Here is a 57671-nt window from a genome sequence, read left to right on the forward strand (position 1 = left end):
TTTGCATTTTTTGAGTTTTAGTTTTCGTATAAAAAGCGATCAGCTCCGAGAATTAAGAAGGAATATCCGAAAATAGGGCTTCATATTTTCAGGATAGTTCGGCTTAATTCCGAAGGAGTTGCTCCTGCGGTTACTCGTCGCAAAAAGAATTTTTGCTTTTGTACCGCCGTTTATTCGGGTTTAGATATGAAGAGAGTTTGGAACTTTGATTCTGTCCCAAACTCTTCGTTAAATCAGTCGCTCATTTTTATTATCAGGTTCGTTTTATATCAGATTCAACAGCTCTTCATCACCTATCAGCACATTAATCAAATTGCCTACCCCAATACCCCTGTCTCTTTACCAAGGTTCGTTTCTGGAATAACGACTCCCAGAGAGCATCACTCACCAGCTGATTAAAGATGAGGGAAGCTTGCGTACGATTCCTAACATGAATATTTTTGACTGTTTACCATCAAGAACTTCACGGACAGAATACATTTTTTCAACACTAATTTTCACTCTTTTGACATACGAAAAACTCCCAACATAGTAGTCTAGAAATTTTTATTTTTTCTAGTTCCTATTATGTCGGGAGCATATCAAACCTGAATTTCCTTCTCTATCTTTTTCACAGCAGGCAAAAAATCAAAGTACTTCTACAGCTTATTATTCAACAAAAAATCAAGAGACTTTTATAGATGATTCCCGGAAAAACCGACAATACCAAATGCTCCTGGACCTCCATGACTAGAAACCACACAACCGGTAGGAATCCAATGTACTTTTTTAAACCCCGCCTCTGCTGCCAACCTCTCTGCAGTTTTGCGAATTTCTTCCGACAGACCCTCACTGTATACAAAGGTTAATTCTTCTCTATCTAAATTATACATTTCTATATAATAAGCAAATAATTTTTTCATCGCAAGCATCATGGAACCACGATATTTTTTTGTTGATGTCAGCTTTCCCTCTTTCATTTCAATCAACGGCTTTAAGTTCAACAGTTTTGCACCAAGATATGCAGGGTTGCTGACTCTGCCTCCGGCCTTCAAATACATCAGCGTTTCAGGCATAAAACACATTTGGCAGGTATCAATCAGTTCATTTATTTTATTGATAACTTCATCATACTCCGCTTCCGGATGCGTCTCTATAAATTCAGCGGTTTTAATCACAATCATTGCCTGTCCGGCAGAAACCATTTTTGTATCAATGCTAGTAACATACGGCCGATTCTCCGCAGCAATCTTTGCACTTTGAAAAGACACAGTTGTAATGGAAGAATAAGCCAGATAAAGAATATGCTTATTTGGAAATTTCTGATGAATACGGTCAAAAACTGTTTCAAAATCATGAGAATTACTACCAACTGTTGTCGGCAATTTTCCTGTCTTATCATAATAAGCAAAAACTTCTGAAACCGGGATAGACCCATCATCAAAGAATTCATCACCCATCCCTACATGCATGGGAACTACTCCTATATTATATTTCTCTACATACATCTGGGGGATATCCGCTCCGGATTCTGCTACCAAAACATAATCTTTCATCTTACACTTCCTTACTTCTTTTATTATAGGTTCTCGATTCCGAACAACGATCAAACTTATTTGAATGGCACCCCTATGCTTCAGCAAGAACAGGTTCCAAGGCATGATCTATAATAATGTACGTAATCCTCCTAAGCATACCATATGAAAGGCATTATCGCTTTATATTTTTTGCTTAACAAAAATAAAAAGAACCTGATATATTCCTCTTAATCTTTTTAGCCTTCAGTTCTTCTCTACTCTGTCTTCTTTAGAAATATCATTCTAAAAAAGATCTCGCATCAAAACATTCAATGTTCCACAAAATTGAGCGTATGCTTTTATCCAACAAAAAAGTCTTTTATACTGACTCACTGGAAAATTTATCCTAAAATGATGTATGATATAGGTATCTACCTGAAAAAACACTATGGGAATGTACCTTGGCTTGTCAGTGAAAACAACATGAGCAGAAAGAACAATATATAGATGAAAATGGCATCTTGAATTCATTTTACAGCAACTTGCATAGCTTCTGCGGGAAATTGAAGAAGGAATCAACTTTGAAGATTACATACTTTAGCATTTACAGACCATGCTTCTCCAATGAATGCTTTTAAAAAGCGTTATGGACTTCATACGAATCGAATTGGATAACAACTAGACAAAAAGCTTAAAAACAGCACACTGTACAAGCAGCTGATTAATGAACGTGAATTCACACTCGCAGACAACGCTGCTGTAAAATAAGCAAAGCTCAATTTAACTCTGCTTATCTTAAGAGACGTACTCCTTCTCTGATTTAAGCAAAGCGAGGTAATTGGTTTAAGGAGAGTCTTTATCCCATGGAAAAAATCCCTTGAATTCTCCTAAAAGAAGCAACTATTTCAAAGACTGTATAGGTCAAAAGTACTCATACGATGGCTTTATCCTAAAAATTTCTTCAATCACTCTGTAAAGTATAAAAAGTTAAAATCATTAAACTTTTACCACACAGATTGTTTAAAGCACATAACGACCATTGAAAGGAGCAATAAGATGTTACATCAAACAATAGTGACCATTGATGTTGGCACCACCGCAATTAAATTTACTCTTTACCAGAATCACAATCAGATTCTGACAACAGAGCTGCGTATCCAAACTTACACTGAAAAAAGCGGAAAAAAATATCAAAAACCTTTGGAAATACTTGATTTATTGCAGACAGGAATCCACTCCATAATAGAAGAGTATCCTTACCCTATCCACTATATCGCCTTAAGCACCGCAATGCATGGACTGATGCCAGTCTATGAAGACGGGAGCTGCGGGGAACTGCTGATCTGGTCTGATAATCAAGCTGCCGAAACAGCTGCTGCATTTAGAAAGTCAGCACTCAGCCAATCTTTTTATGAAAAAACTGGGACGCCTATCCACTATATGTCCCCTTTCTCAAAACTTTTGTGGTTAAAGGAAACAGAACAGCTGCCGGATAATGTTATTAAATGGATTGGACTAAAAGAACTGGTTTCAAATTTCTTCACGGGTGAATATTACCTTGATTATTCAACTGCCTCAGCAACAGGGCTGTTTAACAGCCTTGTTCTTGACTGGGATGATGAAATCTTGACCTACCTCTCAATTAGCAGAAGACAGCTGCCTATACTGGTTGATACAAATACAATTTTAGCCCTCTCTGATGAAACAAAAAAAGCGTTGGAACTCTCGCCTCAGACGCAGCTCTTAATTGGTGCAAGCGACGGCTGTTTAGCTGCGTACGCCGGTTATTTGAACACGGGACTCTCAGTTAGTCTTACTTTAGGAACAAGCGGCGCCATCAGAAAGATCACAGCAGACCGAGAGTTAGATTCTGAAGGAAAAACATTTTGCTACTATCTGAAGAAAGGCTTATGGGTTGTAGGCGGTCCGACAAATAATGGAGGAACTGTTTTGGAATGGCTAAGCAAGCTGTTTTTCAATCATCCAACAGCCATTTTTGAGCACCTGGATAGCGCCCTTGAAGCAAGTTCTCCGGGAGCAGAACATTTACTCTTTCTCCCTTATATTAACGGAGAAAGAGCACCTATGTGGGAGCCATTTCTGACAGGCTCCTATCAGGGGATCACAGCACTGCATGGACAAAATGAATTTATCCGTGCTGCCGTCGAAGGACTGCTTTTTAACCTAAAAGCCATTATGGACGCAAGCCCCTTTCCTGATCAGGAAATTTCTATTAATGGCGGTGTTTTTCGACATCCGGCATTAAGTCAGCTTACTGCTGATATTTTAGGCAAAGACTGTCTGCTATCTGCCAATAATGAACCGTGCTTTGGACTTTTAGGACTAATAAATCAGAAGGCTCTTCCACAGTCAGACACTAACTGTCAATATATAAAAAAAGACACTAAAAATGAAAGCCAATATCTCTCCTTTTATCATTCTTTTCTAGAAACAGCAAAAATAAATCGATAAATATTTTAACTCTATTCCAGAGCAGCCCAATGAAGTATTTTTTGGCACTCTGGTTTTTTATTTTTCACTTAATGAACAGATGGGGTTAAAACACTTAATTTCTCTTGAAAATCAAGCAAAAAAACACTATAATTAATGATCGTTAAATACAAAAAATACATTATTTTTTAACATGTATTCAATTAATTTTCTAAGTGGAGCGGTAATCTGAATTGAGTACTACAACGACAAAGAGCTGCAGCTATTTTCTAGTATCTCTGGATTATACTGCATAAATTACCGTCATTTTATTCAGCTTATAGGCTTTTAACAAGAGAATCTTTTGAATCCAATGTCAAATCTAATTTGTCTATGAGGAGAACAAATGATACACACATATCTAGAAAAAAAGTTATTACGAGCCATAGACGTTATCGACCTGCTGTTCGGCAGTGACTATCTTTCTCCTGCAGAACTTTCCAGTAAACTCAATTGCACTATTTTAACTTTAGAGAAAGATATTGCTTATCTCAGAGAAGAGCTGTGCATCCCTGTCACAGAGGATAAAACGGGAAATCTTCGTATCGATCCTTTTATTGCAGGCAATCAGGAGAGGCTTAGCAAGGAAGTCTACTCCCACTCACTATTTTTGCGAAGCCTGAATTTTTATCTCGTTCCCTCTGATAAAAAATATATTGACTTTATTGATGAACATTTTATTTCAGTTTCCAAGGGATATCAATTAAGATCAGATGTGGAGCATTTTCTAAAAAAGATTGGATTACAATTAACTGATAATCACGTCACTGGTGATCTGTCCAGAATCCGTTTTTTAATTTCCGAACTGGATAGACAGTTTGGTGCTGAGCTGTTGGTCTTCGATCCGATTGTTACTCAGAAGTCAAATCGGATACTTGATCATTTTGAACTGAATATGGGCATCTGCTTCTCTGAATACGAACGGACTTTCTTTCATTCCTTAATGCAGACAACAGTTGGAGAGGATCTGCCAAAAACTCCATTGATTTTCTCAAAAGAAGCAATTTACTCTATCAGCAAATATACTTGTCCGGAAAACTTTGAAGAGTTCGTGAAACAACAGTTTGAACCGATTTGGCAAGAACGCTTTAATGACGAATACAAATTCACTATACTGGCCTTAATTGTTATTAACACACATATTTTTGATCATACAACAAATAAAGAAATTTTGGCAGCTTACCGTGAAAATCTTATCAGCAATTCCTGTTTTCAAAAACTGCTGAGGCTTTTCACTGAAACATTCTCTGTAGATTATTCGAACGAGGACTGGTTTCTATCTGCTGTATATATTTTTTTAAAAGGCTCAACATTTAACTTACACCCAATGATTTCCATAGAATATTCAAAGCCTAATAAAATTGATCCATACTTTTTTAATCAAATAAAACAAATTGTGGATAAATGGAATGATTGCGGACTGATTATTACGGAAAAACACTTGAATGCCTTATGCTCTCGGCTGAGTCCGTTCATACTGCAAAAGCAAGCAAACACGATTGCACTTATTACAGAAAACAGTTTTGACTACCACATTACAAAACAAGCAATTCAACGGTTTCTTCCGGAAACCATCGAATTTTCAACGTATACTGAATTAACCAGTGAAATTATTGAGAATGATGATGTTGAAAATACATTGTTTATCCTTGATAAACGGGCACCGCTAGCCGGGAGTATTGAGAGTGTTAAACATTTCCTGTTTATTAACTTCCCTCCCGGAATCGAAGAACTTAAGGAAGTGCTGGCCTTTACACTTATAAAATAAAAAAGCAGCTTGGAATAAATGGTTATTTGAAAGATAGCCTTTCAAAAATACTTTTATTCTGTCTGCTCTTTTATCATATTTATTCATAAATATTCTGACTTGCTTCATCCAATTTGAAACAACAATGAATCTTTTTCAAACGGCTTCATCTCAAAGCTGGCCAGTCGATCAAAATGAGTCTTTTTGTATTCTGAATCTGCCAATTCAATTAGTTCTTCACACCTATATTCTTCAATTATTTCTTTGTTCGAAAAAAAGAAGGAAACAATTCGAAGCTTTGCATCAAACTTCATCAGCTGAGGAAGAACTTCATAAAAGTTTTCTCCGTTAATTTGCTGAACTAATTCGTTCGCTTCTTCACGAATCTTTGCAGAATAATCCATCAATTCCCTATATTTTTCTCTATCCTCTTCCTCAAGAATATCCAACGAAAAGCATTTCTCTGAATTCCATAATCCGCACCATATATTTTTCAAGCTCCTACCTCCTCTACCCGCATATGATTTCGGGCAATCTTTATTCTACTTTGGCTCACTGCCTATTTTACCTGTTTTAATTACACTTATTTTCCACATTTATTTTTAGAAAAATAGAAAATAATGGTAAGATTTCACAAATATGTAAGAAAACAAATAAGAGCCTATTTCATCGGAAAAATAATTAACAATTTGAGCTTCAATTATAGCAATAATCGGCTTTCTTTCCTTAATTACTAGTTCTACTTACATAAATACTCTAGCAGAATGGCGGGCGAAGGGCTCTATACTTTATGATGTTGGTGAAAAATCACTGGCATCTTTTTTAGTAAAAATATATGGAAAAGACACCCTACAATCCTTTAAAATAAAGTCGTCAAAAACCACTTTAAAGGAGAATGCACGATGTCTTGTTCAGATTCTATCAAAGATATGCTCGATATTCTAGACGTAACCCTTCATTTCGAAGAAAAATTTTTTTCTAAAGAAATAATCAAGGAACAGGTATGTATGTTTTTTTCTGATGTCCTTGATGACATCCCTCGCAATTGTCCGCATTGCTTATGTTCTGTGGCTTCATGATGGACGGAGACACCCATCAGCTCATTGATATCTTTGAAAACAGACAGCTGACTCATTTAGAAAGTTACCCTTTGGCAGAACGGCAAAAAGTGACCTTCGTTGTCTGTGATATGTATACGCCCTATTTTTCTTTAGTGAAAAAGATGTTTCCAAATGCACAGATCATTCTGGACCGTTTTCATCTCGTTCAGTTCATCAGCTGAACGTTTCTGCCCCATCGTATTCAGCGAATGAACACATTTGATCGCCGTGTTTATGCAAAACGAAGAAAGTACACCCACATAAAGAAGTATTGGAAACTGCTACAAAAGAATCAAACAAAACTGAATAGTCAGAAGCGTCTGTGGTGTCCTGTATTTCGTGCCTATTTAACTGAAACAGACATTGTTGATCGCTTATTAAGTTATGATCTGGAGCTACATAAAGGATATACCCTTTATCAACACTTTCTTTGTGCATTTAAAGAGAAAAATTTTTCTCATTTCCACCAATTGCTTCTGGAAGATGTCTCTTCTCTTCCAGAAAACTATCAAAAAACGATACAAACCTTCAAAAAAATGTCAAAGAAGATTAAGCGATCCCTTGAACGACCTTATTCTAACGGCCCTTTGGAATGTTTAAATAATCATATCAAGGTGCTCAAACGCAATGCTTATGGATTCAGAAGCTTTTATAACTTCAAACTCAAGATCAATCTCTGCTTTGGCGAAGCGCATTTCAAACTGAGCAAAAAAGCCTAGAGAAAATTTCTCTCTAGACTCTACTCTATTTCTCTGGATTTTTCTTACCAATATTCGTTGACAAGGAGCCATTATCCCACTGACCCTTCCAGCAAAAGGTTAGCTTTTCCAAGAGCTTCTGATAAGCTCTAATCGTTGGTATGACAGCATTCTAATTTTTCAGTGAATGTTACGAAATTCTGATAATTTTTGTCAATTGTAGTTAGTTTTGATTTAGTTTCAAACTGTTTTAATTAGAAAAATACGGATATTTTGGATAATTTTTAGTAAGACAATTGCGAGCTGGAACAAATACTCTTAATAAAGAATTCTCCAATTAATCAAACAACAAAGTTTAAGGTTCAAATTTTAGATCCTAATCAACCCAAATATTCAGTAGGAGAAGATGAAAAATTTAATCAAGCATCGAATAACGGGATTAAAAAAATAGTAATTCCGTTATTTGTATTCCGTTAATGATTCTAAATTAAGGAAAGTTTCCCAAAATTGAAAAGTTGACAAAAATACTTGTTTTAAACAAATATTTTTATTTTCACAATATTAGAACCGTTTGATAAACCCTATATCCCCGACGGACATTTTCGGAAAAACAATAAGTGTTCCCCTATTAAAAATCCTTATTTTATGGTAATATGTTTATCCAAGGACGGACTATTCCGAAAAGGAGGATAAATAATGAAGATTGAAGATATTATTGGATTAGCAGAAAATCATTTTCAAGAAAAAGAAACACTATTCAGAAAGTCTCTTTTAAAAATAGCAGAAAATGAAAAAAAAGCAGGAAAAAACAATAACTATTCTATGTTATTAAATGTATTAAGTAAGTACCCAGAAGAAAAAAAATATGAAGCATCTTCTGGCTTGAAGATGTTCGATCATAACAAGAAAAAGGATAATTCAAGTATTCCAAAATCTAAATTATACGATGTTATATACCCATCAAGTATTGATTCAGACAACCTTGTTCTATCAACTGAAATCAAAAACAAAATTGATTCACTAATTAGTGAGTATACTAACAAAGAAAAATTTGAAGACAGAGGTATCATTATCGAGAATCGACTTTTACTTTGTGGACCTCCTGGTTGTGGAAAAACTACTATTGCCTACCATATTGCAAAAAAAATGAACTTACCTATTGTCTATGTCAGATTAGATTCATTAATTTCCTCTATGTTGGGGCAGACTTCCTCTAATCTAAGAACAATATTTGAAGAGCTAAATAATAAAGATGTAATTATTTTCCTTGATGAATTTGACTCTATTGCAAAGAAAAGGGATGATAGCAACGAATTAGGAGAATTAAAAAGAGTTGTAAATTCATTACTTCAAAATATCGATCAAATGCCTACAAACAATTTCTTAATCGCAGCTTCTAACCATGAAAAATTATTAGATTCTGCCGTCTGGAGAAGATTTAACAGTATTTTGTATTTAGACAAACCAGACACAAAATTACGAGAAATTTACATTAGAAACTTATTACTACAGCACAAGTTTCATATGGACAATAGTAGCATTGAAAAAGCCAGTCACTACTGCGAGAATTTCAGTTTTTCAGAAATACAGGAAGTTTGTATGAAAACAATGAAAAAATCAGTCTTGAATAATAGTTCTGATATTTTGTTAAAAGAATTTTCAGAATCTATCATCGAAGTGGTTCTAATGTATAACTTCTCTAAGGAAAAAATTGATTATGAGAAGATAACAAAACTAAGAGAAAACGGTTTAACTTTAACTAGTATTTCAGAATTATTAAAAATTCCACGCAGCACACTTGCAGATAAACTGAAAGGAGGTAAGTAAGAATTATGGACAATGATAATAAAGGAAAAAAAGGGAAAAAACATTTTACAATACCAGACAATGAAGTACAGCGTGAGGATGCTAAACGAATAGCTATTCCAGAACCAGTTGAGATTGATTTTAGAAAACATGGCGAAAAAATTGGTGAAGGTCTTTTATCAATAAAAGAAAGAAATAACCCTAAACATAACATACTGTCAGACGATTTACTTTTTTTTCAAGTTGAACTTCCAGATGATAAAGTTGTTGATTCTCGAGGAGATTATGAAAGGATTTTTGCTGATAATAAAATAAATATCAATGCTATCAGAGACTCCCATAAAGCCATCGTATCAATAAAAAAAGATGATATGATCGCTTTAGAAGAAAGCGCAGCACAGTATACGCAAGGTACCGCACCTAAAAGTTCTTTTTGGCAATATATTGATGAAATATCGCCAATAGATATCCACGACAAAAAAAGTAAAAAGCTAGATTACTTACAAAATAACGAAAATAATAATGATATTATTGATGCACAAATCACTGTCGTTCCAAAACTAAATGAAAAACAATATGCAAAAATATTACCTCATCTAATCACTTTAGTAGAAAGCTTTAATGGAGATATAGAAAGCGATGGAATTTATTATCTAGCAGACCATACTCCTGTTTTACATGCTTACCTACCTTCTAGTGCAGTAAATGATTTGATTGAACAAGAGGTTGTATTGGATATTGATATCACTCATAAGTATAATGGAAGTCATCAAATTACCAAGAACGGACAAAATGTGGCAGGTTTTGATTTTTATTCTGACAATCTGGATGATCTTCCACTTATTTGTGTTTTGGATGATGGTGTGTCTTTCCCTGATAATATTTCTGCTGCTATATCTGGTAGATGGACTGCACCAGATATTAATTATAATACTTCTGCTCATGGTACTAAAGTGGCTAGTAGAATTATATTTGGAGAAAATTTGGCTGAACAGATAAGTAATCAATTACTTATACCTAAGGCTAGAATAATTGATGCAGTAATATCTGATGGAAATACTGTAACTGAGACAAAAATAATTTCAAGAATCAGAAAAGCTGTACAGGAAATAAAGCATATAACTACAACATTTTGTTTAGCTTTTAACGATAACTCTTCCTCCATTTTTGGTGAAAAATCAGTAAGCAAATTAGCTTTTGAATTAGATGTTATATCTTATAAAGAAGGTGTCAATTTTGTTGTGTCAATGGGCAATCACGAATTATGGAGAACTTTAAATGACATTAATGACATTTGTGAACATGATGATGCTCGTTTAGCTTCACCAGCTGAAAGCCTTCATTCATTATCAATAGGTTCAATCACAAAAGATCAGCATCCAGACAGCATATCTAACAAGAATTCGTTGTCTCCTTTCAGTAGAGTTGGATATGGATTTGCAAATTCATATAAACCAGATTTAGTTTATCCTGGGGGAAATGTGTGCAAACAAAATACACGATGCTTCATACCAAGAACTTCTGATATGTTTGTTATTAATTCAGATGGTTATATTTCATTAGATTTTGGTACAAGTTTTTCCACTCCTTTAGCAGCATTCGATTTAAGTTCATTACAACATTCAGTTATTGAATATCTAAATAGTATAGGAGATACTGATAATTTGGATAGAAAAGCAACTTTTATCTCCAGAGGATTACTTAGTCATCATGCTAAATCCATAGATAACATGTCAGACACAAGCACCGAAGAGTACAATAAAGTATACGGTTGTGGTTATGGAAATTTAAATAGTGCAAAAGAGTCATTTGCATCTAAACCTACTTACATTAGGTACGGAAAAATGAACAGGAAAACAAAAGAAAAAGTTGGATTTCTAATTCCTGCGGTTTTATCAGATAAAAGAAAAAGTGGTGTGAAGTTAGCAAAAGTTACAGTAACATGCTTATCTATTTCTCCAGTGGATATGAGTAAAGGTAGCGAATATTTAAGAGCATATATAGATACTTCGTTACATATGCTTAATTCAAATTCTAAATTAGTTACCAAAAACCCTTCTCAAAAAAACGGTCGAAAAAAATGGAGTAACTTGCATCATTTTTCTCAAGAGTTTACTGTTTTTGATTCTGGCGACTGGCAATTGTGGTTAGAATTATATACAAAACCAGAAATTCCAGATGAAGAAGAAATTGAATATGTGCTAATAATAACAATCGAAAGTCTATATGAAAATGAAGAATTAAATCTTTATGGTGAAATTGAAGCCACTAATAGATTCAATATTCTCCAAGAAATCTCTATAGATATCGGTACACCTGAGGAGGATGAATAATGAAAAAATTTGAAATATTAATGCCTGTAAAGAAAGACGAATCACAAATAGAGAAAGAATATGGTGGTTCAAGCGGGATAGGAGCAAGTTTTGCAAGTACAGCAATTAATTTTAATGAAATTACAAGCTTTATAGAGAGTTTAGGATCATATGAACTAGATAATATTGAGTTAAACTTAGAAGCTGCTGTTGAAACAAACGGAATCACAAAACTGTTTGTTGGTGCTTCTGGAACCGCAGGGGTAAAAGTGACTATTAAAAAGAAAAACTAATCTTATTATTTTTTATGTGACGGAATATCCATTCAATTTTGGAATATTTTATCACTCTAATAAGCATTCTAAAAGGACTGGAAAACGAACACTCTGAGTTATTTTCTAGTCCTTTTTAACTTTGAGCAATTGAAAATATTACAATTGCTGTTTAGAAATCCATTTTAAGCTAAAAAATTTTCTAAATCCGGATCGGTTTTCCTTTCTATTATATCAGTCCATTTAGAGCTGATATTTCTTTCACAACACCTTTTATAAGCTACTTCTCCCATTAAAAGTCGTGCTTTTTCAAGATTAGGAGGTTGAGCATTACTTTTGGTAGTATGATAAATCCAACCACAGAAATGTATTTTGTCTGCTTCCTCTACGTCTCTTTTGTATCGAAGGATATCACTACTTTTTACTCTTTCAGTTTTTCTAAACTCAGGTACGTTATTATTAACAAAACTCAAGAAGTCATTGGGCGTGAATTTATGATTAGGATCATACTGAATATTGAATATCTCTATCAATTTCAGATACAGTTCTTTAGCAAAAAAAGAATTAACCTCAAAATCTTGATTCATCTCTAACTCAAAATATTCATTGGTATCTTGAATACCAAAAATCAAAAGAAATGGTTCAATGTCAGCCAGAAATAGAACATGTGCTCTAACTCCGTTATACTCTATTGTAAATCTCTGTTTTTTCTCACCCGCTTGATTCATAGCAATAAATAATCGCTCAAAATTTTCTAATCTCATAAATACCCTCCCTAAATAATCTAATTTTTCTCAAGAAATTATTTTTATCATGTTCCATACCATTTGAATAATACTTTCAGTAAAAAGGAGTTGACCAAAACTCTTGTCCCCACAAATAAGAAGTCCCTCTCATAACTCTAAAAACAAAATAACTCAAGGAGGAAAAGAAACAATGAAAACTAAATATAAAAAGCACAAACTAGCCAGCTATCTCGCATTGATAGTAATGATGGCTAGTTTTTTTGCAACTCCAATTGCTGCCCTTGCTGCTACCGTCAACTACACAAGAATTGCTGATTACGTTTCTACTTGGTATTTAGCAAACCCTGCTGGTCTTCATTGGACAGACGATGGTGTTCACTTGATTAAAGCAGAGGGTGAACCTGCCTTTTGTATTGAACATGGTACCATTTTAAACGGCGGTTCTGGTTTTGATCCATCAGAACTTACAATTGCTGAAAAAGACCGCTTGTCTCTGATTGCCTATTATGGCTATAAAACGAATCCTACAAGTGAAAACTATGGGATCACTCAAAATATGATTTGGGAGTCATTTGGCGATCAGCTACTGTCTACCACCCTTCCCAACTATCAAAATCGGAAAAATGAAATTCTAGCAAAAGTGAATGCACACAATACAAAACCTTCATTCAATAATCAGACGATCACGTTAAATGTTGGCGATACAATCACACTTAATGATACAAACGGTGTTTTAAATAAGTATGGCAATCTAGCTAGCAATTCAGCAAATCTACAACTAAATAAATCTGGAAACCAATTGAAGTTAACCGCAACCAGTTCATCGAAAGAGACAGGAAAATTACAGTACAATATTGCAAATGCGAATGATGTTGGTACAAGTTTTGTTTTCAACAAACCCAATGAACAAAAAGTAGCTACTTTCAAATTATCTAATGCCGGTTCCTTTCAGCTAAATATCAAAGTCAATTTAAACGGTAATGTCAAATTGAAAAAAGTAGATGAGGATACTGGACAACCTGTCCCCAATACAAAAATGAAATTTGAGTTTAACGGACAATCCAAAGAAATTGTCACTGATATGAATGGTTTAGCTCAAATGAATGACTTAAAAGCTGGCACAAAAATAAAAATCACCGAAGTAATTGCCAACAATGGCTTTGTAAATAAAGGCGAATCTAAAGAAATTACGATTGAACCCAATAAAACAATTGAGGCGGTGTTTGGAAATAAAGCCCAACAAGGATTGCTTCACCTAAAGAAAACAGGGCAAAAAGCTTCTAGTATTACAGTAAAAGATTCAGGCTACGGAAAGCTCCATGAAATCACTTTCGATTATGTTCCTCTGGCAGATGTAACTTTCACCATCAAAGCTCGTGAAGATATTAAAGTAGGTAATTATGTTCATGCAAAAAAAGGAAGTGTAGTTGCCACTGTTCAAACAGATAACAATGGCGAATTAATGAATATGCCAAAACTTTATCTCGGAAAATATGAAGCCATTGAAACAGCTGCGCCTGCTGGCTATTTGATGAATACCACTCCGCTTCCTTTTGAATTCACCTATGAAGGACAAAACGTTGAACTTGTATCTCAATCTATTGAAGCAAAAAATGATTTTCAACAACTAAAGATCACTCTCCATAAAAACGAAGAACAGATTCAGGAGTGGAAAGAAAATAAACCAATTATAGAAGAGATCAAAGCTAACGACAAAATATTCGGTCTGTATACAAATCAAGAATTTACAATGACAGATAAAACAGTGCTGCCTGCTGATTCTCTACTAGGATTTGGCACAGTAAAAGATGGTGAGCTTACGTTCCCTACTCAACAATTAATGGAAGGAAACTATTACGTTCAAGAATTAGATGCTGGTGAAGAAAACTCAGAGGACGAACCTGTACCACTTCTAAATAAGCTTCACTTCAATCAATTTTCACTAAAAAAAGTAAATGAAGAAGCCACTTTAAAAGAAAAAAATGGCTATGATTTTGCTTTTACAGGGAATGGAAAAGGCACTATTTTCACTTTAGAAAATGAGGAGAAAGAAGTGATTCAAACAGTCACTGTTGATGAACAATCTCTTGCTACCTTTACCAATATCCCTGTGGGAACATTCTATTTGAAAGAAAAACAACCAGCTTCTGAACAGTATGTTCTATCTCCTGAGACCTATCAAATCGTTTCTACTCTAGAAGGAATTCAAGCCTATGACAATAAAGGAACTTTACTTAGTGAAATCCTTAATGAAGAAAAGCAAGAAGAAAATCCAAACAAGCAATTAACGAATGAAACTATCCCAACTGAGGAACCACAAACCGATCAAGAGCCACTTCTACTGCTGGAGATTAAAAATCATTTAGTCAAAGGGATTGCTGAACTAACCAAAACGGACGTGTCCAATGGAAAAGAGCTGCCAGATACAGGCATTCGTATTCTTGATAAAGATAAAAAAATCATTATTGAAGGAAAAACGGATCATCAAGGTCGTTTTAGTTTTGAAAACTTACCACGAGGAGTTTACTATTTCCAAGAATATGAAGCCCCTACTGGCTATCAATTAGATGAAACGTCGATTAAGTTTGAAATTCAAGAAAATGGTGAAATTGTCAAATGTAACATGACAAATGAAATGATTCCAAGTAAAAAAGAAACTTCTGTAAAAGGAAGCTTGCCCCAAACTGGTGAAGTTGTTTCTTTTGCAGGAACTGTTTTAGGTAGCTTATTGCTAGATGGTGTCTAGGTTAATTTGACAAATGAAACCTAGAAAAAACTATATATCTGGATTATTTTTATGATAGTCATCGAAAAATTCTTTACTGGCTTCAAAAAACAATTCCATAGCTTCTTGGTCCGTCTTAGCAGCTTTTTGAAACCATTTATACCAAAATAATTCATCATATTTTTTTCCAAATTTTTCTAACATCCATTCTTCTGTCCATCTGCTAAAATTACGCTTAAATACTAAATCAATATCTTCTATTAAATCTGTTCTCATAACGGCACTTATTCTTCCTAATAAAAAATGATATAAATAATCAATCCTTATTTCAGCTATATACATTTTGGGTCTTAATTGAACACTAGTTATTAATTTTTCAACATTGCGATACATTACTTTACTCCCTTCAATTTATCTTATTCAACTAACCATACATCTGCATACGCCTGTCAACTATTTCCTGAAATAGAACCCTCTCATCCGACCCAATTTTGCATCATACTAGATCTCTGTAATACAGTATTAAAAATTAGCTCTTCGAATTATTTTTATGATAGTCATCAAAAAATTCTTTACTGGCTTCAAAAAACAATTCAACTGCCTTTTCTTCGCTCGAAGTTACTTTTTGAAACATACGATACCATTCAACTTCTTGGTATTCTTTTCCATAATTCAAACCTATCCAATCCATTATCCATCTACCAAAATTTTCTCTAAAAGCGATGTCTATTTCTTCCTCATCTATAGTTCCATTTCCTCGTCCCATATATCCAATTAAAAAGATAAAAAGATAATCCATTCGAGCTTCCAAGATATACATTTTAGGCCTTTTTTGAATATTAGCTAATAAAAGTTCAATATTATTCTTTTTCATGATAGCCTCCTATTATAAATCATCAAACATTTTGCGCTGGTTAATTATCATTATATTTATTCCAACCATATATCTTTTACTATACCAATTCCTAAATCTAACAACCAATCACTGTAGTCCATTCCATTCCATTCAATGTCAAATTATCATAGACTTTATCTCCTATTTTAATTGCATCATGATATCCATTATTTCCTATCATTTTTTCTGCTTTATCTGAATATATAATTCCGTATTCACTTCTAACTTTCAACCTCTTATAATCTATTCCAGCTTCCTTCAGTAATTCCTCTAATGCATCCGCAAACTTATCACACTGTCCATTTTTCTTATACTCACTTGGTACTTGATCAACAAGCTCTTCAATGTTGCTACTTAAATTGCTGATATCCGGATCCCAATTATGTCCATTCCCTAAATTACCAACTGCTGATACAAGAGATAATGTTCCATGCCCAGCCACCATAGTTGACACACCAACAGATATTGGAATCAGTGTTAATGTTGTTCCTCCTGTAAATGGCGACATCCCTACACTGAAGATTGATCCTCCACTGAAAATTAATCCCCCTCCTAGTACTTCTGCTACTCCAGTAACTAGACTTAACACATCTCCTGTATATTGACCAATTACATAGGCTTTACTTTTTTCCCGCCAGTCTTGGAAATACCCCACTCGATCTGTTCCAAATAGGTAATCTAACACTGGATAATACTCATTATTTATGCACCATTCAGAGATTAATCCCTCAATAAAATCCCCCATATTCGTTACAAATGATCGACTTAGATCCACTATTTATTTATATCACAGAGAGAGAAAAGAAGAAACGTTTTTTTAGGTCAGTATCCCAATTTTAGCAGGACGAATTTTCTGATAAATGGAGAAGCCGTGAAACAACCACTCAATCTGCTGAGGAGAAAGCTTCTGAGCTTCTTCTGTTGAACGTGGCCATTCCAGTCGTCCCTGATCATAGCGTTTATAAAGTAAATAGAAGCCTTCGCCATCAAACCAGAGTGCTTTGAAACGATCAGGTCGTCTTCCGCAAAAGAGAAAGACAGAGGATTCAAACAGATTGAGTGCCAATTTTCCGGAAACGATCGCAGAAAGACCGTCAATTCCTTTGCGAAGGTCCATATAGCCACAAACTACATAACAAGTATCTACTCGGGAAAAATCAACGAACATAGGTTATTCACTCCTTTAAATTGAGAAAGAATTGTTTCACAGAGGAGAAAAAAGAGTAGCGGAGAGGAGGGAGAACACGGAGAATATAAAACAGAAGAAACAATCTCTTTCTTTGATAATCTTAGTATAGAGATTATTTCTTTCAATTGATATGCGTTGGTTTATTTCTCGCTTACCGTTATCCGGCGCTTTCCTATCATTTCTGTGTACAGCAAAAAACACCATCCTTTCTCTTAGTCAGAGAAAAAACAGTGTTTAATGATGATTATTGGTTATAATTCGTACTACGTCAAATATCCAGTACTGCTAATTAGAAGCAAATTCAAGTTAGCAATACATTCTTTTACATAGTACGTAACTATTGGTCTACCTATAACTTTCAAAATAGATTACTTAACTATTAATCATAAGAATCCTTTTATACCAAGTGATTTCTTATTTGTTTTTTAAGTTGTAGAAAGATTTCAAGCCTTTGTATTCTGCTACATCACCTAATTGGTCTTCGATTCTTAGTAATTGATTGTATTTTGCAATACGGTCAGTACGTGAAAGAGAACCTGTTTTGATTTGTCCTGCATTTGTTGCAACAGCGATATCAGAGATTGTAGAATCTTCTGTTTCGCCTGAACGGTGAGAAACTACTGCAGTGTAGCCAGCTTCTTTAGCCATTTCGATTGCTTCAAAAGTTTCAGTCAAAGTACCGATTTGGTTAACTTTGATAAGGATTGAGTTAGCAATTCCTTTTTCAATACCTTCAGCTAATTTAGTTGTGTTTGTTACGAATAAATCGTCACCAACTAATTGAACTTTATCGCCTAAAGCTTCAGTTAATTTTTTGAAGCCATCCCAATCGTTTTCATCTAAACCATCTTCGATAGAGATGATTGGGTATTTCGCACATAATTCTTCGTAGAATTTGATCATTTCTTCAGTTGTTTTTTCGCCTTCGCCAGAATCAGCTAAAACGTAAACGCCTTTTTCTTTATCGTAGAATTCTGAAGAAGCAGCATCCATAGCAAGAACAATATCTTTACCAGGAACATAGCCGGCTTTTTCGATTGCTTCGATAATCACTTCAAAACCTTCTTCGTTAGAACCTAAGTTAGGAGCGAAACCACCTTCATCACCTACTGAAGTAGCCAAACCTTTAGATTTCAAGATAGCTGCCAAAGCGTGGAATACTTCCGCACCATAGCGTAAAGCTTCTTTAAATGTTGGAGCACCTACAGGCATGATCATGAATTCCTGGAAGTCGATACTGTTGTCAGCATGAGATCCGCCATTGATAATGTTCATCATTGGAGTTGGCAGTACTTTTGTATTGAATCCGCCTAAGTAGTGGTATAGAGGTACTTCAAGGTAATCCGCAGCAGCACGGGCTACAGCGATAGAAACACCAAGGATAGCGTTCGCACCCAATTTACCTTTGTTAGGAGTTCCGTCTAATTCGATCATTGCTTTGTCGATAGCCATTTGGTCACGAACATCGTAGCCAATGATTGCTTCAGCAATACTGTTGTTTACGTTGTCAACTGCTTTAGTAACCCCTTTACCTAAGTAACGAGATTTGTCGCCGTCACGTAATTCAACCGCTTCATATTCACCGGTTGAAGCTCCTGAAGGAACCATTCCGCGTCCAAACGCACCGCTTTCAGTGTATACTTCTACTTCGATTGTTGGGTTACCACGTGAGTCAAGGACTTCGCGTGCATATACATCAGTAATAATTGACATGTTTTGTCTCTCCTTTGAATTGTTTTTTATACTAAGGGGATTCATTCCCTTAATTACGATTGTAGTGAATTTTACAAAAGGAAGCAATGAAATTTTACTATTTTTTCAAATAAGGCAAAACTTCCTTCAAAATAATAAATAATTTTCAGTGAAGTTTATTTAACAGCATCAAGTAAAGCTAGGAATGAATCTGCTTCAAGACTTGCTCCGCCGACTAAAGCACCATCAACATTTTCTTTCGCCATATATTCAGCAATATTTTCAGGTTTTACTGAACCGCCATATTGGATACGCACGCTGTCAGAAACTTCCTTACCGTATAATTTTTCAACTGTTTTACGAACTACGCCGCAGATTTCGTCAGCGATGTTTGCATCAGCAGATTTACCGGTTCCAATTGCCCAGATTGGTTCGTAAGCAATAACAAGATTGCTTACTTGACCATCTGTTAAGCCTTCCAAGCCGGCAGTAATTTGTCCTTCAATCCATTCAGCAGTTTTACCTGCCTCATAGGTTTCCAAAGATTCACCACAGCAAAAGATCGGAATCATGCCGTTAGCGAAAATAGCTTTCGCTTTTTTATTAATTTCTTCATCTGTTTCATGGAAATATTCGCGACGCTCAGAGTGACCGATAATCACATAGTCAACTCCTAAGTCAGTTAAAGCTTGAGGAGATGTTTCTCCTGTAAATGCTCCTGCATTTTCCCAGTAGCAATTTTGACCTGAGATTTTTAATTCTGTCCCTTTTGCAGCTTCAACTAATTCCTGTAAAAATAAAGCTGGAGAACCGATTACTGAATCAACTGCATCATTTGCAGGGATTTTTGTTTTCACTGCTTCAGCAAATTCTTTTGCTTCTTTAGCCGTTTTGTTCATTTTCCAGTTACCAGCGATAATTGGTTTACGCATTGAACAGCACTTCCTTTTCTATTGTTTATCTGAGCTTCCTAAATCAAGCCTGTCGACAAGGCATAGTACCTTGCTTGAGGATTACCCGATTCTTTCAGCTTTTATTATTGTCCAGCTGTGCAGATCAACTTCTTCGATGATAAGATAAACCGTCTATACTGACAGAAAGCATCAGTATGCCGCTTTCCTTTATCACTCTGAAGTTACCCAATCTGCTTCGCTTTTCTTTATCCAGCTTCCCGAATCAATCCTATCGACAAATAGATAAATTCATTTCAAGGACAAAAAGCATCCTTGAATAAATTTCCTAATTTGCTTGAGGATTACCCGATTCTTTCAGCTTTTATTACTTATCATTAATTGCAGCTAATCCTGGTAATGTTTTACCTTCAAGTAATTCCAAGCTTGCGCCGCCGCCTGTTGAAATGTGTGTAAATTTGTCAGCAAAGCCTAATTGAATCGCTGCTGCTGCTGAGTCTCCACCACCGATAATTGTTGTCGCATCTTCAAGGTTGGCGATTGCTTCACAAACACCAATTGTTCCTTTGGCAAAGTTGCTCATTTCAAATACACCCATAGGACCATTCCATACAACAGTTTTAGCTCCTGCCAATTCCTTTGTAAATAGTTCAATGGATTTAGGACCAATATCCAATCCCATATATCCTTCTGGAACAGCCTGACCGTCTGAAACAATTGTTTCTATGTCGTTGCTAAATTCTTTTGCACATACTGAATCCACCGGTAAAATTAATTTATCACCAGCTTTTTCGATTAATTCTTTAGCCAAGGCAACTTTATCTTCTTCTACTAATGAGTTTCCAATTTCAAGTCCTTTAGCTTTGTAGAATGTATACGTCATACCGCCGCCGATCAAAATTTTATCCGCTTTCGCAATTAGATTTTCAATCACACCAATTTTATCTGAAACTTTTGCTCCACCGAGGATAGCCACAAATGGGCGTTTTGGCGCTTCAACCGCTTCACCGATGAATTGAATTTCTTTTTCCATCAGGAATCCAGCTACAGTTGGAATACCAGTTGAAGCAATTCCAACGTTTGAAGCATGCGCACGGTGGGCTGTACCAAATGCATCATTGACAAAAACATCACCTAATGATGCCCAGTATTTACCTAGTTCAGAATCATTTCCGCTTTCTTTTTTGCCGTCAATATCCTCAAAACGAGTGTTTTCAAAAACTAAAACATCTCCATCTTTCATATTGTTGACAGCTGCTTCTAATTCAGCACCACGAGTTTCAGGAACGAAAGTCACAGTCTTGCCCAATAATTCGCCAAGACGTTCAGCAACAGGCTTTAATGATTTGCCGGCTTTGTCTTCTGCTGTTTTTACACGACCTAAATGAGAGAAAAGAATTGCTTTTCCGCCATTTTCGATCACGTATTTAATTGTAGGCAATGCAGCCACGATACGGTTATCATTAGTGATAACACCGTCTTTCAAAGGTACGTTGAAGTCCACACGAACAAGAACTTTTTTGTCTTTTAAATCCACATCTTTAATTGTTTTTTTAGCCATGTGTAAATTTTCCCTCCTACTTCTTATTGACTGCGGCAGAAAATTCGGTTGATGAATTTTGCTGTCGCTTTCTATTCTACCATTGTTGGGTTAATTCATAAAAAGATAAGCGGGGAAGCGCGTTGCTTCCCCGCTTATTATTGCACCTAGTCTCAGAAATTTCTTTACTTATGATAAACGGTGTTCAAAAAGCTGTTTCTTCAAAAGTAAGCTGACCTATCTCAAAAATTTAAAAAACACTTTTTAGACATTCCGTCTTACTTCTCAGAGCAAAACACTTCTTTTTACAACCTAATTATAAGTTAGCAAAGTATTCTAAAGTACGAACTAATTGTGCAGTGTAAGACATTTCATTGTCATACCAAGCAACAGTTTTAACTAATTGTTTGTCGCCAACAGTCATAACTTTTGTTTGAGTAGCATCGAATAATGATCCGTAAGTCATACCTACGATATCAGAAGAAACGATTTGGTCAGTGTTGTAACCATAAGATTCGTTTGCTGCTTTTTCCATTACTGCATTAACTTCTTCTACTGTTACTTCTTTGTCAAGAATAGAAACTAATTCTGTTAATGAACCAGTTGCTACAGGAACACGTTGAGCAGCTCCGTCTAATTTACCGTTTAATTCAGGAATAACCAGACCGATTGCTTTAGCAGCACCAGTTGTATTAGGAACAATGTTTTCTGCTGCAGCACGAGCACGACGGAAGTCTCCACCTGGGTGAGGTCCATCAAGAGTCATTTGGTCTCCAGTGTAAGCGTGGATTGTCGTCATCAGACCTTCAACAACACCAAAGTTATCTTGTAATGCTTTAGCCATAGGAGCTAAACAGTTAGTAGTACAAGAAGCACCTGAGATAACTGTTTCTTTACCAGTTAAGATGTCATGGTTTGTATTGTAAACGATTGTTGGAACATCGTTTCCGCCAGGAGCAGAGATAACAACACGTTTTGCACCAGCTTTTAAGTGTAATTCAGCTTTTTCTTTTGAAGTGAAGAAACCAGTACATTCTAAAACGATGTCTACGCCTAATTCGCCCCATGGTAATTCTTCAGGATTGCGGTTAGCCAGAACTTTAACTTCTTTACCGTTTACGTTGAATGAACCTTCATGCACTTCAACCGTACCGTTGAAACGACCTTGAGTTGTATCATATTTTAATAAATGAGCCAACATTTTAGCGTCTGTCAAGTCGTTGATTGCAACTACTTCAATTCCTGCCACATCTTGGATACGACGGAATGCCAAGCGTCCGATACGTCCAAATCCATTAATACCTACTTTAACTGTCATTAAAGATTTCCTCCTTATGAAAATCAAAAATTTTTTATTTTAAAGGGTTTCCCCTTTTAAAATCTCGTTTGCAGCAGCTTCATCTGTAATGAGCCACGTTTGTTTTGGTGCATTTTTCATGTATGCCCGTATTGCTTTTGCCTTCGTCTTTCCTCCAGCAAGTGCAACGATATATGGAATACCCTTTAAATGTTCCAGCTGTAAGCCAATCCTTGGAACCTTGTAGACTACTTCGCCGTTTTCATTAAAGAAATAACCAAATGATTCTGCTACAGCATTTTTCTGTTTCAGCATAATCATCTCTTCATCAGACATTTTTCTGCGGGCTGCCATATGCAGTGCCCTCCCGATACTGTGAACCACCGCATTCGACTGATTAATCAGCTCCAACACTTCCTGTATGGATGGCTCCTGAAGTAAGGAGTCATACGTTTCCCTACTAAGCTGTTCCGGAATATACAACGCCCGATGCTGCCCGCCAGTCTTATGTGCCATCACCGCGCTTACCGAATTGGCCTGAGCAGTTAATGCTTCACCGATTCCGCCTCTTGCAGGAACAAACAAATTGTGTCGTTTGTCATTCTCAAGAACACCCATATTTTCTGCTGCCTGAGCCATTGTCGTGCCGCCCATTACAGCAATGATATTGTCTCCTTCAGGTAAAAGTACATCCAAAGAGTGAGTTAAAACCGAACCAAATTCATCCAGTATTTTTTTTTGACTATCACTGTTTCCTGCGACGACAATACAGCGCTGAATACCAAAGAGCTGTGCAATATCAATTTCGACCTGCTGAATTCCGAAAAGTAAATTCATCATCTTTTCAAGTCCCTGATAAATCATCAAGCCTTTATCAGTCAGTGTCATACCACTTTTGGATGTTTTTACCAGCTGCAGATTTTTCAGAATGTCTGTTTCAGTTCGGAGAACCCGTTCTGTCAGTCCCATACTCTCTGATAAACTTTTTCTGCCAATCGGCTGCATCCAATAAATACTGCGCAAAATATGATATCTTTGCTGCATTACATCTAGCATATCCGGAGCAACTGCTTCGATCATTTTCAATTCTTCCAGCATGATTGATTCCTCCGTTGGTCATATTATGTCCAAGTAAGACTAAAAACGACCTATGAACACTAAAAAAATAGATGAAGTCCTTTCTCTGCATTTTCCAGTTAAAAAGACTTTTTTTACCTCATAAAAATAGTTTAGCAGTTTTACTGGTTCTTTTCAAGAAAAAGTATTTAAAATCCATGGCAAAAATACGAAAATTTCTATATCTTCATTATGAAGGAGCTTGGCAACTTTTTTTTAACTACAAAAACGGACAACCAAAGCATTAAAAACACTGTGTATCCGGTTTGTTTCTTCTAAAAAAAGACAGTCAGCCGGAAGCAGAATATTTTCTGCCGAGCTGCTTCCGATTAACTGTCTCCTTTTTTCACTTCGTCCTTACTTGACAGGAGGGCTATTTTTATTTTGTTTCAACTTTTTTCATTTGCATGTTCCTATGCTTTTGTCGTGTTCGAAATCATGCATTGTTTTCTTTTTCTAGCCTTATCAATAACCTATGATGAAATGTACAGGAATCGCTGAAAACTATCTGAAAAAACAACTCAAAAAGGCTGCTTACAATTCTTCTTCATAAAAACGACCAAGGATCTTAACATTATCCGAAATACTGACAAAGGCAGAAGGATCAGCTTTCTTCATAGCCCCTTCCAACGCAGGCAGTTCAAAACGAGTCACCACCGTCAGCAGTACAGTTTGCTTATCATGAGTATAGGCTCCTTCAGCCTCATGAATGATCGTAATTCCACGACGCATTTTTTTCTGAATCTCGCTGATGACAACTTCCGGATTTTTTGTGATAATCATCACCTGCATTTTTTTCTGTTTCGTGTAAACTGCATCTGTTACTTTCCCGCTGACAAAAATGGACAGCGCACTGTAAAACATATACTGCCAGCCAAACAGATAACCGGCGACAAAAATAATCAGTGCGTTAAAATAAATTGAAATGGACCCCACTGAACGACCGGTCCTTTTACGGATAGTTATGCTGAAAATGTCCAATCCGCCAGAAGAAAGTCCGTTTTTCAATGCAAAGCCAATTCCTGAACCCATTACTGCCCCGCCAAAAATTGCGCAAATTATCGGATCATTTGACAAGATTGTTTCAGGTACAATCTGCATGAATACAGAGGTTAGCGCTACCGTAATAAAGGTAAAAATTGTAAATTTTCTGCCAATCTTTTTCCAGGCCAAAAAGAATAAGGGAATATTCAGCGCAAAGAGTGACACAGAAACCGGAACTTGAAAACCTAAAGCTCTTGTCGATAAAGTTGTCAGGATTTGAGCCAAGCCTGTGATCCCGCTGGAATAAATATTTCCGGGCTGATAAAAAAAGTTCATTGCCACAGAGGCTAAAATTGCATAAACAATGGAAACGGAGAGTTTTGTCGTATATTCATTGACTGGGATACCTTCAATTGCCTTTTTCATAGAGAAAACCTTTCTTTTTTTAACTTTAATTTTGACTGTTTTCATTATACTATACACTATTTTTTACTGTAATGATAAAAGACTGCAAATCATACACTTTCACGGAAAATTTTGTTCCTGCAAAGATACCCCAAAAAAATTAATCTGAAATAAAAAGGACAGAAAGACCGTTCTCAAACGATTTTCCTATCCTCAAGTTTTATTTTACAGGGTTTTATATAGACGGACTTTTTCTATTCGTCAATCGCTGTTACATCTAAATTCAATTCGAACAACTGTAAATCTGATACAGTACTTGGCGCATTATTCATCGGATCAGCTGCTTTTCCGTTTTTAGGGAAAGCAATGACCTCACGAATATTTTCTTCACCTGCAAGCAGCATAACCAGACGATCCAGCCCCAAAGCAATTCCTCCATGCGGCGGAAATCCATAAGACAATGCATCTAATAAATAACCAAACTGTTCTTGAATGGTTTCTTCAGACATCCCCAGTGTTTCAAACATTGTTTGTTGCAGTTCCGGCTGATAAATACGCAGGGAGCCTCCGCCAAGCTCATATCCATTCAGCACAACATCATATGCCTGTGCATAAACTTTTTCAGGAGTCGTTGAAAGCATCTCGATATGCTCTTCTCTCGGCAAAGTGAATGGATGGTGAGCAGAAACATAACGCTTCGCTTCTTCATCATATTCAAACAACGGCCAATCTACGACCCAAAGGAAGTTATATTTAGACTCATCAATCAAGCCAAGCTCTTTACCCATTCGAGAGCGGATGGCACCTAATGATGCAGCAACAATTCCCGGTGTATCTGCACCAAACATCAGCAGATCCCCTACTTCTGCATTAGTTACTTTAATTAATTCATCTGTAACATCTGTCAGGAATTTCGCAATTGGTCCTTTCAGTCCATCTTCTTCAACCTTCAGCCAAGCCAAGCCTTTTGCTCCGAATTGACTTACATACTGACCTAAGTTATCCATATCTTTACGTGAATATTTATCTGCAGCACCTTTTGCATTCAGCGCTTTTACCTGTCCACCATTTTGTAATGCCATTTGGAAAACCTTAAAGTCCACATCTTTAACCACCGGTGCAATATCAATCAGTTCCATCTCAAAACGAGTATCCGGCTTGTCACTGCCGTATCGAGCCATCGCTTCATCATAAGTGATTCGAGGGAATGGCAGCGGCAGGTCTACACCTTTCGCTTCTTTCATCACTTTCGCCAGCATTTCTTCCGTCATTGTCTGAATTTCTTCTGCTGTAAGGAAAGTTGTTTCAATATCGACTTGTGTAAACTCAGGCTGACGGTCTCCACGCAAATCTTCATCACGGAAACAGCGAACAATCTGATAATATCTGTCAAATCCGGCACCCATCAGCAGCTGTTTGAAAATCTGCGGTGATTGAGGCAATGCATAAAAATGTCCGGCGTGTACACGTGAAGGCACCAGATAGTCTCTCGCCCCTTCCGGAGATGATTTTCCCAAGTAAGGTGTTTCTACATCCATAAATGCATGATCATCCAGATAATGGCGGATAGATTTTGTTACCTGATGACGCAGCTTGAAGTTTTCAGTCATCCCGGGACGTCGCAAATCAAGATAACGATACTTCATTCGCACTTCATCACTGACGTTATTGTCATCTTCAATTAGGAAGGGTGGGGTTTTCGCTTTATTTAAAATAGTAATATCTGAGGCCATTACCTCAAATTCACCGGTTGTCATCTTAGGATTCACTGCTTCATCATCACGATAAACGACTTCACCAGTGATCTCAATTACATATTCACTTCGGCATTTATCAGCAATTTCCCATGCTTCTTTTGAAACCTCAGGATTGAATACGACCTGTACAACTCCTTCTCTATCTCTTAAATCAATAAAGATTACGCCCCCAAGGTCACGACGCTTTTGCACCCACCCTTTAAGGACAACCACCTTGCCTGTAAATTCTTTTGTTATTTCTCCACAATACACTGTACGCTCTGACATAAAATAGTACTCCCTTTCTTGTTTGACAACATTCATTTTTTACTCATAATTTGAATGCTTTGATTTTGAAGGTCCGATGTCCATTATTCCTACCATGCTTGATAACAGGATAATGGCACTCCCTTTCTTGTTTGACAACATTCATTTTTTACTTATAATTTGAATGCTTTAACTTTGAAGGTCCGATGTCCATTATTCCTACCATACTTGATAACAGGATAATGGCACTCCCTTTCTTGTTTGACAACATTCATTTTTTACTTACAATTTGAATGCTTTAATTTTGAAGGTCCGATGTCCATTATTCCTACCATACTTGATAACAGGATAATGGCACTCCCTTTCTTGTTTGACAACATTCATTTTTTATTAGTTAGACACTGCTTTTGTTTCTAAACAGATTCTCTCTGCTGAAACAACTCCCTTTTTCTTCGTTTCGTTTTTTAACCATATTTACCTGTCGTTATCAATCAAGCATAATCGTTGTCATCTCATCATAGACTTCATTGAAGCGTTCATAAATATCAACCAGCTTAAATGCTTTTTCTTCACGGCTGACCATATTTTTCACATTAACAATTCCTTCAACCAGTTCACTCTCACCGATCGTTAATACCAGCTTTGCATTGAGCTTCGCTGCCGTTTTAAATTGGGCCTTCGGTTTACGACTCATAAAATCGCGATCCGCAGAAAAACCAAAATTTCTAATTACTTGAACCAGTTTCAGCGAAGCAATATTTGTATCCGCACCAATACCGACAACATAAGCATCAATCTCATTAATTTCAGGAATGATGATTCCTTCCGCTTCCATTGTGAGCAAAATCCGCTCAATCCCCATAGCGAAACCAAAGCTCGGTGTTTCCGGTCCCCCAAGTTCTTCGACCAGTCCATCATAGCGGCCACCGGCACAGATCGTTGACTGTGCCCCCATGCCTTTTGCTTCACTCATGATTTCAAAAATCGTATGTGTATAGTAATCTAATCCGCGAACCATATTTTGATCGATTACATAAGAAATTTCCAATTCATCCAGCATTTGCAGCACCGTTTCAAAATGTTGCTTAGATGCTTCATTTAAGTAATCCAGAATAGAGGGGGCATCTGCTATGATCGCCTTATCTTTTCTATCCTTACTGTCCAACACACGTAATGGGTTTTCGTACAGTCGCCGTTTTGAATCTTCACTAAGCTCTTCGGCTTTCGGTTCAAGATAATCGATCAGTGCCTGACGGTAAGCAGCTCGGCTGTCTTTATCTCCTAAAGAATTGATGACCAACTTGATCTCGTTGATGCCTAGTTGTTTGAAGAAATCCATTGCCATCGCCATGCTTTCTACATCAACAGCAGGATTATCGCTGCCAAACGCTTCAACACCGATTTGATGGAATTGACGCTGACGCCCTGCCTGCGGGTTTTCATAACGGAACATTGGTCCTATGTAAAATGTTTTATATGGCTTCGCATATTCAGGACCAAACAGCTTGTTTTCAACGAAGGCTCTGACGATCGGTGCTGTTCCTTCCGGACGCAGTGTCACATGCCGATTTCCTTTATCATAAAAATCATACATTTCTTTAGAAACGATATCGGTTGTATCACCCACACTTCGAGCAATCACTTCGTAGTGTTCAAAAATCGGCGTGCGGATTTCCTGATATTGATAATCTCTGAAAAGCAAACGTGCTGTTTCCTCAACAAACTGCCATTTCTCTGTTGTCCCCGGCAGCAGATCATATGTACCTTTTGGCTTTTGATAATTCATCTGATTTTCCTCCATTTCTCTCTCATTGATTCAATTGGTTGACAATGAAAATAACTAATTGTTATTGTACGATTGGCAAAACGCTCGTTTGCTAAACGTTATTAACATGAAAAGGACAGTATCAACTAACTGGGATTTCTTATCCTCGACACGTCAAACTTCTTGTTATCTCCTGATAAATAAAAAATTCGCCCTTGTATCATCTACAAGGGCGAACGAATCATTCATACGCGGTACCACCTAATTTTGAAAGATTGCTCTCTCATCTCAACGATTAACGCTCGTAACGGAATGGCTTTTCTTACATTCATCTCAGGAATGTCTTTCGATTTCTTTCGCGGAGCTGCTTTCAGCCAAGGCCTCTCTCTCTTTTGACACAAATAAGAAATTTACTCGTTCCTTCATCGATTTTCAATATTACATACAAACTATAAATTACTAGAGATTTTCATGAAAGTCAAGTGGTATTTTAATGATTCCCAAAGATTTCTATTTCCCGCCGACAGCAAGGTAAACTCTTCTATTTCCAACGCAACGGATCAGTCTATCTAAACAGTAAAGAGTCAGCCAGCTATACTGAAAAAGAACAAATACCTCACGAAATCATTTCGAGGCTTGTTCTTTTATGTTTTACTGATTTTTTACTTTTTGATAAATTATCGGAAAATGTCAAAATTCAATACTGCCATAGAAAAAGGCAAGCTTTACAGCAGCTCTGCCAGTCGAAGTGAGAATAGTTGATTTTAACATAGAAGGCTGCTGCTGAAATCTTTATTAGATACAAAATCAATCAGGGCTTTAGCTGTTTTAACTTCATCAATGAAATCATCTTTTGCGCTACACAATGTCCAGCTCCTTGAACTGGCTTAAAATCTTCACGTCCTGCGATACACTGACAAATGCGTGCGGGTCAACCTTTTTCATAATTTTTTCCAGCAGCTCCATTTCATAGTAGGTGATGATGGTGATTAAAATCGTTTGCGGTTGATGATCGTAGGCACCTTCTGCCTGTGGAATTATCGTGATTCCTCTAGTCAATTGGGCCTGCAGTCCCGGAATGACCAGCTCCGGCTTTTGTGTGATAATCATCACCTGCACCTTTTGATGCTTTACATAAACCAAGTCAGTAACCTTCCCGCTGACAATAATGGAAAGCAGACTGTAAAAAGCATAGGGCCAGCCAAATAAATAGCCTGCAGTCAAAACAATCAATCCATTGATAATCATAGAAATTGCCCCAACACTTTGACCGGTCCATTTACGCAAGATAATGATAACAATATCCAGGCCTCCTGTAGACAATCCATACTTCAGGGCCAGACCTAATGAAAAGCCATTGACCGCTCCGCCAAAAATCGCACAGATAATCGGATCTGTGGTTAGTGCGACGGAGGGTAAAATTTGAATAGCAAAAGAAGCGCTGGTAACACTGACGATCATAAAAATAACAAGCTTCCGATTGAGTTTAAACCAGGCAAGAATAAATAAAGGAATATTCAACACATAGTAAATAACTGAGATAGGCAGATAAAATGAGCCCCAGCGTGTAACAACAGTGGAAATGATCTGGGATAAGCCAGTAATTCCCCCAGCATATATCCTTCCCGGCTGCCAAAACAAGTTTAATGCAATTGAGTATAAAAATGCGTAAATCAAAATAACCGTTAATTTTGTAATCATTTCCTGCCAAAAATCTTTGTTTCTTAACATCCTCATTGTTTTCGCCCATTTCATCTTATATTTCTAAACGTTATCAAAATAAGCTGTTAACTGCGTATAGGGAATACGCAGCTCTTCACCGGACTGCATATCCTTCAAAACCACCTGTGCATCATTTACTTCATTTTCACCAATAATCGCAACAATTTTTGCATTTAGTTTATTTGCTTTGCGAAGCTGATTTCGAATCTTTTGGTAGGAGATATCCCGCTCAACGATCAATTTCGCTTTTCTAGCTGTTTGTGCAACCTGTTGCGCATAGCCGTTTCCGGAAGGTGCCAGACAAGCAACATAAACATCTACCTCTCTGGAAACCGGAATGCTTCTCCCTTCAGCTTCACTTGCAAGCAGCGCCCGCTCGATTCCCAGTGCAAAGCCGAAGCCTGTATCTACAACAGCCGGTCCTCCAAATTCACTAATCAGACCATCATAACGCCCCCCGGCACAAATCGTTGTAAGCACACCATTAAAGGCAGCTGCCTCACTCATAATTTCAAAGACAGTGTGATTATAATAGTCCAGTCCACGTACCATACGATGATCCACGCTATACGAAATATTCGCGTCCTCCAGCAGTTGTTTAACTTCTTCAAAAAATAAGCTGCTTTCTCTGTCAAGGCTGTCTAAAATAGATGGTGCCCCTGTGATGATTTTCTGATCCCTTGCATCCTTACTGTCTAGTACTCGAAGGGGATTTTGATAAAGCCGCCGCTTTGAATCTTCACTCAGCTGTTCTTCAAATTGTGTCAAATAATCAATCAATGTCTGACGATACTTTTTACGGCTTTCTCGGGTCCCTAAAGAATTGATGACCAATTTCGTTTCATTGACCCCTAAACAGTTAAAAAATTCTAAAGCCATCATCATCGTTTCTACATCAGTTGCGGGATTACTGCTGCCGATCACTTCTACGCCAATCTGATGAAACTGCCGAAGCCGCCCAGCTTGAGGTCGTTCATAACGAAACATAGGACCCATATAATAAGCCTTAAATGGATGACTGTGTTCAGGTCCATAGAGCTTGTTTTCCACATAGCTTCTTACAAGAGGGGCTGTTCCCTCCGGACGCAGTGTGATATGACGGTTGCCTTTATCATAAAAGTCATACATTTCTTTACTGACAATGTCTGTACTTTCTCCTACACTTCGAGCAATCACTTCAAAATGCTCAAAAATCGGTGTCCGTACTTCATGAAAATTATAGCGTTGAAAAACCTCTCTGGCAGCGGCCTCTATATACTGCCATTTTTCTGATTGCCCGGGTAAAATATCAATGGTTCCTTTTGGTTTTTGATAGCGCATGCGATGTTCCCCCTTTTTAAGGTTATTGTATGTAAACGAAGATATGGCAAAACAAGCAGGGGATGCGCATCATTTTTAGCTGCTGACTTTTCCTGCTTGTCTTTTTTGCTCTAGTTAAATTGGATGTCTAAAGTGACTGCCTGTTCTACGGCTGCTAATAATTTTCCGTCAGTTAAAGCATTTGTCGCTTTATTTAGTTCTTCATAGATTTCAATATCCTTATCGTTTTCAATAAAGTTAACGACTTTTCTAAATTGTTCATATGCAACCTTTGTTCCTTTACCAAGGTCTTTTTGCTGCTGTTTTATATCAAGCGCTTGACAAGCTGCCATGATTTCAGTTGCAACAATTCTACGGGAATTCTTAATAATCTCCGCTGCTTTTCTTGCCGCTGTTGTTCCCATACTGACAAAATCCTCCTGATTTTCACAAGAAGGGATAGAATCTACACTGGCCGGATGAGAAAGGATTTTATTCTCTGAAGCTAGAGAGGCGCAAGCATATTGTGTAATCATAAACCCAGAGTTCAATCCTGGATATTTTACCAGGAATGAAGGCAGCTTACTTAATTGGCTGTTCACCAGACGCTCAACACGGCGCTCAGAAACATTTCCGATTTCAGAAGCAGCAATCCCCAGAAAATCAAATGGCTGTGCCAATGGTTCACCGTGAAAGTTTCCGCCTGAAATTACTTCACCGGTTCTAGTAATAATTGGGTTATCTGTAACCGAGTTGAGCTCAATTTCAACCTTCTCTTTGACATAGGCAACGCTGTCTTTGCTGGTTCCATGAATTTGCGGGATACAGCGCAAAGTATAAGGGTCCTGTACTCGATCAGCAGTTGCCACAGTAGTGTATGCACTGCCTTTGATCAGCTGACGTATATTTTTTGCAGTGGCTAATTGACCATTTTGAGGGCGAATGGTATGTAAATTTTCTGCAAAAGGACTTGAGATACCATTGTGTACCTCCAAGGATAATGCACCGGCAATATCCGACAATTTCAATAACTCAATTGCATCATAGGTTGCTAGAGCACCCACTCCATTTAATACGGTTGTTCCGTTAATAAAAGCCAAGCCTTCTTTAGCACTCAACTGAATAATCGGTAAGCCTGCTTTTTCCATAGCTATCTTGCCCTGCAATAATTCGCCCTTATAGTAAGCCTTTCCTAAGCCTAGTAAAGGTAGAACCATATGTGCCAACGGTGCTAAATCACCTGAAGCACCTAAAGAGCCTTTCTCCGGAATAAACGGATGCACACCGCTATTCAGCATCCCTAACAAGGCTTCGATCGTACTTAAGCGAATACCTGAATATCCTTTAACCAATGAATTTACCCGAATCAGCATGATTGCCCGAACAACATCCTCCGGAAAGGGGCCGCCATAACCACATGCATGGGTACGAATCAAATTTTCCTGAAGCTGTACGGTATCTTCTTTTGAGATGCTCACATTACAAAGAGAGCCAAATCCTGTATTGACACCATAGACAACCCGGCGCTCTTCCACTATTTTATCTACAATCTTTCTTGAAGCAATAACCTCTTTCTTCGCCGCTTCATCTATTTTACAAATGACACCTTGGCGTGCAACCGCTGCCACATCTTCTAAGGTCAAACTATCTCCATCTAATATTAATACATTTGCCATTTCATTTTCCTCCTCGTCAAAATTAATTTGACTCCGTCTTATTTTAATCAAAGCAAACACACTTATTTCTTTTTACTCTGCTTCGCTGTTTCATTTTTTGTTTCACTGATCAGAAGCTGTCTGACCTGAGAAACAAAATAAAGCGAACCGGTGACAATCAAAAGCTCATTTTTATTCATGGTCTGTTTGAAATGATGGATCAATTCCTGCCAATCAGCAGCATGGGAAATTTCCGGATGCTCCTTAAGCCAGCTTTCATCAAAGACCATAGCCTTTGGATAAGAAAAGGTTGTTACATACACGCGGACATTCGGAATTGCTTGAAGCAGTAAAAGCATTTTCTGAATATCCTTTGTCACCAAAGCAGAAAATAGAATAAACACCTGCTGATGGCAGAATTCGTTCTGAATCGTTTCAACCAAGCGCTCAACTGCCGCTTCATTATGCGCGCCGTCCAAGATAATCAATGGTGTCTGATTGACAGGCTCCATTCTAGCCGGCCATTGCACTCGTAAAAACCCACGATAAATATTGTCAGAACACACCGGCAGCTCGTTCAATTCACAAAATAATTCATACAAGCAAAGAGCAACGCCGGCATTTTCGATCTGGTGTCTGCCTGCAAGCGGCAGACGCAGATCATACAGAGAGAGATTCCGACTATAATAATGAAAGAGCTCTCCCCAAAAATCTGCAGGGTGTTCATAGCTGACCTGAAAGCCTTCCCCTAAACAGTATAACTGACTTTGTTGTTTGCCGGCTTCTTTCTGTACAACCCTCAAGGCTTCTTTAGGGAGAGGACCCGTCACAACAGGTACGTACGGTTTAATGATTCCTGTTTTTTGACCGGCAATCTCCGTCAGCGTCTCCCCCAAAATATCTGTATGATCTTTTCCAATCGTCGTAATTGCCGTTAATAACGGGTGACAGACATTTGTGCTGTCCCAGCGTCCCCCTATGCCGACCTCCATAATCAATACATCCACCTGCATATTGGAAAAGTAATCAAAAGCCATTACGGTCAATAATTCAAATCCTGTTATTCCTTTTGTTTCCTGTACCTCATCCAGCCGCATAACTAATGGTTGATATTTTTCAACATAGGCGATTAACTGCTCATCAGAAATCGGCTGTCCATTGATTGACAGGCGTTCATTAAAACACTCAATATAAGGGGAGGTAAAGGTGCCTACGGACAGACCTGTTTCCTGCAGCAAACAGCTCAAGTAGGTAACAGTAGATCCTTTCCCGTTAGTCCCGCCAATATGAATCGTGGGGACATTTCTTTCAGGATGTCCAACCATTTTAAGCAAACGGTTCACACGACGCAATCCCGGACGCTGACCAACAGGTATTCTCCGGTGAATCCAGGCAATTGCTTCCTCACTGCTTATTCTCATTCTCCCCATCCTTGCGTTTAAGCACATAATCTTTTTTTCATTATGGCTTTCCAGTTTCTGCTATCTTTCGATTCGCTAATCAAATTTCTCCATCGGCAGCTTCATTTTTACGATTCAATACAAAATATAAAATCGTTGCAACAACAATACCAACAATACCGGAAATAATATTAATTGGATCAGCAGCTGCCAGCATCCAGATACTAACAATAATGGATAGGATTGGAATTACCGGACCAAATGGTAAGCGAAAGACCGGTACGTGATCCATCCCTTTTTTGCGCAGCCAGATAACGGATAATGCGGTAGGAATATACTGAATAAAACGAAAGACAACACTTAATTCCGCAAGCTGCTCAAATGAGCCGCTCAACAGTAAGATTACCGTTAGTACTCCTGATACGATGATAGCAACGATGGGAGCGCCACGCCCATTTTTTCTGGCAATCATTTTTGGCAGCAGGCCTTCATCAGAAATTGAGGCACCATATCGAGGAATCATCACGGAATCACCCATGTTCAACCCAGCAATGGAAACTAATGCCCCAATGGAAATCAGCCATTTTCCTGCTGGACCAATCATTTTTACAAACGCATCTTGAACAGGTGCATTACTTTGTAAAATGCCTGTTCCCAGCATAGCAATCGTTCCGGAAATAATTATAAAATATAAGATCGAAACAATACTAATCGAACCAATAATTGCGATTGGCACATTTTTCTTGGCATTACGCATTTCTCCAGCAACAACCGGCAGCGCTTCAAAACCAATAAAGGCATAAAAAACAGTTAACGATGTTGAAGCCATTGCCTGTGATAGTGTCATATCCGGATTCAGTTGTAGAAAGGGTGTAAAGTTTCCTTCAGAAAACCCATGTCTAATAAAGAAAAGGCTGATAACTGAAAAGGCAATAATCGGAATCAGTTTTGCAATCGTAATCGTAATCGTAAAAATCTTTGATGTTTTAATCCCAAAGCTGTTGATCAAGGATAAAAACAAAACAAGTAAAATACTAATAATGGTATTCTTTCCTTCTAAGCTAGGAAAGGTCACAATCAATAATTTAGCAAAGCCGGCAGCCATAGCTGACCAGGCGATAATCGTGACAAACCAACCCAATAAGCCCACGTTGAAACCTACAAGGTCTCCAAAAGCTGTTTTAGAATACTGAAAAGCACCGCCATTTTTGTTAAAATACCCAGCTACCTCTGCAAAACAAACAGCCAGCATCAATACTAAAACAGCATCCAGCAGCATAGCGATCAAGGAGGCCGGTCCCAGATCCCTGTAAATCGTTCGAGGCAGCAGGAATATCCCTGAACCAATTACTGCATTAATCCCATATAATGTTGCACCATTCAAACTAAACTTGGACTTTTCGTTTTCCATCTCCTGATTCTTGTCCATATTTTTCTCCTCTCTGGCTGTAATCCACTAACAGTCAGTAGTTTTTTTAGATTAAAAAAGGTAACGCTTTCAAATGTTCATCTTAGCGTGAACATTTTTAAATCATTCGCTCATTCGCGCAATAGTTGTCCAAATTGCCAGTGGTTCACGATGCGTTCTTTTCTTCGGGATTGCCGCCAATAACAGCTGGAATGTATGTTCCGAGAAAAGTATGCTCTCATCACCGCAAAGCTGTAGTGACGAAATACATTCATTTTTTTCAAAAATCTCCACCAACACATCTGTTAACGCATAAAATAGATAGGTTTTACCAGGCTCGATAAAATAAGGCTGTTCCTTCATCAAAGCAATCATTTCCCCAAAATACTCCGGTCGATAAATTAGATTGAAATCCCGGCATTTTCCATAGCTTGTTGTCTTTTGACCACCATCAAAGCAGTGGCTCTCAAATGGCTGGAGAATGACTCTTTCTACTGTATCAACTGGATATACATGTTCTAATGTCAAAGATTGCTCAATCGGCATAATTAAACGCTTATAGCCGGGTAACTCGCTGAAAATAGTTGTTTCCAAATCAACTCTTGCACTAGACACTCGATAGTCAAATTTACCGATTTGATACTGCCCCTCTGGAGGGGAAAGATAGATTTCCGTTGTCTTTCCGCCGCTCCAGTCAGAGACATGATACTCTTTTGAGGTTAATCTACAAATTCCCATGCAGGTCTCTAAACATTCTGGCTAAAACAGACCAGAGATATTCCCATCTGCATCAACATCAATACGTTCAGCTGCCGGTGATTTGGGTAAGCCCGGCATTGTCATGACGGCACCTGTTAATGCAACAATAAAGCCAGCACCTGCTGAAACTTTTAAGTTTTTGATTGCCACAGTGAAGTCCTTAGGCGCCCCAATGAGACTGGCATCATCAGAGAATGAATACTGTGTCTTCGCCATACAAATCGGATAGTTGGAAAAGCCCAGTCGTTCCAGTTCCTGCAGCTCTCTACGAGCAGCAGGAGCTAATTCAACCCCCTGACCCCCATAAACCTTTTGGACGATTTTATTTAATTTTTCTTCAATACTATCAGATAGCTCATATACGTAGCTAAAGGTATTCGTCTGTTCTGCCAATTCTATGACCTTCTTAGCCAACGTTTCACCGCCAGCACCTCCTGAGCCCCAGACATCAGATAATACAACCTCTACGCCGCGATCCTCACAGGCTGCATGAACTGCTTGTAATTCAGCTTCTGTATCTGTCGGGAATTTATTGATCGCTACAACCACCGGCAGACCATAGACATTTTGAATATTTGACAGATGCTTCTCCAAATTAGGCAGACCATTGATCACAGCTTCGACATTTTCTGCTCCCAATTCTGTCTTTTTAACACCGCCATGCATTTTCAGAGCGCGAATAGTTGCCACCAATACTACAGCATCCGGTTGTAAATCAGCCAGTCGGCATTTAATATCAATGAACTTTTCCGCACCTAAATCTGCTCCGAAGCCTGCCTCAGTTACAGCATAATCAGCATATTTCAAAGCCATTTTTGTTGCCAGTACACTATTACAGCCATGAGCGATATTGGCAAATGGTCCACCATGGATAAAGGCTGGTGTTTGCTCCAATGTTTGAACTAGATTAGGATGAATTGCCTCTTTCAGTAGAGCAGTTAAAGCCCCTTCAGCTTTCAAGTCACCTGCAGTGACGGGCTCTCCGGTAAAGGAATACGCCACAATAATTTTGCGTAATTTTTCTTTCAAGTCAACGATATCCTTTGCCAGACAAAGGATTGCCATAATTTCCGATGCTACCGTAATGTCATAGCCATCTTCTCTAGGAACGCCGTTGACTTTTCCCTGAAGGCCATCTACAATATGACGCAGCTGTCGGTCATTCATATCCACTACACGTTTCCATGTAATCCGTCGGGAATCGATCCCTAAGCTGTTGCCTTGATGGATATGATTGTCCAGCAAAGCTGCCAGTAAATTATTAGCTGCTCCGATAGCATGGAAATCACCAGTAAAATGAAGGTTGATATCTTCCATTGGAACCACCTGGGCATAGCCGCCGCCAGCAGCACCTCCTTTAACACCAAATACAGGTCCTAATGAAGGTTCTCTCAAAGCAATAATTGCATTTTTTCCAAGCTTTGTCAGTGCATCAGCCAACCCGACTGAGGTTGTGGTTTTCCCCTCTCCAGCTGGTGTTGGAGTAATAGCAGTAACCAGAATCAATTTGCCGTTTTTCTTATCTTTTAAGCTCCCTAATTGATGAACGTTGACCTTTGCCTTATATTTTCCGTACAAAGATAGATTTTCTGCATCAATTCCGGTTTTTTCAGCGATCTCCTCAATTGGTTTCATTTGAACCGTATTTGCAATTTCAATATCTGATAAATGAGTCATCCTATTTATTCATCCTTTCCATCTAAGCTAAACTATCTTTAAAATTTCTGCATAAATCTCATCTGCCAACCGACAGCCTTCTGTTAAAATCTTTTCACCAGTCATGCGGTATTGCTTCACAAATTCTTCATTCTTGATCCCTGAAAGATTGATCAGTACATTCAGCCAAGCTCCTTGCAGTGCAGATTTTAAATTCAGCGCTGCAACACCCAAATCACTGGCAGCATTCACATTAGATTTACCAACTGCTTCTTTGGTAATATGAAGTGCATAAACAATTTTCTCCATCATCTGATAAGGGGTTTTAGCAGCCCCCTCCAATGCTGTCTGCATAGCCTCTCGTCGTTTGGCTTTTTCATCGTCTGTTTCTTTCGGCATAGAGAAAACAGCTGATACGGCGTTAAACGCCTCTGTATCTTCGTCAATTGCCCGCAGCAGCTCCTCTTGTGATTGGGCAGCATCCGTCTGACATTTTTTCATAAGTGCATCAAATTCTGCATATTTCTTCTTACCCACCGTTAATTCTGCAACCATTTTCGTCAATGAGATCCCCATTGCCGCTGCTAATGCTGAAGCAGAGCCGCCGCCGGGTGCCGGCTCGTCAGAACCAAGTACCTGCATAAAATCAGTTACAGTCAAGTCAACCAGTTTCATTTTTTTCCTCCTCCTAGTTTAATAAATGATTTTCTAAAACTTGTTTACCATAATCAAAATCCTCAACCTGCAGATAATATTCCGCACAGTCAATCAGCGCCTTTGCCGGAGTTAAACCAATAACCTCTGTTCCGATAATATTGACACCGTAGCGTTTTGCTTCAAAACGAATCGTTTCAACAACACGGTAAAGGGGCGTTCCTTCAAAGTTCACCATATTCATGGATACTTGTGCAATATTGCGATCCTCCAGCATTACACCGATACCTTTACAATACTTAAAGCCGCCGCTTGAGCCGCGAACAATCTTTGCTATATTATTTGCAATGGTAATATCATCTGTGTCTAAATTCACATTGAATGCCACCAGCGGCATTCTTGCACCAACAGCAGTGACACCCGCAGTCGGATGGATTTTTCTTTCACCAAAATCGGGTGCCCATTCTTCTTCCTGTAATTTTTCCGGCATTCCTTCAAATTGACCTTTACGCACTCGCGCCAAGTTTACCCGATTTGGTGTGCTGGCTGATTCTTCATACAAGAAAATAGGGATATTTAATTCATCATTGATTCTTTTTGCTACCTTTTTAGAAATTTCTACACATTCCTCTGTCGTGATATCCTTAATTGGAACAAACGGTACTACATCAGTAGCCCCCATTCTTGGATGCTCACCTTTTTGCTTAGTCATATCGATATGCTCGCTTGCATATTTTACTAATTGAAAAGCAACCTCCTGAATACTATTTTCATCACCCACAAGAGTAAAAACACTGCGGTTATGACTACTGTCAGAAGAGTAGTCCAACAACGTTACGCCACCTACACTCTTCGCTGTTGTTACCAGTCCGTCGATTATTTTCTGGTCGCTTCCTTCACTGAAGTTAGGGATGCATTCAACTAATTTTGCCATTTATACTCATCCTTCCTTTTGCTTCTCTCTATTTTTTCAAACTCGGCCGACGATAACGTCATACCATGTTTCTTGACACATCATTTAATACCGTTTTCATGTTCCTTTGACTAAATAAATATTGACCGACCATAACTTTTATCGGTACAACAATCAATTCTTTGCCTATCCGTAATGGTAAAAGCTCAATGATCGGCAGCTTCAACATCAAATTCAGCCAAATAGGTGTTAAAATTAAGCTGATGATAACCATGACTGCGACTTGAGCGGTAATATTACGTTTAAGCGTCACTTCCTTTTTATGGAAAAACAGGCTGTAGATAAATGGTGCTAAAAACGCATTGATCGTAAATCCAAAGAAAAATGCTGCCTTCGGAAATAAAATCATTCCGATGATATCTGCAATTGCTCCACCTGTTCCTGCAAACCATGGCTGAAATAAATACCCCATAACCATTAACGGTAAAAAAGAAAAACCAATTCTGATAATACTGGTTTCAAAAGATAGAAACCGAGTTGCCACAACTGACAAGGCAATAAGTAGACCCATAAGAGCTATTTTTCGTCCCATTGAATAACCGTCTGCTTTATACAAATCTTAACCTCCTCCCTGCGCCAGACAGCGCTTTCAAACCAAAAATATCACTGTTCTTTTCGAGTGTCAACATAGGTAAAATCCAGATTTTTTGCCGGAATTTGCTGGTTTTTTGACAAAAAAAAAGACTATTTTTTTCAAACTAAAAAAGGCTCTTTTATTTTAGAAAAATAATTTGACACTTTTTTGACAGCTGTGAATAGAATAGACGGAGCTGCTCAAATGAAGCTGCAATAATTAAGTGCTTTTTTAATTTTTTTTTAAATCGATGGCAAAGAACAACACCACAAAGTGACTGTCAAATCACTGAGAAAAAAATACAGACAGATTTAGAAGATTTTAAGAAAAAAAGAAGGACAGATTCCTTTAAACCAAAAATCAGGTTCTATCATGTATTTTGACGTTTAATAGATTACTTGAACTCCCTAAAAATAAGTGAAATTTTATTTATTTTTAACCAAATTTTAATCTTATTTACACAAAAATCCGTAAAGAATGATCATTGGATCAGCAAAAAAAATGATTTTATTAGCAGATTTTGGCAGTACATCTTCTAAATTCATTATAGAAAATGCTCTGATTGAATTTCGTAGGGCAACTTTTAATAAGGCTGATACTTCTCTGGCGATAAATATAGTTGATTCAACAAAGAATAATCAGTGAATTAGGAGATACCGTTAACTACGTAAAAAGAGAGGCATGCCATAATTCATTTTCCATGAGTAAAAAGGGAAAATATTCAACTGTCTATTTCCAAATCACCTATACTATTTCGTCAAACGCGGGAAGCTTCTAGCAGTTATTCGTTAAAAGATAATAACTCCCTGTTTTCCTAAGTAATTTATTAAAATATTAGCTTCTGAGGGATAAACCATACTATTTAATTATCAGTTATAAACCATTTCCTAAAAAATCAGAGAGAGGTTGTGACAGAAGTGTTCTGTCTCAAGAAATAAGTCGAACTATACGAAAATAGCTACTCATATTTTCAGTATAGTTCGACTTATTTCCGAAGAGACAGCTTCTGGAACACCGTTTATTCGGTTTTAGGGATCTCAGATATACTTATGTCACAATCTCTCTCTTTTATCCCAATATCTATTCAAATTTAATACCTGCTTACCTATATTTCAGACTGATTCATTTACAGAAGTAGATGGTAACAGCTTGGTAAACAATTCCTCTAGCACCTGTAGTTCATAGCGATCGCGATAAACGCTCAGACTGGCTGTTGCTTTTTCATAATAGTAGCTCTCACTATGTGCTAATAAGACTGCCAGTGGTTTATCTGCAATTTGTTGATGGACTAGCTGATGCTTGACCAAAGCTTTCACGAAATAGACGATACCGGCATCTCGAGGATTTGAAAAGGTATCTAGATATTCTTTAGAGTTTATCAAAAATTTATGGACTGCTTCGTAATTTTCTTCCTGCAAATCGATCAGAGCAGTATATGCATTTAGCTGTATTTTTTTCCACAAGGAGGGCAACTTCGTATACAAATTTTGAGCTTTTTCAAAATATTCCCTTGCACGCATATAGTTTTTTTGTGCAAATAATGCAATGCCCATGTCAACATAAAATACAACCAAACTAGAATAAACTCCAGTTCCTTCACAAAGAGCCAGTGCCTTTTCCTGAATAGCCACAGATTGGTTGACATTTCCACGTAATCGTTCAATTTCAGCCAGGTAGTCGTAAGCTGCAGCAATATTTACGGCATATTTCTTCTTAATGGCTTCGGTGATCGTAAAGGTGGTAATCGACTCATAAAAAAGTCGTTCTGCCTGCTCTTTATCACCGCTCATCAAGTAGTACAATCCTTTTAGACGTAATAATATTCCGATAGATTCATGGTTGTTTGCTTTAATAGAGGCATTCATTGCCAATTCGATATAATGAAACATATCAACAGCATTATCTGTTTGAATGTAGTAATAAATCATCTGGCGATACCCTTCCAGTAAGTATTCTTCATTATGAAAGCTTTTGGATTTGAAAATCACCCGTTGGATGTTTTCGATCCCTTGGTTGTAATCACCGCAATGAATGAGGTAACGACCTTCTAAATATAAAAACTTAACCAATAACAGCTGATATTTTTCGGTCTGTTCATGGTGCGCTTCAAGGTCAGCCAGCTGCTGTCGAATATTCCTAAAACGCTCAAAAGTATATTCCTGTTCTACATCTATTGTCCTATTCCCTCGGATTTCCTGACGATTGTATACAGGAAACAGCTCATGCTGAAATTTGAAAAAATTCTGCAAATAAGCCAACTCATACTCAAGCGATTTTAATTCTTGTTTTGCTTTCCGATAATGATAGGCAATTTTTGATAACAGCAGCGGATCACTTGACTCTAGCGGAACCTGCTCTTCCAGAATCACCGCAATTTTTCCGTGAAGGATTCTTTTTTTAGCTACCGACTGATTCAGATAAATAAACTCTCGCAGCTTTACATGTGTAAAGCTGGCGTGACTTTCTTCCTCATACAGTTTTTCTTCCAAGATATTTTTATTAACTAATCTATCGATGGCATTGATAATGACCAGCTGATCTTTTCCCAAGAGCTGAGCGATCAATGAAATCGGGGCCATATCATAGAAATAAGATACAATATCAACCACCTCTTTTTCTACAGGGGATAAATAAGAAAAACGATTTTTTATGGCGTCCTGCATTTTAACAGTCATAACATCCAGATTCATGTTCATTTTTAACAGCCCAATGTACTCAACTAAAAAGAAGGGATTCCCTTCGGTATAATCGAACAAATGGTTCATCGTCATGGTATCAATCGGCAGATTGCCCAGCTGCTTTTGGACAAATGCTATGGTTTCCTGTTTAGAAAATGGTGCCAGCCTAATCGTAAGCAGCTTTTCATAATTGATAACAGTTGCCATGAAATTTTCGATATCCGTTTGATACCCAGTCCGTAAGGTTAAAAGGAATAGAGCTTCCCCATGCTTCACATGCAGCATTAGGCTAGTCAGCAACCCGATACTTTGCACATCCATCCATTGAATATCTTCTATAAATATAATCATTTTTTTTGTTTTGCTGATTTTTTGCAGCACTTCCAAAATAACCTGTGATAAATAATTGATATTACTCTTTATTTCTGTCTCGATATAGTCGGCTTCTTGTGGAGCATTTGTTAAACTTGGGAAAAATTTGGCAACTGTTTCCTGCCATAAGGTGCAGTCAACTAAGCATTCCTCTTCGATGATTTGTGTAATTTGTTCAATGAGCCCCCGCCAAGGACGCAGCAAATGATCTTTTTCAGCTTGATAACAGGAGACTTCCAGAATATGGAAATCCTCCTGAACATTTGTGAGTACTCGTTTACTCAAGGCACTTTTCCCTACACCGGCATCGCCGACGATCAGTGCAGAATGATAGGGCTGATCTTGAGAAAATAAATTAAAGTTTGTTTCCAGCTGTTCAATTTCAGCCGTACGCCCAAAAAATAGCGTCGATGCCTTTCTTATCTTATGCTGCTTTTTATGATTAACAATTGCCAGTGTCTTTTCATAAATTGCTTTTGTTTCGCTATTTGGCAAAATTCCCAGTTCCTGTTCCAATAAGCTGGACAGCTCATAGTAAGTTTCAATGACTTTTCCAAAGCGCTGATTATCTTGATAATACTGCATGAGCAGCTGATAGTTTCGCTCGTCAAATTCATCAATAGCAATCAGCCGTCGAATATTTTCTTCTACATGGGTCAATTCATTGTTATGAAGATCCTGTTCAATTTTTTGATAGCAGGTTTGAACAAACCTTTGTTCATAAAAATTCTGCATTTTTACGACCCATAGATCAAATGCCTCGGAATCCTTTAAGAAAAATCCCTTCAAAAAATCATCCTGATACAAATCGAAATGCGCAACAGGATTTGATAAAAAAGAATTGATATCGCTTTCAATTTCCAATGACTCATTCAGGGTCAAAATTGTTTTGTTTGGAGAAACAATATAGTCATCACCAAGGACCTTATTAGCTTGATAGATTGTATTGCGTAGATTCTTTTTGGCACTTTTTTCTGATTTATTTACCCATAAAAGTCCGGCAACCTCATCTCTGCTAGCTGTTTTATTCACAACCAAATAATAAAGAAGCGCATTTATTTTAGAGAACGAAAAAAGAATGGGCTGTCCATTCAAAAAAATCTGGGGCGTACCGAATAATTGAAAATATACTGTATCTTTCATCCTATTCACCTTCTTTTCCAAGTCTCTTCTGTTTATTTTACGACAAAACAAACAGAAAAGACAGCATGTTAAAACCCGTTCATAAAGTAAACCCAATCAAAAAGGCTTTCTCTTCAGAACTTCAGGAGAAAACCCTTTTGATCTTTGTTTTATGAATTAACCCGCTGCCGTTCCCGTACAATAAGTTTTCCAGCTTTGTAGACTTCAGAAACTAAATTTGTCGCAAAGAAATACAATGGGAAATCAATATTGGGTGTGTCAAAAATAGCAATATCGGCTTGCTTCCCCCTATCCAGACTGCCGACTGTCTCATTTCTGGCAACAGAATATGCAGCATTAATCGTAACTGCGTTAAAGACCTGAATTGGCGTCAGGTGCATCATAAAACAGCCAAGCTGCATGATGAATTGTAAATTGGCTGTTGGACAGCTGCCAGGATTACTATCGGTTGACAGACTAATTGCCATCCCCCTGTCAATCATTTTTTGCGCCGGTGCATAAGTATCCTCCATCAAGCTAAAGGTTGTTCCCGGCAAAAGGTTGCCAATAACGTGATTTTTGCTCATTTTCTCAATTCCTGCATCTGTAGCCTTCATTAGATGCTCAGCACTGACCGTTTTAAGCTCAGCTGCCACATCCACTCCGCCAATCGAATCAATTTCATCTGCATGTATCCGCAACTTGAAGCCCAGCTCTTTTGCTGCTGTCAACAACCGTTTTGATTCCTCTGCCGTGAATACCCCGGTCTCACAAAAAATATCACAAAACTCTGCCAAATTCTCAGCTTTTACTTTCGGCAGCATCTCATCAATCAGCAGATCCAAATAGCCAGCTGGATTTTCCTTGTATTCAGGAGGTACCGCATGGGCACCCATAAAGGTTGAAACTAAATCAATATCATGGGTATCATTCAAAGCTTTAACAACCTCAAGCTGACGTTTCTCTGTTTGCCAATCTAAGCCGTAGCCGCTTTTTGCTTCTACAGTTGTAACGCCGTGAACAACCATTTGATTCAAAAGCTGTTCAGATTTTTTCAATAAGGTCTCAAAAGAAGCCGCTCTGGTTGCACGAACGGTACTTAAAATCCCCCCACCTCCAGCGAGAATATCCAGATAACTGACACCCGCTAGTTTTTTTGCAAACTCATTTTCACGACTACCGCCATAAACCAAATGAGTATGGCAATCAATCAGGCCCGGTGCAGCAAATTTCCCTGTATAATCAATTATTTCTGTTTCCGAATCAACCAAGGTACTATCCGGTTCGCCACTTCCGACCTTCAGAATTTCCCCATCCTTAATGGCAATATAACCATTATCAATGAGCGTTCCCTCAGACATCTCAGCACCTCTAAGCGGATGCCCTTTGTCTACCGGACAAAAGACTTGACTAAAATGACATAAAATTTTATCTGCTCCCATACATATACGCTCTTCTTTCTCTAGTAAGATTTATACTCATTGAATCATTTTCGTGTCTAATTTCTGTCAAAAAAAAGAAAGCGCTTTTTAAACAGCAGTCTTTCTTTATAATAATATCTATAGACATTTCGTTGACAAGCACCGTTTACACTAGGGAAGTAACCAGCCTTGGAGGTTTTTCCAGGGAGAATATAAAGAGTTCAACTAGGAGGAGAAAAACAATGGTCCTATACAAAGAAATCGAGGCAGCAATGACGATCAAGCTGGATGACGTACTACCGGAAAAAACAGTTTTTCAAGAAGGGATTCGTCGTGCACCAGATCGAGGCTTCCGCTTGAGCAGGGCACAGACAGAAACCGCATTGAAGAATGCACTGCGCTATGTTCATCCAAAGTACCACGAAGAAATAATCCCAGAATTTTTAGAAGAGCTGAAAACAAGGGGCAGAATCTACGGCTATCGCTGGTATCCAAAGGAACGCATCCACGGGAAGCCGATCGATGAATATAAAGGACACTGTGTCGCAGCAAAAGCTATGCAGGTAATGATCGATAACAACTTGGATTTTAAAGTAGCTTTGTATCCCTATGAGCTGGTGACCTATGGCGAAACGGGACAAGTCTGCTCGAACTGGATGCAGTATCAGTTAATTAAGCGTTACTTGGAGAATATGACCGACGAACAGACATTGGTTGTTGAATCGGGGCATCCTTTAGGCCTGTTCAAATCTAAAAAAGATGCCCCGCGTGTCATCATCACTAATGGTCTGTTGATCGGTGAGTATGATAATATCGAGGACTGGGAAATCGCAGAACAGATGGGAGTTACTAACTATGGACAAATGACTGCAGGCGGCTGGATGTACATTGGTCCTCAAGGAATCGTTCACGGGACATTCAACACGCTGTTAAACGCGGGACGGTTGAAATTAGGGATTTCCGATGAAGGCGATTTAAAGGGAAAACTATTCATTTCTTCCGGCTTGGGCGGTATGAGCGGCGCACAAGGAAAAGCCGGAGAGATAGCGAATGCTGTAGCAATTATTGCAGAAGTGGATCGTTCAAGAATTGATACGCGGCTTGAACAGGGTTGGATCAGTAATGTTACTGAGACACCTGAAGAAACCATGATACTTGCAAAGGAATATCTGGAAAAGCAGGAATCAACGTCGATCGCTTTTCAGGGCAATATTGTTGATTTGCTGGAATATATCGATCAAAAGAACATTCATGTAGATCTGCTATCGGATCAGACGTCTTGTCATAATGTCTATGAAGGCGGTTATTGCCCAGTGGGTGTTTCTTTTGAAGAGCGTACTCGATTGTTGGCAGAAGATCAGGAAACATTTAAAACACTTGTGGATAAAACTTTGGCTCGTCATTATCAGGTCATTAAATCATTAACTCGCAAAGGGACTTATTTCTTTGATTATGGTAATGCATTTATGAAGTCAATTTATGATTCCGGGATCAAAGAGATCTCTAAAAATGGTGTAGATGATAAGGATGGCTTCATCTGGCCTTCCTATGTTGAAGATATCATGGGCCCAATGCTGTTTGACTATGGTTATGGACCCTTCCGCTGGGTTTGTCTGAGTAGAAAACATGAGGATTTAGTTGCAACGGATCATGCAGCAATGGAGGTTATTGATCCAACCCGTCGCTATCAGGACCGTGATAACTACAACTGGATTCGTGATGCAGAGAAAAATCAGCTGGTTGTAGGGACTGAAGCACGAATTCTTTATCAGGATGCAATGGGACGTGTGAATATTGCACTAAAATTCAATGAAATGGTTCGTGAAGGCAAGATCGGTCCAGTAATGCTTGGGCGAGATCACCATGATGTGTCAGGTACAGATTCACCATTTAGGGAAACATCCAATATCAAAGACGGCAGTAATGTTACCGCAGATATGGCAACACAGTGTTATGCAGGGAACGCAGCAAGAGGTATGAGCTTAATCGCCTTGCATAATGGCGGCGGTGTTGGAATTGGCAAGTCAATCAATGGCGGCTTTGGTCTTGTTTTAGATGGCAGCGAGTTATGTGATGAAATCATTAAATCTGCCATTGCCTGGGATACTATGGGTGGCGTTGCCCGACGTAATTGGGCCAGAAATGAGCATGCGATTGAGACATCAATCGAATATAACAAATCACGGGCAGGCTCAGATCATATCACCATTCCTTATTTAGCAGATGAGCAGCTTGTTGACAAGGCAATTAGCAGTTTATTCAATTAAATAATGAAACACACTTAAATGACTCTGCTCCTTCGTAAATTTGAGTGTGTTTTCTTTTAAAAACTTAGGGAGTTTCTGGAAATTCCAGCGGTAAATATTTTTGTAATTCTTTATGAACTTGTCGTCAGGACTACTTGTGTATGCACTGCATAAGCTGCGGCTTCTCTCATAATTTTCACAAAAACTCAGATATCCTGAATTTTTCAGACACGCCCTAGTCAATTATTGGAGGTTACTATGCATTCACCTGAAGAAATTATGGAAATAAGCACACAAATGGGATACAAAAAAACGAAAAAAACACTGCAGCAAAAACTTATACTCGGCTTCATCGGGGGTGCAATGATTTCTCTTGGCTATCTTGCTTATATCCGTGTGATTTCCTCAATTGCACATGACTGGGGCAGCTTTGCCTCATTTATTGGTGCTCTGGTTTTCCCGGTGGGACTAATCGTGATTCTGTTGGGCGGCGGAGAGCTGGTCACCGGCAATATGATGGCGGTCTCTGCTGCCTGGTTTTCAAAAAAAATTTCCTTCATCGATCTCGTTAAAAATCTAACAATCATCACCTTGGCCAATTTTGCCGGAGCCCTTTTCGTTTCTTATTTTTTAAGTCATCTTGCCGGCTTGACAAGTGCAGGTGTTTATTTGGAGGAAACCCTTTTGATTGCACAGACAAAAATCAGTGCACCGCCGGCAGCGGCATTTTTCTCCGGAATCGGCTGTAACTGGTTTGTCGGCTTAGCTGTCTGGCTCTGCTACGGTGCAAAGTCTGATGCAGGAAAAATCCTGGCTATCTGGTTTCCGGTAATGACGTTTGTTGCTATTGGATTTCAGCATAGTGTAGCAAACATGTTTGTTATTAGTGCTGCGATTTTTGAAGGCGGTGCTACTTGGAGCGGCTTTATCAGCAACTTTATTCCAGTTTATCTCGGCAATATTGTCGGCGGTGCTGTTTTCGTCAGTCTCCTCTATTTCTACGGTTTAGGGAAAAATAAACCGTCCGAATAAATAATATAAATTGAGCATCGGCGGAAGAGCCCTGGTAAAAGAGTACTGCTCCAAGAAGATCGAGATAATATTCTTCTGTTGATAAGTGAAGTAAATGAAGCTTATCAAAGCAAACGCATACCAGACGGATCTTCATCATTTTTAGAAATGATTTATGAAAGATTAACACACATATCATTGCACCTGGAAGAGCTTGAGAAAGAAGTCAGCGGAACTAGGAAGATATCACCTAATCCCGTCAAACAGAAGCGGTCCATCTTAAATAAAGCCCAGAAGCGAAAATTAACAGGCTTTTGTCCCGACCTCGTTGCAAATGGAAAGATGAGGGAAAAGTGATAAACTAAACCTATCATAAAAAAACTATTACTGCTTTAAATGGAGAAAAAGCAAAGAAGAAAAACGACAATCAAAGTCTTTCAAAAGAATTTTGCTTGCTGTTTTTCTTTTTTGACACCTTCCCCTTTCCTATGATTAGTCAAGGAAAAAATAAAAATGTTGGTACTTTTATTTTTTCCTTCAATTATGTTTGGAGTAATTTTAAGGGTCACTGTATAACTATCAATCTCCCGAAAAAGCTAAAATTCCCAATAAAACAGCTAATTAAGGATTCTTTTTTCATAAACATCTTCTCTTTTATTTTGTGGTAATCCAAAATATATTCACCTGAAACCTCCAAATCCTTAATGTACAAGGATTCATAGCCTGCTTCTATTCTCCCTCCCATTATAACAATTTGATTATGTTATCATAGGTGGCAAAGCAAGTACTTTACACTGAGCAGCGTTGAGCTGCAATAATTGTTCTGGCACATTTTTTGCTATGCTTTTTATCACTAGAACACTCAATGATGGCATCACTTTGCCAAGCGCATTGATTATTTAACCAGTTAGGTAATCGTTTCCTTGTCTGGAAAACAACACGGATAAATAGTTTTGTCAAGCCTAATATCGTATTTTTCTTTCAATCTACTAAATTAGCTAGTATACTCTTGAAATTTCAGAATAGATATGAGAATATCGAGTTAACGATTACTCACGAAAGGGTCGGATCGAAGCTATGAAGAAAATTTCAATCAAGGATATCGCTGAATTAAGTGGTGTATCAGTTGCCACTGTTTCCAGAGTTATCAATAATAATGGACGATTTTCAGAAGAAACTAAAAATAAAATTCTAGAGGTTATCAAATCAACCGGTTATCAAATGAATTATAGTGCTAAAAGTCTGCGTATGAACAAGTCCTTTTCTATAGGCATTCTTGTACCAGACATCAGCAACTATTTCTTTGCTGATGTCGTTCAAAAAATCGAAGAAATTCTTTTCAACAAAGGATATTCTACAATTATTTGCAATACTGCTCGGAACAGCACCAAAGAGACTGCCTATCTGCAAATGCTTGAAAGTAAAGGAGTGGATGGCTTAATCGTTATTTCGGGAGCCGAAGAATTCTCTTTTAATTATTCCAGACCAGAAAAGAATATTCCCTATATTTGTATTGACAGAGAGCCGAAAGTAAAGTCAGACACCATCTTCATTTCATCAAACCATTACCAAGGTGCATTTGAAGCGACTGAGCAGCTGATTGCCGCTGGTTGTCAAAACCCTGTAATTGCCATGCATTCAAGGAAATCGCCATCAGCACTTGAACGAGAAAACGGATTTTTTGATGCTCTGAAAAAAAATAGTATCATGTTTGACCGCGAAAAAAGTAAACTAAACGTAGATATTTACGATGATAATTTCGAAGAATCAGTCAAACAATTTTTTGAGGAGCAAGACAATGTAGATGGAATTTTTGCTATTAATGATAATATCGGTTTAGAATTGATTGTTGTACTGAAGAAATTGGGCTTTAAGTTACCGAAGCAAATAAAAATTATCGGTTTTGATGATACGCCGCAAGATAAATACTCCTATCCTGCGCTGTCATCAGTAAAGCAGAATACAGCAAAAATTGCTCAGGTTACCGTTGATAATCTATTGGAAACAATTAGTAAGCCCAACTCAATAAACATCGGCAAATCCTTCCTTATACCTGTTGATCTAGTATTGCGTGAATCAATATATCCGGGAATGGATACGATAGGAAAGAGCTGACTCCTGAGAAATGGACAACGGAGCCGCTTCGAAAACTCACGAAAAATAATGGCCGCTGCTTAGAAGTCTATCAAAGCCCTTCTAAAAAAGCGGTCATTTTTTCCTGTGGGAAAGTTCTCTGTTTCCTACTGTCCAAAAAATTTGGGCAGTAACGCTGCACTGATCACCCTTGCACTATCCTGAAATTCAGCGAGAATAACCCTTAAATAATCCGGGAAAATAAAATATTCTTTTGCTTTAGCTTCAATTTCATTGAGCAATTCAGGCTTACAAATGACTAACGACTTCCCGATGATCAAAGCCATCTGGTTCACAAGCTGTCTCTATAATCACATTTCGCAGCTCTATCCGGAAAATCCTTGTACTGATCATACTAAATTAGAGGTTAAACGGACGTCAGGATAGAAGTGTTTAGCTTTGAGAATACGCTCATTTATACGATTTTAAGGGAATGCGGACAACTTCTGCCACACTCCCAGACATTCTATTTTTGCTAATCTAAATCTTTCCCTTTGGAAGCAATAACTTTCTTATACCAATAGAATGAATCCTTTTTCATTCTATGCAAATCACCGATTCCATCATCATCCATATCAACATAGATAAAACCATAACGTTTATTCATCTGTCCAGTTGTGAATGATACTAAATCAATAGGTCCCCAGGTCGTATAGCCGAAAATATTGACTCCTTCTTCTCTGGCTTTCATTAGACTCTTGATATGACTTCTCAAGTAATCAATTCGATAACTATCATGGATTGAGCCGTCTTCTTCTATTTTATCGTAAGCCCCTAAACCATTTTCTACATCAAAAATTGGAACTTGATAGCGATCATTTAAGAAATGTAAAAAATATTCATAGCCTGTTGGATCAATTTGCCAGCCCCAATCCGAAGCTTTAAGATATGGATTAGCTAAATCCCCTTGTCCTCCAGCAGTCGCTAACTCCTTAATTTCATCTTTATGTGTCGTTGTGACACTAGACATATAATATGAATACGCTAAAAAATCTGCTTTACCTTCAATTAAATCTTTTTTATCCTGTTCTGTGATTTCTAATTCAACATTTTTCTCTTTCCAAATTCTTTTTGCATAAGAAGGATAATACCCTCTAATCATTGTATCAGCACAATAGCCAAATTTATTTTGGAATTCTTTATAGGCTGCCAGTACATCTTCTGGATCACAGGTATATGGATAGATACAGAAGCCTGCTGCCATACATCCAACACTGATATTTTTATCAATTTCGTGGGCTGCTTTAACCGCTTGTGCCGAAGCAACCATTTGATTATGCAGTTCAGTAAAGGCAGCTTGACCACCTTCTTTCCCTTCAAAATGGAGCAAAATATTGATTTCATTAAACGTCAACCATTTATCCACTAAATCTTTGTACTCACTAAGGCATACCTTCGCAAACTCTACAAATTGATAAATCATTTCTCTATTTGTCCAGCCGCCGTATGTTTCTTCTAAATAAACCGGTTCATCATACTTATATAATGTAATCACTGGGTCCATTCCGTATTTTCTGCATTCTTTAAATACATTGCGGTAGAATTCTATCCCCTCTTTATTTACGCCACCCTCTACACCAAGCGGAAAGATTCTAGCCCAGGAAACAGTTGTGTTGAAGGTTGTAAATCCCATTTCCGCAAATAGTGCAATATCTTCCTTATACCTATGATAGAAGTCAATCCCGATATGATTGGTATATCTTATATCATCAAATAAAGCATATTTTGCTCCTTCAGGTAAATGATCAAACTGTCTCATTTTTCCTCTTGTTCCATCCGAATTTTGAAAGTGAATGTATCGTCTGTCATTCGTAGTTCCAGCATCTCCAAAGTCCACTTGAACAGAACTCTTACCGCCTTCATTCCATCCACCCTCACATTGTGCTGCACTAATGGAGCCGCCCCATAAAAAATTTTCTGGAATTGTCATTCTTTCTCCTCCTATTTTTGTCACTTCCTTGATTGTCTTTTTTTCCATTTCTTCAATGAATCCTCATAAATCCGCCGGGCTTGTGAATAGTTTTGATCGAATAGTCAAGGTTCAAGTCATTAATCATTCTTAAGTCCATTTTATGCCTTTTGTCTTTCTTCAATATCTTTTAACATATCAATACGAATTTGGTGACGGCCTCCTTCAAACTCAGCATCTAGCCAACATTTTACAATCATTTTTGCAAGTTCACTACCAACTACCCGTGAGCCAAAAGCTAAAATATTGGTGTTGTTGTGTTGTTTGGATAATTGAGCTGAGTAAGGTTCACTACAAACAATCGCCCGTATCCCACGGACCTTATTTGCTGCAATCGAAATACCAACACCTGTTCCACAAATCAAAATGCCGCAATCAAAATTTTTGCCGGCTACCTCTTCAGCCACCTTTTTGCCGTACGTTGGATAGTCTGTTCTTTCTGCCGAATCAGGTCCAAAGTCAGTCACAGCATATCCTAATTCCTCTAAGTAGGAAATAATCGTTGATTTTAATTCTATCCCTGCATGATCGCTGCCAATTGCAATGTTCATACTAGTTGTCCTCCCAACTCTTTTACAATCTCTTTATAGCTTTTCTCTTTACCGAATAGCGCTGACGTTCCTAAAACAAAGCCTGTTACTCCAACTGCATGTAATTCCTCAATTCTTTGAGGAGAAAGTGCTCCATCAACCATTACATTAAATGAAAACAGTTTACCATAGCTGACCGCTTCTTCAATTTTGGGATTTACATAGTCAAGATACTTTTGACCGGCAAATCCAGGATTTACAGTCATGATCATCAGATAATCAATCAACGAAAAAATTTCTTTTATGGTATCCAATGACGTTCCCGGATTGATTGCTACTCCAGCTTTCATCCCCTTGCTTTTGATCATGTCCAAGGTACGTGCGTATTGCTTGTCAGCTTCTGGGTGGATATAGATGATGTCTACTCCAATCTGACTAAATAAATCAACGTAATTCCCAGGGTTTTCAATCATCAGATGGACATCAACCTTTTTTTTAGTAGATGAGCGAATCAATTGTAAATCCTGTAAGCCCATTGCAAAGTTTGGTACAAATATTCCATCCATAATATCAATATGAAAGATGTCAATACCGGCTTCATCAAGAGCTTTTGTATCCTCCTGAAGATTCGCAAAATTTGCACACATCATTGAAGAGCATAGTAAGCGTTTCATCATAGTTCCCCCTCTTATCGAGTAATCGTTTCCTCAACCTAAAATTATCATGGATAAATAGCTTTTCAAGACTAATATCACATTTTCTTTCAATCTACCAAATCAGCTAGTACACTCTTGAAATTTCAGGGTAACCATGAAAGCAGCGAGTTAACGATTACCCATGAAAGAATCCAGTAGCTGTGAAAAAAAGAAACCCAAGCGATTTGTAGTGAGCCCCTAATATTAGACCTAAAATCTAACACTTGGCGTTCGGTACAATTTGGCCTGAGCTTCTTTTTTTATTCATCTGCAGTTTCAATCTTATTCTCATTCTCCAAGGTTTTAACATAGACTTTCCAAAATGGAAGATACACGGCTAGTCCTATCAAGAAAGAAATAACCGGGATAATTAATGTTTTCCAGTCCCCAGTTCCTAATGGGCCTAGTAAAAATGGTGGTGTCGCCCATGGAATCAGTGCATAAAACTTCCCCAATAGCGGACTAGCCATCAAAAGGTAGCTGACACCTGTAGAAATTGTTCCGCTTAGTACAAACGGAATCATCAAATAGGGATTCAACGCTAACGGGAGCCCATAGATCACTGGTTCCACAATTGTAAATATCCCTGGTCCAATGGTTGTCCATCCCAGTGTTTTTAAAAACTTATTTTTTGAGATGATCATTAGAAAAATCAATGGCCATACAGCAGCAGTCCAAACGGTCAATCTCATCAATCCAGTTTGCCCCAGACCTGCCAATACATGGGGCAGCTCATTTGCAGGCGTTCCGCTTGCCAACGCTGCTGCGTTCTGATCAATCCACATTAATCCAAAAGGAGTAAATAATGTCAAGAACATATTATCCCCATGAAGCCCGATACTCCACAATAGTAATGGAATAAACGCTGCGATAATTGCGGTCCAAACAGAGTCAGATCCTGAAATAACTGGTTCCAATAGCGTAGTTAAGAATGATACAAAATCAAAATTGAAGGCAGTTCTAACCAACCAGGCTAGAGAAAATGAAACAGTGTATGGAATAAGTGCTCCAAAAGCATTTCCTACGTTTGGTGGAACAGAGCTCGGCATCTTGATGGTAATATGATGATCCAAACAAAATTTATAGATTCTTACACTAACTAAACTAGTAATAATACAAGCAAACAGACCTGTTGCACTGAAAGATTCAACTAAGATTCCACCCGATTCATCCAAACCACCAATTGTAAAGATAATAAACGTAGCAAGCCCCATTAACATCGAATTTTTTGTGTTGACGTTCTTTCTTTCTGCATAACTAAATGGAATAGCAGCCGAACAATATAAGGTCATAAACCCCAATGTTAAGCTATTCATCCAAGCAAACTTGCCTGCCAGAGGTGCTAAAAAAGGAATAAGCGCCTTGCCACTTGTACCAATATCCGGAGACCCCAATACATATAGAATGAGGAAAATGGAGCCGATCATTATAATTGGCATTACAGCTGTTAATCCATTGACGATTGAAGAAATTGAATCCAAATTTGCAAACTTACCTAAAGGACCCGAGATTTTCATAGTAAAATCAGCAACTTTATCCATGAACCCTTTTCCACTATTACTTGACATTATTATCACCCCTCCGTGTAATCGTTTACCCATGCCTGAAAAAAATAATGTGAAAATTGTGTAATCGTTTACCTAATAAAAGTATAAAATATCTGATTTATCTTGTCAAGGCTAAATTAAACAGCCCTTGAAAATAGCTGCTCAAACAAGAAGCCTTTAGTTTATAGGAAAAAATCAGAATAATCCTTGACTTTTTCATTTCCTCTCTCCATAATAAAATCGAGTAATCGTTTACACAAAAAGTCACGAGAGCTACTATATTTATGTCTAGAAGACCTATTAATCCTACCAAGAGTGGAATTAAACAAATGACCGTTGTTGTATGAGTACTTGCGCAATTTTTAGAGAACTTGATTTTTATAAATAATTGTAAGGAGAATACTGCTATGGAAAAAATATTATGGGGTAGTTCTACCAATGCACAACAGTATGAAGGTGGATGGAATGAAGATGGCAAAGGCGCGACTATTGCTGACGTACGTGTGCTAAAAAATGGTTATTCAGACTTTAAAACTGCCAGTGATGCCTATCATCGATATAAGGAAGATATCGAATTATACGCTGAAATGGGGTTCACTGTTTATCGCTTCTCTATGTCCTGGGCAAGAATTTTTCCCACTGGCAACAATAGCGAACC

42 protein-coding genes and 1 pseudogene (1 of these 43 running past the window's edge) are annotated in these 57671 nt (G+C 37.9%); 11 read left to right on the forward strand and 32 right to left on the reverse strand.

Annotated features, from left to right (window positions below):
- Positions 1-674: 674 nt before the first annotated feature.
- Positions 675-1535 (reverse strand): DegV family protein, encoded by an 861-nt coding sequence (locus LI954_RS10070; protein WP_229444398.1) that lies wholly within the window; start codon positions 1533-1535, stop codon positions 675-677.
- A gap of 1017 nt (positions 1536-2552) precedes the next feature.
- On the opposite strand from LI954_RS10070, the gene LI954_RS10075 reads away from it, so the two are divergent.
- Together LI954_RS10075 and LI954_RS10080 are read left to right on the forward strand one after the other, a co-directional pair.
- Positions 2553-3968 carry a gluconokinase gene (locus LI954_RS10075; RefSeq protein WP_229444399.1) on the forward strand — a complete coding sequence of 472 codons (1416 nt, stop codon included), beginning with the start codon at positions 2553-2555 and terminating at the stop codon, positions 3966-3968.
- Positions 3969-4332: 364 nt separating this feature from the next.
- Positions 4333-5754: a helix-turn-helix domain-containing protein gene (locus LI954_RS10080; protein WP_202068394.1), complete on the forward strand. Its 1422-nt coding sequence runs from the start codon at positions 4333-4335 to the stop codon at positions 5752-5754.
- A gap of 104 nt (positions 5755-5858) precedes the next feature.
- Here LI954_RS10080 and LI954_RS10085 read toward each other — a convergent pair whose 3' ends face one another.
- The gene (locus tag LI954_RS10085) at positions 5859-6230 is read right to left on the reverse strand and encodes a DUF7006 family protein (RefSeq protein WP_229444400.1); all 372 of its coding nucleotides are present in this window, start codon (positions 6228-6230) and stop codon (positions 5859-5861) included.
- Between the two features lie 581 nt (positions 6231-6811).
- Between LI954_RS10085 and LI954_RS10090 the strand changes: the two are divergent.
- The 4 genes and pseudogenes from LI954_RS10090 (at position 6812) to LI954_RS10105 (ending at position 11942) form a co-directional block, all read left to right on the forward strand.
- Positions 6812-7552, forward strand: a pseudogene (locus tag LI954_RS10090) (ISL3 family transposase).
- Between the two features lie 675 nt (positions 7553-8227).
- Positions 8228-9358: an AAA family ATPase gene (locus LI954_RS10095; protein ID WP_229444401.1), complete on the forward strand. Its 1131-nt coding sequence runs from the start codon at positions 8228-8230 to the stop codon at positions 9356-9358.
- A 5-nt stretch (positions 9359-9363) separates the two neighbouring features.
- Complete coding sequence (locus LI954_RS10100) at positions 9364-11670, forward strand: S8 family serine peptidase (protein ID WP_229444402.1); 2307 nt, start codon at positions 9364-9366, stop codon at positions 11668-11670.
- On the forward strand, positions 11670-11942 hold the full coding sequence (locus tag LI954_RS10105; protein ID WP_229444403.1) for a hypothetical protein: 273 nt from the start codon (positions 11670-11672) through the stop codon (positions 11940-11942). Before LI954_RS10100 ends, LI954_RS10105 begins: the two co-directional genes overlap by 1 nt.
- A gap of 164 nt (positions 11943-12106) precedes the next feature.
- Here the strand turns inward: LI954_RS10105 and LI954_RS10110 are convergent, their stop codons facing one another.
- On the reverse strand, positions 12107-12685 hold the full coding sequence (locus LI954_RS10110; protein WP_229444404.1) for a DUF6037 family protein: 579 nt from the start codon (positions 12683-12685) through the stop codon (positions 12107-12109).
- Between the two features lie 172 nt (positions 12686-12857).
- On the opposite strand from LI954_RS10110, the gene LI954_RS10115 reads away from it, so the two are divergent.
- Positions 12858-15413: a SpaA isopeptide-forming pilin-related protein gene (locus tag LI954_RS10115; RefSeq protein ID WP_229444405.1), complete on the forward strand. Its 2556-nt coding sequence runs from the start codon at positions 12858-12860 to the stop codon at positions 15411-15413.
- 30 nt (positions 15414-15443) lie between these two features.
- Here LI954_RS10115 and LI954_RS10120 read toward each other — a convergent pair whose 3' ends face one another.
- The 24 genes from LI954_RS10120 to hutI form a co-directional block, all read right to left on the reverse strand.
- A complete protein-coding gene (locus tag LI954_RS10120; protein WP_229444406.1) occupies positions 15444-15785 on the reverse strand; it encodes a hypothetical protein in 342 nt (113 codons plus the stop codon).
- 136 nt (positions 15786-15921) lie between these two features.
- Positions 15922-16266, reverse strand: a complete 345-nt coding sequence (locus LI954_RS10125; protein ID WP_229444407.1) for a hypothetical protein — start codon at positions 16264-16266, stop codon at positions 15922-15924.
- Positions 16267-16363: 97 nt separating this feature from the next.
- The gene (locus LI954_RS16230) at positions 16364-16972 is read right to left on the reverse strand and encodes a papain fold toxin domain-containing protein (RefSeq protein ID WP_229444408.1); all 609 of its coding nucleotides are present in this window, start codon (positions 16970-16972) and stop codon (positions 16364-16366) included.
- Positions 16973-17104: 132 nt separating this feature from the next.
- Positions 17105-17455, reverse strand: a complete 351-nt coding sequence (tnpB, locus tag LI954_RS10135; protein WP_229444409.1) for an IS66 family insertion sequence element accessory protein TnpB — start codon at positions 17453-17455, stop codon at positions 17105-17107.
- A gap of 435 nt (positions 17456-17890) precedes the next feature.
- Positions 17891-19189 (reverse strand): phosphopyruvate hydratase, encoded by a 1299-nt coding sequence (eno, locus tag LI954_RS10140; RefSeq protein WP_229442021.1) that lies wholly within the window; start codon positions 19187-19189, stop codon positions 17891-17893.
- A gap of 155 nt (positions 19190-19344) precedes the next feature.
- Positions 19345-20100 carry a triose-phosphate isomerase gene (gene tpiA, locus LI954_RS10145; protein WP_202067991.1) on the reverse strand — a complete coding sequence of 252 codons (756 nt, stop codon included), beginning with the start codon at positions 20098-20100 and terminating at the stop codon, positions 19345-19347.
- A gap of 346 nt (positions 20101-20446) precedes the next feature.
- On the reverse strand, positions 20447-21640 hold the full coding sequence (locus tag LI954_RS10150; RefSeq protein WP_229444410.1) for a phosphoglycerate kinase: 1194 nt from the start codon (positions 21638-21640) through the stop codon (positions 20447-20449).
- Between the two features lie 295 nt (positions 21641-21935).
- Positions 21936-22937 carry a type I glyceraldehyde-3-phosphate dehydrogenase gene (gene gap, locus LI954_RS10155; RefSeq protein ID WP_202067989.1) on the reverse strand — a complete coding sequence of 334 codons (1002 nt, stop codon included), beginning with the start codon at positions 22935-22937 and terminating at the stop codon, positions 21936-21938.
- Between the two features lie 39 nt (positions 22938-22976).
- Positions 22977-24014: a sugar-binding transcriptional regulator gene (locus LI954_RS10160; RefSeq protein ID WP_202067988.1), complete on the reverse strand. Its 1038-nt coding sequence runs from the start codon at positions 24012-24014 to the stop codon at positions 22977-22979.
- Positions 24015-24566: 552 nt separating this feature from the next.
- Positions 24567-25442, reverse strand: coding sequence for a YitT family protein (locus LI954_RS10165; RefSeq protein ID WP_202067987.1), 876 nt, complete (start codon positions 25440-25442; stop codon positions 24567-24569).
- A 233-nt stretch (positions 25443-25675) separates the two neighbouring features.
- Complete coding sequence (aspS, locus tag LI954_RS10170; protein ID WP_202067969.1) at positions 25676-27445, reverse strand: aspartate--tRNA ligase; 1770 nt, start codon at positions 27443-27445, stop codon at positions 25676-25678.
- Between the two features lie 466 nt (positions 27446-27911).
- The gene (gene hisS, locus LI954_RS10175; RefSeq protein WP_229442026.1) at positions 27912-29210 is read right to left on the reverse strand and encodes a histidine--tRNA ligase; all 1299 of its coding nucleotides are present in this window, start codon (positions 29208-29210) and stop codon (positions 27912-27914) included.
- Positions 29211-30047: 837 nt separating this feature from the next.
- A complete protein-coding gene (locus LI954_RS10180) occupies positions 30048-30926 on the reverse strand; it encodes a YitT family protein (RefSeq protein ID WP_202067967.1) in 879 nt (292 codons plus the stop codon).
- A gap of 27 nt (positions 30927-30953) precedes the next feature.
- Entirely contained in the window at positions 30954-32231 is a 1278-nt protein-coding gene (hisS, locus tag LI954_RS10185; RefSeq protein ID WP_229444411.1) for a histidine--tRNA ligase, read from the reverse strand.
- Between the two features lie 110 nt (positions 32232-32341).
- Entirely contained in the window at positions 32342-33886 is a 1545-nt protein-coding gene (gene hutH / locus LI954_RS10190; protein ID WP_229444412.1) for a histidine ammonia-lyase, read from the reverse strand.
- Between the two features lie 62 nt (positions 33887-33948).
- Positions 33949-35286 carry a bifunctional folylpolyglutamate synthase/dihydrofolate synthase gene (locus tag LI954_RS10195; RefSeq protein WP_229444413.1) on the reverse strand — a complete coding sequence of 446 codons (1338 nt, stop codon included), beginning with the start codon at positions 35284-35286 and terminating at the stop codon, positions 33949-33951.
- A gap of 79 nt (positions 35287-35365) precedes the next feature.
- Positions 35366-36694 carry an APC family permease gene (locus tag LI954_RS10200; protein WP_202067963.1) on the reverse strand — a complete coding sequence of 443 codons (1329 nt, stop codon included), beginning with the start codon at positions 36692-36694 and terminating at the stop codon, positions 35366-35368.
- Positions 36695-36796: 102 nt separating this feature from the next.
- Positions 36797-37411, reverse strand: a complete 615-nt coding sequence (locus LI954_RS10205; protein WP_229444414.1) for a HutD family protein — start codon at positions 37409-37411, stop codon at positions 36797-36799.
- A 21-nt stretch (positions 37412-37432) separates the two neighbouring features.
- Complete coding sequence (locus LI954_RS10210) at positions 37433-39109, reverse strand: formate--tetrahydrofolate ligase (protein ID WP_202067961.1); 1677 nt, start codon at positions 39107-39109, stop codon at positions 37433-37435.
- A gap of 27 nt (positions 39110-39136) precedes the next feature.
- Positions 39137-39763 carry a cyclodeaminase/cyclohydrolase family protein gene (locus LI954_RS10215; RefSeq protein WP_202067960.1) on the reverse strand — a complete coding sequence of 209 codons (627 nt, stop codon included), beginning with the start codon at positions 39761-39763 and terminating at the stop codon, positions 39137-39139.
- Between the two features lie 13 nt (positions 39764-39776).
- Positions 39777-40676 (reverse strand): glutamate formimidoyltransferase, encoded by a 900-nt coding sequence (ftcD, locus tag LI954_RS10220; protein ID WP_202067959.1) that lies wholly within the window; start codon positions 40674-40676, stop codon positions 39777-39779.
- A 58-nt stretch (positions 40677-40734) separates the two neighbouring features.
- Positions 40735-41271 carry a folate family ECF transporter S component gene (locus tag LI954_RS10225; RefSeq protein WP_229444415.1) on the reverse strand — a complete coding sequence of 179 codons (537 nt, stop codon included), beginning with the start codon at positions 41269-41271 and terminating at the stop codon, positions 40735-40737.
- 1130 nt (positions 41272-42401) lie between these two features.
- The gene (locus tag LI954_RS10230; protein ID WP_229444416.1) at positions 42402-45482 is read right to left on the reverse strand and encodes an AAA family ATPase; all 3081 of its coding nucleotides are present in this window, start codon (positions 45480-45482) and stop codon (positions 42402-42404) included.
- Positions 45483-45631: 149 nt separating this feature from the next.
- Positions 45632-46903 carry an imidazolonepropionase gene (gene hutI / locus LI954_RS10235; protein WP_202067957.1) on the reverse strand — a complete coding sequence of 424 codons (1272 nt, stop codon included), beginning with the start codon at positions 46901-46903 and terminating at the stop codon, positions 45632-45634.
- A gap of 221 nt (positions 46904-47124) precedes the next feature.
- Between hutI and LI954_RS10240 the strand changes: the two genes are divergently transcribed.
- The 3 genes from LI954_RS10240 (at position 47125) to LI954_RS10250 (ending at position 52254) form a co-directional block, all read left to right on the forward strand.
- Positions 47125-49149, forward strand: a complete 2025-nt coding sequence (locus LI954_RS10240; RefSeq protein WP_229444417.1) for a urocanate hydratase — start codon at positions 47125-47127, stop codon at positions 49147-49149.
- A gap of 237 nt (positions 49150-49386) precedes the next feature.
- A complete protein-coding gene (locus LI954_RS10245; RefSeq protein WP_229442038.1) occupies positions 49387-50160 on the forward strand; it encodes a formate/nitrite transporter family protein in 774 nt (257 codons plus the stop codon).
- Positions 50161-51216: 1056 nt separating this feature from the next.
- Positions 51217-52254, forward strand: a complete 1038-nt coding sequence (locus tag LI954_RS10250; protein WP_229444418.1) for a LacI family DNA-binding transcriptional regulator — start codon at positions 51217-51219, stop codon at positions 52252-52254.
- A 125-nt stretch (positions 52255-52379) separates the two neighbouring features.
- Here the strand turns inward: LI954_RS10250 and LI954_RS10255 are convergent, their stop codons facing one another.
- The 5 genes from LI954_RS10255 to LI954_RS10275 all read right to left on the reverse strand — a co-directional run bounded on the left by LI954_RS10255 (position 52380) and on the right by LI954_RS10275 (position 57034).
- Positions 52380-52568 (reverse strand): hypothetical protein, encoded by a 189-nt coding sequence (locus LI954_RS10255; RefSeq protein WP_229444419.1) that lies wholly within the window; start codon positions 52566-52568, stop codon positions 52380-52382.
- A gap of 179 nt (positions 52569-52747) precedes the next feature.
- Complete coding sequence (locus tag LI954_RS10260) at positions 52748-54202, reverse strand: glycoside hydrolase family 1 protein (RefSeq protein ID WP_229444420.1); 1455 nt, start codon at positions 54200-54202, stop codon at positions 52748-52750.
- 140 nt (positions 54203-54342) lie between these two features.
- A complete protein-coding gene (rpiB, locus tag LI954_RS10265) occupies positions 54343-54792 on the reverse strand; it encodes a ribose 5-phosphate isomerase B (RefSeq protein WP_202067951.1) in 450 nt (149 codons plus the stop codon).
- Positions 54789-55448: a ribulose-phosphate 3-epimerase gene (locus LI954_RS10270; RefSeq protein ID WP_229442041.1), complete on the reverse strand. Its 660-nt coding sequence runs from the start codon at positions 55446-55448 to the stop codon at positions 54789-54791. The genes rpiB and LI954_RS10270 overlap by 4 nt, the downstream gene beginning before the upstream one ends.
- A gap of 278 nt (positions 55449-55726) precedes the next feature.
- Positions 55727-57034 (reverse strand): PTS sugar transporter subunit IIC, encoded by a 1308-nt coding sequence (locus LI954_RS10275; RefSeq protein ID WP_229442042.1) that lies wholly within the window; start codon positions 57032-57034, stop codon positions 55727-55729.
- A 386-nt stretch (positions 57035-57420) separates the two neighbouring features.
- On the opposite strand from LI954_RS10275, the gene LI954_RS10280 reads away from it, so the two are divergent.
- A protein-coding gene (locus LI954_RS10280; protein ID WP_229444421.1) for a glycoside hydrolase family 1 protein crosses the window boundary here: on the forward strand, positions 57421-57671 show its 5' end (the start). The gene runs 1156 nt beyond the window's last position; the window shows 251 of its 1407 coding nt (coding positions 1-251); the start codon lies at positions 57421-57423; its stop codon lies off the right edge, out of view.

It is taken from the genome of Enterococcus sp. CWB-B31 (assembly GCF_020567645.1).
Classification (GTDB): domain Bacteria; phylum Bacillota; class Bacilli; order Lactobacillales; family Enterococcaceae; genus Enterococcus_L.

What these genes read in the sequence shown, in the direction of transcription:
- LI954_RS10070 (WP_229444398.1), bottom strand. Translation starts at nt 1,535, where the DNA reads ATGAAAGATTATGTTTTGGTAGCAGAATCCGGAGCGGATATCCCCCAG.
- LI954_RS10075 (WP_229444399.1), top strand. Translation starts at nt 2,553, where the DNA reads ATGTTACATCAAACAATAGTGACCATTGATGTTGGCACCACCGCAATT.
- LI954_RS10080 (WP_202068394.1), top strand. Translation starts at nt 4,333, where the DNA reads ATGATACACACATATCTAGAAAAAAAGTTATTACGAGCCATAGACGTT.
- LI954_RS10095 (WP_229444401.1), top strand. Translation starts at nt 8,228, where the DNA reads ATGAAGATTGAAGATATTATTGGATTAGCAGAAAATCATTTTCAAGAA.
- LI954_RS10100 (WP_229444402.1), top strand. Translation starts at nt 9,364, where the DNA reads ATGGACAATGATAATAAAGGAAAAAAAGGGAAAAAACATTTTACAATA.
- LI954_RS10105 (WP_229444403.1), top strand. Translation starts at nt 11,670, where the DNA reads ATGAAAAAATTTGAAATATTAATGCCTGTAAAGAAAGACGAATCACAA.
- LI954_RS10110 (WP_229444404.1), bottom strand. Translation starts at nt 12,685, where the DNA reads ATGAGATTAGAAAATTTTGAGCGATTATTTATTGCTATGAATCAAGCG.
- LI954_RS10115 (WP_229444405.1), top strand. Translation starts at nt 12,858, where the DNA reads ATGAAAACTAAATATAAAAAGCACAAACTAGCCAGCTATCTCGCATTG.
- LI954_RS10120 (WP_229444406.1), bottom strand. Translation starts at nt 15,785, where the DNA reads ATGTATCGCAATGTTGAAAAATTAATAACTAGTGTTCAATTAAGACCC.
- LI954_RS10125 (WP_229444407.1), bottom strand. Translation starts at nt 16,266, where the DNA reads ATGAAAAAGAATAATATTGAACTTTTATTAGCTAATATTCAAAAAAGG.
- tnpB (WP_229444409.1), bottom strand. Translation starts at nt 17,455, where the DNA reads ATGTTCGTTGATTTTTCCCGAGTAGATACTTGTTATGTAGTTTGTGGC.
- eno (WP_229442021.1), bottom strand. Translation starts at nt 19,189, where the DNA reads ATGTCAATTATTACTGATGTATATGCACGCGAAGTCCTTGACTCACGT.
- tpiA (WP_202067991.1), bottom strand. Translation starts at nt 20,100, where the DNA reads ATGCGTAAACCAATTATCGCTGGTAACTGGAAAATGAACAAAACGGCT.
- LI954_RS10150 (WP_229444410.1), bottom strand. Translation starts at nt 21,640, where the DNA reads ATGGCTAAAAAAACAATTAAAGATGTGGATTTAAAAGACAAAAAAGTT.
- gap (WP_202067989.1), bottom strand. Translation starts at nt 22,937, where the DNA reads ATGACAGTTAAAGTAGGTATTAATGGATTTGGACGTATCGGACGCTTG.
- LI954_RS10160 (WP_202067988.1), bottom strand. Translation starts at nt 24,014, where the DNA reads ATGCTGGAAGAATTGAAAATGATCGAAGCAGTTGCTCCGGATATGCTA.
- LI954_RS10165 (WP_202067987.1), bottom strand. Translation starts at nt 25,442, where the DNA reads ATGAAAAAGGCAATTGAAGGTATCCCAGTCAATGAATATACGACAAAA.
- aspS (WP_202067969.1), bottom strand. Translation starts at nt 27,445, where the DNA reads ATGTCAGAGCGTACAGTGTATTGTGGAGAAATAACAAAAGAATTTACA.
- hisS (WP_229442026.1), bottom strand. Translation starts at nt 29,210, where the DNA reads ATGAATTATCAAAAGCCAAAAGGTACATATGATCTGCTGCCGGGGACA.
- LI954_RS10180 (WP_202067967.1), bottom strand. Translation starts at nt 30,926, where the DNA reads ATGAGGATGTTAAGAAACAAAGATTTTTGGCAGGAAATGATTACAAAA.
- hisS (WP_229444411.1), bottom strand. Translation starts at nt 32,231, where the DNA reads ATGCGCTATCAAAAACCAAAAGGAACCATTGATATTTTACCCGGGCAA.
- hutH (WP_229444412.1), bottom strand. Translation starts at nt 33,886, where the DNA reads ATGGCAAATGTATTAATATTAGATGGAGATAGTTTGACCTTAGAAGAT.
- LI954_RS10195 (WP_229444413.1), bottom strand. Translation starts at nt 35,286, where the DNA reads ATGAGAATAAGCAGTGAGGAAGCAATTGCCTGGATTCACCGGAGAATA.
- LI954_RS10200 (WP_202067963.1), bottom strand. Translation starts at nt 36,694, where the DNA reads ATGGACAAGAATCAGGAGATGGAAAACGAAAAGTCCAAGTTTAGTTTG.
- LI954_RS10205 (WP_229444414.1), bottom strand. Translation starts at nt 37,411, where the DNA reads ATGGGAATTTGTAGATTAACCTCAAAAGAGTATCATGTCTCTGACTGG.
- LI954_RS10210 (WP_202067961.1), bottom strand. Translation starts at nt 39,109, where the DNA reads ATGACTCATTTATCAGATATTGAAATTGCAAATACGGTTCAAATGAAA.
- LI954_RS10215 (WP_202067960.1), bottom strand. Translation starts at nt 39,763, where the DNA reads ATGAAACTGGTTGACTTGACTGTAACTGATTTTATGCAGGTACTTGGT.
- ftcD (WP_202067959.1), bottom strand. Translation starts at nt 40,676, where the DNA reads ATGGCAAAATTAGTTGAATGCATCCCTAACTTCAGTGAAGGAAGCGAC.
- LI954_RS10230 (WP_229444416.1), bottom strand. Translation starts at nt 45,482, where the DNA reads ATGAAAGATACAGTATATTTTCAATTATTCGGTACGCCCCAGATTTTT.
- hutI (WP_202067957.1), bottom strand. Translation starts at nt 46,903, where the DNA reads ATGGGAGCAGATAAAATTTTATGTCATTTTAGTCAAGTCTTTTGTCCG.
- LI954_RS10240 (WP_229444417.1), top strand. Translation starts at nt 47,125, where the DNA reads ATGGTCCTATACAAAGAAATCGAGGCAGCAATGACGATCAAGCTGGAT.
- LI954_RS10245 (WP_229442038.1), top strand. Translation starts at nt 49,387, where the DNA reads ATGCATTCACCTGAAGAAATTATGGAAATAAGCACACAAATGGGATAC.
- LI954_RS10250 (WP_229444418.1), top strand. Translation starts at nt 51,217, where the DNA reads ATGAAGAAAATTTCAATCAAGGATATCGCTGAATTAAGTGGTGTATCA.
- LI954_RS10260 (WP_229444420.1), bottom strand. Translation starts at nt 54,202, where the DNA reads ATGACAATTCCAGAAAATTTTTTATGGGGCGGCTCCATTAGTGCAGCA.
- rpiB (WP_202067951.1), bottom strand. Translation starts at nt 54,792, where the DNA reads ATGAACATTGCAATTGGCAGCGATCATGCAGGGATAGAATTAAAATCA.
- LI954_RS10270 (WP_229442041.1), bottom strand. Translation starts at nt 55,448, where the DNA reads ATGATGAAACGCTTACTATGCTCTTCAATGATGTGTGCAAATTTTGCG.
- LI954_RS10275 (WP_229442042.1), bottom strand. Translation starts at nt 57,034, where the DNA reads ATGTCAAGTAATAGTGGAAAAGGGTTCATGGATAAAGTTGCTGATTTT.